Source organism: Streptomyces sp. NBC_01171 (assembly GCF_045039805.1).
Classification (GTDB): domain Bacteria; phylum Actinomycetota; class Actinomycetes; order Streptomycetales; family Streptomycetaceae; genus Streptomyces.
The window spans coordinates 2,343,759-2,400,931 of record NZ_CP108609.1 but is presented as its reverse complement, the minus strand read 5'-3'; the positions used below and the strand labels follow the sequence as shown (position 1 = coordinate 2,400,931).

Here is a 57,173-nt window from a genome sequence, read left to right as displayed (position 1 = left end):
GACGGCCCCTACCCCGGCGAGGCCGCCGTGCGGGACGCCGCCGAGCGCTGCGTGGACCTGCGGCAGTTCTACGCCATGGACGACTGGGCCGTCCCCCGTGACGTCGACGCCTTCCACCTGACGCCCTCCAAGGAGACCTGGGCGCTCGGCGATCGCACGGTCACCTGCGTGTTCAGCAGCGTCACCGAGCACGGCACCCTCACCGGCTCGCTCCGCGCCGACCGGACCACCCTCGGCGCCCACCAGGTCGCCTTCCTGGATGCCGCCCACGTACTGGACGCGGCCATGGACACCGCTCCCGACGCCACCTACGTCGAGGACGACCTGCCCGGCCACAAGGCGTGGGCGCGCCGCGTCTCCACCGCCCTGGCCACCAGCGGCCGCGCCCTGCGCGCCCACCCCTGGCCCGCCACCGCCCGCGCGCCCCTGGCCGAGCTGACCGCCCGCATGGACAAGGCCCGTGCCCTGTGGGAGAAGGCCGCCCGCGCCACCGACGCCGACGCGTTCTACGTGCCGTACGGCGCCGGGCTCACCCTGATCGAGCCGCGCACCACCGTCCCCGCCCGCAAGGCCCTGAAGCTGGCGACCACCCCGCCCGACCCCGGCGCCTTCGACGGAGGCGACGACGCGGCGGACGACGAGACGGCCGAAGACGGCGCCAAGGTGTGATCACGGCCCAGCGGGGGAGTCATGGGCGAAGAAAGTCGCTGGACGCAGGTGTGCGCCTCCCCTCGTCATCACATCGAGTGATTCTCTGGCCTTTGCTTGCATGGCACAACCCACGGTTGCCAGGCTGTTGCTGTCTGTACAACCTGATGGGAGCGGCCAGTGACATTCGGTGAGCAGCCGGCGTACCTGCGCGTGGCGGGTGATCTCCGCCGGAAGATCGTCGACGGTTCACTGCCGCCCCATACCCGTCTCCCGTCGCAGGCCCGCATCCGTGAGGAGTACGGCGTCTCGGACACGGTCGCGCTGGAGGCCCGCAAGGTGCTGATGGCCGAGGGGCTGGTCGAGGGGCGGTCCGGCTCGGGGACGTACGTGCGCGAGCGGCCGGTGCCGCGCAGTGTGGCGCGCTCGGGGTACCGCCCCCAGGGCGGCGCCACCCCCTTCCGGCAGGAGCAGGCCGACGCGACCGCGCGCGGCACCTGGGAGTCCAGCAGCGAGCGCGCCGAGGCCGGAACCGGGGTCGCGGAGCGGCTCGGGATCAAGCCGGGCGAGCGGGTGATGCGCACCAAGTACCTGTTCCGGGACGCCGGGGAGCCGATGATGCTCTCCACCTCCTGGGAGCCGCTCGCCGTGACCGGCCGCACCCCGGTCATGCTGCCCGAGGAGGGCCCGCTCGGCGGGATGGGCGTGGTCGAGCGGATGCGCGCCATCGACGTGATCGTGGACAACGTGACCGAGGAGGTCGGTGCCCGCCCCGGCCTCGCGGAGGAACTGCTCCTGCTCGGTGGTGTTCCCGGCCATGTCGTCCTCGTCATCCAGCGCACCTACTACGCCTCGGGCCGCCCGGTGGAGACCGCCGACGTCGTCATCCCGGCCGACCGCTATCAGGTCGCCTACCACCTCTCCGTGCGGTAGCGCCGCTCCGTGAGGTAGCGCACATGGGACGCGCTCCCCGGGGGCGTGCCCCGGCGTGCGAATCCCGCGCTTCTCACCGTCACATCGCTGTGGCCCGGCCGTCGTCCCTGGTGGGCGGCGGTCGGGCCCCTGTGTGCGGTTCGTCGTCCGACGCGGCGCGTTCGATTTCGTGCGCCCCCCTGTGTTCTGGCCGGTTGCGTACCTCTTCGTGAAAAGCCGTATTCGCTGTGTGAAGGTTGGGCGTACGCTCGGGCATATGCGTATTGCGGTTTCCTCGGGCGGGACACCTTGGGGCCCCGGAGCGGAAAGCGGGTGGGGCGGGTGCGAAGGGGCACGGGAAGGGAAACGGTGGGGGCGATGAACGAGGGTGCGGTCGTTCTGCCCTGGCTCGTCATACGTCAGGACGACAACGGCAATCGCTACCGGGTCGGTCGGTACGCGACACGGGCGGAGGCCCAGAAGATCGCCGACAGTCTCGACGGCCACGGGCACAGGCAGCTCTACTGTGTGGAACGCGTGAGCCAGCACGGCGAGAGCACGCGCAACTGACCACGGGCGCGCTCCCGTACGCTCCGGACCATGACCGAACGGATCGTGGTGGTGGGAGCCGCCCTGCTCGACGGGGACCGGCTGCTCGCCGCGCGGCGCAGCGCGCCCCCGGAGCTGGCCGGGCGCTGGGAGCTGCCCGGTGGCAAGGTCGAGCCCGGCGAGCGGCCCGACGACGCCCTCGTGCGCGAACTGCGCGAGGAACTCGGCATCGACGCCGAGGCGGTCGAACGCGTGCCGGGGGAGTGGCCCCTGAAAGCCCCTTATGTGCTGTGGGTGTGGACCGCCCGGCTCCGTCCGGGTTCCCCCGGACCCGAGGCGCTCCAGGACCACGACGAACTGCGCTGGCTGACCCCCGACCGCCTCTGGGACGTGCCCTGGCTCGACCAGGACGTCCCGGCCGTCCGCGAGATCGCCGCACGCCTCGGCGCGCAGGCGCGCTGACCGGCGTACGGGGTGCGTCGCCCGGCGTACGGAACTGGGGCCGGGTCGGCCGTACTCCGCCGCGCCCCTGTGCTCCCCGGCCGAGCCCCCTGGGTGCTGCCCGGTCGGCCCCCGGAGGCTGTACGCCGTTCGTGCCACAGTGTCCCGGCCCACGCGGTACTGCCCCCTGGATACGGGGTATGTGGCCAGTAACCCCATGAAATCGGACATGGGTGGGCTCGTTGGCCTGGGAAGTGATCGGCGTGTTCGACACCGAGGGCGACTGCGCCGAGTGGACGTTCCCCCCGGAACCCGGCGCGGTGCGCGCGGCCCGTGCCGCTGTCCGGGGCCAGTTGGGCCGCTGGCATCTGGACTCCTTCGCCGATCTGACGGCATTGCTGGTCAGCGAGCTGGTGACCAACTCCCTGCGGCACGCGGACGGCCCGATCGGGCTGCGCCTGGTGCGCCCGGCTGGGCTCGGCGGGGCGCTGCGGGTGGAGGTCTCCGACCAGGTGCCGGACCCGCCGCGCGAGCGGATCGCGCGGCCCGAGGACGAGAGCGGACGGGGACTCCAGCTCGTCGCCGGTTCGTCCGCCCGCTGGGGGACCCGGCCCGGCGGGCGCGGCAAGACCGTCTGGTTCGAACTGGCGATCCCCGAATGATGCCCACGGGCCCCTACGACCCGGAGCGCGGGCGGGTGCATCAGGGGCACGGCGGGGTGAGCCGGGGGGTACGGAGGGGGTGCGCGCGCCCCCGCGTGGGTCGGCTCGTGCCCCGGTGCGCAAGCGCGTTGCCGGGCGCGTGGTTCGAGGCCGTGTTCCCTGGTTAGAAGACTGGAAGTGTTGTCGCAGCGCGGGCCGGAAGGCACCCGTACCGAGCTGTGATCGTGAACACCGTGTTGTGCGGCGCCGTAGTGCTGGATACTGCGGGCAGCCGCCCCCGGTGACCGGTGCCGGACGCGGTGAGCTGGAGGGGACGGTTCGCGTGAGCGAGATACCAGCGAAGGCCACGGAGTCCGAGGACCCGTCGGACGCCGCGAGGGGCCGGGCCGCCGAAGAGGCGGCCCCCGCTGACATGTGGCAGAGCAGTCCGCCCGGCTCGATGTACGACTACATAAAGGTCGCGTCCTTCTCCCTCAGTCCCGGCGGGCTGATCGAGCAGTGGAGCCTGCGCGCCGAACAGCTCTTCGGCATCCCCGCCCACCGGGCCGTGGGGCTCGACCCGATCGAGGCGTTCGTCGACCCCGACCTGCGCAGTCGCGGCCAGCGCAAGATGGCCGAGATCCTGGACGGGCGGGAGTGGACCGGTGTGGTCCCCTTCCGGATGCCGGACGGGGACGACGGCTCACGCGGCGAGGAGGGCATGGCGGAGGTCTACGTCATGCCCACCCGTACCGCCGAGGGCGACAAGGCCGCCGTCTGCATCGTCGTGGACGTGCGGACCCTGCGCAGCATCGAGACCGACCTCGCCGCGTCGCAGGCGATATTCGGCCAATCTCCGTTCGGGTTCCTGCTGATCGACACCGATCTCCGGGTGCGCCGGGCCAACACCCGGTTCGCCTCGATCTTTGGCGGCACCCCGGACGAGCACCGGGGCAAGGGCGTGCACGACTACCTGCCGCGCGCCGAGGCCGACCGGGTCGCGGCCACCATGCGCCGGGTGCTGGAGTCCGGCGACTCCGTGACGGACATGCATGTCACCGGCTTCGTGCCGGACTCCGACGAGCGCCGGCACTGGTCCATCAACCTCTACCGCGTGCACAGCGGCAGTGGGCGTCCCATCGGGGTGGCCTGGCTCGGCACCGACATCACCGCCCGGCGCGAGGCCGCCCGCGAGGCCGCCTCCGCGCGGCGCAACCTCGCCCTGCTCAACGAGGCCGGCGCCCGCATAGGGAACTCGCTCGACCTGGAGACGACCGCCCGCGAACTGCTCGACGTGGTCGTCCCCGGCTTCTGCGACCTGGCCACCGTCGACCTCTACCAGGCCCTGCTGACCGGTGACGAGGCCCCGCCCAAGCTGGCCGACGGCAGCGCGGAACTGCGCCGGGTCGCCTTCGCCAGCGCCGTCTCCGACGCGCCCTTCGACGGGTCGGCGGAGCGGGTGGAGCTGGGCGCGGTGCACCGCTTCCCGTTCAACTCCCCCTGCGCGGACGCCCTGCGCACCGCCCGGCCGCAGCGGGTGCCCGCCGAGGAGGGCGGCCTGGTGCAGTCCACGCTCGCCGTGCCGATGGTCGCGCACGACACCGTGGTGGGCATCGTGCAGTTCGCCCGCACCAAGGGCAGCGAGCCGTTCGGGGACCGTGACCGCGACCTCGCGGTGGAGCTGGCCGCGCGTGCCGCCGTCTGCATCGACAACGCCCGGCTCTACCGGCGCGAGCACGAACGCGCGCTGATACTCCAGCGGTCCCTGCTCCCGCCCGGCGACCCCGAGGCGTCCGGCCTGGACATCGCCTGCCGCTACCTGCCCGGCAACGCGGCCACCGAGGTCGGCGGCGACTGGTTCGACGTCATCGAACTTCCCGGCCACCGCACGGCGTTGGTGGTCGGCGACGTGATGGGCCGCGGCCTGCGCGCGGCCGTGGCGATGGGCGAGCTCCGTACGGCGGTACGCACCCTGGCCCTGCTCGACCTCGAGCCGGCCGAGGTGCTCTCCGCGCTGGACGAGATCGCCCGCGGCCTCGGCACCCCCGGCGGGGTCCAGCAGGCCACCCGCGCGGCCCGCCAGCCCCGCGACGCCGACCTGTGCGAGGTCTACCTCGCCACCTGTGTGTACGCGGTCTACGACTCCGTCACCCGGCGCTGCACCTTCGCCAACGCGGGTCACCTGCCGCCGGTGCTGGTGGAGCCCGGCGAGGCCGCGCTGATGCTGGACGTGCCACCCGGGATGCCGCTGGGCGTGGGCGGCGAGCCGTTCGAGGAGGTGGAGGTCGAACTGCCCGAGGGTGCCCTGCTCGCCCTCTACACCGACGGCCTGGTCGAGTCCCGCGACCATCCGCTGGACGAAGGGCTCCAGGCGTTCGTGCAGGCGCTCACCGATCCCTCCCGGCCGCTGGAGGACGTCTGCGACCACGTCCTGAACAGCCTCGACACCCGGCACGGCGAGGACGACATCGCCCTGCTCATGGCCCGCGTCCAGGGCCTGCCCACCGAGTCGGTCGGCGACTGGACCCTGCCCCGCGAGCCGCGCAGCGTGGGCCGGGCCCGCGAGTACGCGCGGGCGCAACTGCTGAGCTGGGACCTCGAACCCCTGGTCGACACCACGGAACTCCTGGTCAGCGAGCTGGTGACGAACGCCCTGCGGTACGGCGAGGGCGAGATCAGGCTCCGGCTGCTGCTGGACCGCACCCTGGTCTGCGAGGTCTGGGACGCCGGTCTGGTCCAGCCCCGCAGGCGGCGCGCCCGGGACACCGACGAGGGCGGCCGCGGGCTGCAACTGGTCGGGCTGCTCAGCGCGGCCTGGGGCTCCCGCCGCACCCCGCGCGGCAAGACGGTGTGGTTCGAGCTGCCGCTCCCGGGTGCCGACAGCCCTCTGACCGACCCGGCGGAGGCGCTGCTCAGCCTGTTCTGAACCTTCGGCGGGTCTCCGGCCCGCCGAAGGCCACCGGCGGGCCCCCGTCCGGCTCCCCGCCGAGGAGCACTCCGCCCCGGACCGCCCCGGCGGTCCCCTGGGTGTCGGACTGCGGCACGCCGTGCGCCCGTACGTCCCGTTCGGCCAGTTCCAGGGACCGGCGGGCGAGGACGGCCGCTTCGACGGGGTGGGGCGTGGCGAGGGTGCGTACCGCCGCCGCGAGCAGGGAGCGGGGGTCGGCGCCGACCGCGCCCCGGTGCACCGCGACGAAGTCCTCCGCCTCGCCGGTCGTGGCCTGCGCCACCAGGTGGGCGGCGGTGTCCAGCACCCCGGTCCGGGCACCCGGCAGCCGCACCAGGGCGCGGGTGATCCGGCGCAGCGCGTCCAGCGGGTCGTACGGGCCCGCCGTCAGCTCCTGGCGTACGGCGGCCAGGGTGTCGTCGGCCCCGGACGGCACCGGTGTGCCCGTGGCCCGCGCCTCCGCCAGCACCGCCTCCGCACCGGTCAGCGCGGCCGGTACCAGTGCCGCCGCCTCCCGCAGCCGACGGGCCGTGCGGTCCACCCCCGCCACCAGAATCCCGGCCTGCGCCACGGAGCCCTCCGCGGCCCGGAGTTGACGTACCGCGCGCGCCTCCTCGCCCAAGTCGGTCGCGCGGCGGGCCTCGTTGAGCCGGGCGGTGGCGAACACCAGCCGGTCCATGGCCTCTTCGACGCATCCGGCGGCCCGCCCGCCCACCGAGGGGCCGTACCGCTCGCGCAGTTCCGAGGCCGTGGCCCGCGCGCCCGCCGCACGCGCCGCCAGCCGGCGGAACGCCCCCTCGGCCACCTCCAGCGCCGGGCCCACCTGCGCCCAGCGCAGCCGGTCCAGCTCCCCGGCCCGCGCGTCCAGCACCCGCCCCGCCTCCGCGCACCGGCCGACGACCCCGGCCAGGGCCTGCCTGCGGTCGCCGGCGTCGTGGGGCTCGCCCTCCTCGTACCGGTGCCACAGGACAAAGGCGGCGGAGAGTTCCGTGCGGGCGGTGTGGATCGCGTGGCGGAAGGGGGCGAGAGTCCGTTCGTCCACGAGCGCGGCCGCGAAGGGCAACTCCTCCTCGCTCGCCCGGACGCTGTCGTCCGCCTGGACCAGGGCCGCGCGGGCCTGGCGGTCGGACTCGGCCGGGGTGGGGGCGGCCGGTGCGGCGGAGACGACGCCGGACGAGCGGCGGCCCCGCCGTATGTAGCTGTACGCGACCACCACCCCGGCGGTGCCGAGCACGGCGATCGGGAGGATCAGGTCGACGGCGGACGACTCGTCGTCCCGAGGAGCAGCAGGAGCAGCAGGAGCGGCAGGAGCCGTGGGAGCGGCAGGGGCCGTGCGGGGAGGGGACGCGGTCGCCGGTTCCTGTGCCGCGAGCACCGGGATGGTCAGCCAGCCCGCCCCGGCGACCGCGCCGACGAGCGCGTGCGCGACCCGCACGCGTATGTGCGCCGTGGCGTGCCGGGGGCGGCCCCGGACCAGGGAGGACGTCACTTTGGGAGCGTATGGGTGGGTTCGCGGCCCCGCGAGCGGACAGTGTTGCGCCGCACGGGTGGGGTTGCCGCGCGGCGCGGTCGTGTCGCCCCGTTTCCCCCGGTGCGGTCGTTTTCAGTGGGCGCATAGATCTGATCAGCTCCATATACCGCCAAAAGTGATCAACACGCCCGCGGCTTTCCGGAGGTAGCAGAGATGTCCCACGACGGCGTCGGCTCACGTGCGGTCCTGCGCGCGACCGCCTTCCTCACCGCGGGCGCCCTCGCGGTGCCCCTCCTCGCCGGCTGCAGCTCCGACGAGAAGGCCGGCCGACCGCTGGCCGGACCGGACATCGCCCACGTCACCCGCGACAAGGTCGCCGAGGGCGGCACCGTGAAGTGGGCCATGGACGCGCTGCCGGAGACGCTCAACGCCTACCAGGCCGACGCCGACGCGGGCACCACCCGGGTCGCCCAGGCCACCCTCCCCTCGATGTTCCAGCTCGACGCGAACGGCCGCCCGGCGGTGAACCCCGCGTACCTGGAGTCCGCCAAGGTCATCGAGACGGAGCCGCGCCAGGTCGTGCTGTACAAGCTGAACCAGCAGGCCGTCTGGAGCGACGGCCGCGAGATCGGCGCCGCCGACTTCGTCGCCCAGTGGCGCGCCCTGTCCGGCAAGGACAGCGCCTACTGGACCGCCCGCAACGCCGGGTACGACCGCATCGCCAAGATCGAGCGCGGCGCCAGCGACCTCCAGGTCCGGGTCACCTTCTCCCGCCCGTACGCCGACTGGAAGTCGCTGTTCTCCCCGCTGTACCCGAAGGACGTCATGGGCACCCCGGACGCCTTCAACGACGGCGCCCGGCGCAAGCTCAAGACCACCGCGGGCCCCTTCAAGCTGGAGAAGGTCGACACCGCCACCAAGGACGTCGTCCTCACCCGCAACCCGCGCTGGTGGGGGCAGCCCGCCAAGCTCGACAAGCTCGTGCTGCACACCGTCCCGCGCGACGAGCGGGCGACCGCGCTGGCCGACGGCAAGGTCGACGTCGCCGACGTGGACCCCTCCACGGCCGGGCGGATCGGCGGCGCCGCCGGGGGCACCGGGACCGGCAGCCCCCTCGCGGGCGGCGGGAGGACCAGTGCGAAGAAGCTCCGCTCCTGGGCGCTCGCCCACGGCCTGGAGGCGGAGAAGGTCGAGCACGCCGGCCAGAAGAAGCTGCGCAAGGCCATCACCCGGTACCTGGAGGAGCAGGACGGGCTCCGCTCCTACGAGGTGCGCAAGTCCCTGGAGCCCGCCTACACCCAGCTCGCCCTGAACGGCGCCGGGGGCCTGCTCGCGGACGAGCGGGTACGCCGGGCCGTGGCCCGCGCCCTGGACCGCAAGGAGCTGGCCAAGCTGGTGCTGACCCCGCTCGGCCTGCCCGCCGAGCCGGTCGGCAGCCACCTGGCGCTGGAGGGCCAGCCCGCCTACGCCGACAACAGCGACGCCCTCGGCGGCCAGGACACCAAGGAGGCGCAGGCCCTGCTCTCGGACGCCGGCTGGGTGCCGGGCGGCCCGGTCAAGGCGGAGAAGAAGGCCGAGAAGGCCGCCGGACCGGAGAGCGGCACCGAGGACGACGAGGACCGGTCCGAGGGCGGCAAGGACGGCGAGTACATCGTCGGCGAGGACGACAAGAACGCCGACGGCAAGAAGGAGCACGACGACGGCAGCGGCCGCCACCTCGCCCAGGACGGCAAGCAGTACACCGGCCAGGGCGGTGCCCCCGGCGCCTACGCCCCCAAGGGCACGGCAGCCCCGGCGGGCGCGGTCAACGGGCCGCTCGCCAAGGACGGCCAGGCGCTCAACCTCCGCTTCGTGCTCCCCACCGGCGCGGGCTCGGAGACCCTGAACACCGTCGCCGGGCGGATCTCCGCGATGCTGGAGAAGGTCGGCATCCGCACCACGGTCATCAAGGTCCCGGACGAGAGCTACTTCAAGGACCACATCGCGGCCGGCGACTTCGACCTCGCCCTGTACTCCTGGCCCGCCTCCGCCTTCCCGGCCACCGACGCGCGCCCGATCTTCGCCAAGCCCGCGCCCGCCGCCGACGGCTCGGTGAACGTCGAGCAGAACTACACCCGCGTCGGCACCGACCAGGTGGACCAGTTGTTCGACCAGGCCGCCTCGACGCTGGACGAGGACGAGTCCCGCGACCTCATCCGCAAGGCCGACACCCGCATCTGGGCGGCGGCCGGCTCCATCCCGCTCTACCAGCGCCCCCAGCTCGTCGGCGTACGGAAGGCCCTGGTCAACGTAGGTGCCTTCGGCTTCCAGGCGCCGGTCTACGAGGACATGGGCTTCCTGAAGAAGGGCGCGAAGGTCTCGCCCAGCCCCACCAAGAGCTGACCCCTGATCCGACCCGGAAAACGGGCCCCGTGGCCCTGCGGAGGCCGTCCCCCGCAGGGCCACGTACCATGGGGTGAGGCCGTGGCGTGTCCAGCCCGGCAGGTCCCGCGCAAGAGAATCCCGCGCAGGGCAGTCCGCACACTCCGGGAGTACGCCGCAATATGGCCACGCGCCACGACATCCGTAACGTCGCCATCGTCGCCCACGTCGACCATGGCAAGACCACCATCGTCGACGGCATGCTGAAGCAGGCCGGCGCGTTTGCCGCCCACCAGCTCGATTCCGTCGACGACCGCATGATGGACTCGAACGACCTGGAGCGTGAGAAGGGCATCACGATCCTCGCCAAGAACACGGCGGTGAAGTATCACCCCAAGGACGGCGGCGAGCCGATCACCATCAACATCATCGACACCCCCGGCCACGCCGACTTCGGTGGCGAGGTCGAGCGCGGTCTGTCGATGGTCGACGGTGTCGTCCTGCTCGTCGACGCCTCCGAGGGCCCGCTGCCGCAGACCCGCTTCGTGCTGCGCAAGGCGCTCCAGCAGCGGCTTCCCGTCATCCTGTGCATCAACAAGACGGACCGCCCGGACTCGCGCATCGACGAGGTCGTCAACGAGACGTACGACCTCTTCCTCGACCTGGACGCGGACGAGGAGCAGATCGAGTTCCCGATCGTCTACGCCTGCGGCCGTGACGGCATCGCCTCGCTGACCAAGCCGGAGAACGGCACGGTCCCGGCGGACTCCACCAGCCTGGAGCCGTTCTTCTCCACGATCCTGGAGCACGTCCCGGCCCCGACGTACGAGGAGGACGCGCCGCTCCAGGCCCACGTCACCAACCTCGACGCGGACAACTTCCTCGGCCGTATCGCGCTGCTCCGGGTCGAGCAGGGCGAGCTGCGCAAGGGCCAGACCGTGGCGTGGATCAAGCGCGACGGCACGGTGTCGAACGTGCGCATCACCGAGCTGATGATGACCGAGGCGCTCACCCGCAAGCCGGCCGAGGTGGCGGGCCCCGGTGACATCTGCGCCGTCGCCGGTATCCCGGACATCATGATCGGTGAGACCCTCGCCGACCCGGAGAACCCCGTCGCGCTCCCGCTGATCACGGTGGACGAGCCCGCGATCTCCATGACCATCGGCACCAACACCTCGCCGCTGGTCGGCCGCGGTGGCACGGGCAAGGGCGCGGACGCCAAGTCCGCGGTCAAGGACCGCAAGGTCACCGCCCGCCAGGTCAAGGACCGCCTCGACCGCGAGCTGATCGGTAACGTCTCCCTCCGCGTACTCGACACCGAGCGCCCGGACGCCTGGGAGGTCCAGGGCCGTGGTGAGCTGGCGCTCGCCATCCTGGTCGAGCAGATGCGCCGCGAGGGCTTCGAGCTGACCATCGGCAAGCCGCAGGTCGTCACCCAGGTCATCGACGGCAAGGTGTACGAGCCGGTCGAGCGCATGACGATCGACGTCCCCGAGGAGCACATGGGCGCGGTCACGCAGCTCATGGGCGTCCGCAAGGGCCGGATGGACAACATGTCGAACCACGGCTCCGGCTGGGTCCGCCTGGAGTTCGTCGTCCCGTCCCGCGGCCTCATCGGCTTCCGTACCGAGTTCCTGACCGGTACGCGCGGCACGGGCATCGCCCACTCCATCCACGAGGGCCACGAGCCCTGGTTCGGCACCCTGACGACCCGTAACAACGGCTCGCTCGTCGCCGACCGCTCCGGCGCCGTCACCGCGTTCGCGATGACGAACCTTCAGGAGCGCGGCGTGCTGTTCACCGAGCCCGGCACCGAGGTGTACGAGGGCATGATCGTCGGCGAGAACTCGCGCTCCGACGACATGGACGTGAACATCACCAAGGAGAAGAAGCTCACGAACATGCGGTCCTCGTCGGCCGACTCGTTCGAGGCGATCGTCCCGCCGCGCAAGCTCTCCCTGGAGCAGTCGCTGGAGTTCTGCCGCGACGACGAGTGCGTCGAGGTGACCCCGGAGGCGGTTCGCATCCGCAAGGTCGTCCTCGACCAGAAGGAGCGCGGCCGCACCGCGAGCCGTGCCAAGCACAACTGACGTATGAACAACTCGGCGTGAACGCCGAGTGGTTGAGCCCGGCCGTCCCCATCTCGGGGGCGGCCGGGCTTTTTCGCAACCGGTTTTTCCCGGCCGCCGGGCCGTCCGGTGTCCGGAACGCGGAGATCCCGGACCGATAGCCATGTAACACGTCCGTTTCGCGGCCTTCAGTAGGGGAACTGTTTGTCCGGTTTTTGGAAGTTCCGCCCGTCAGCCGTGACTGAATTGAGATTTAAAGACAGTGGTCGCCACTTGGCTCATGGCAGATAGTTAGCCGCGTACCGCTCGGGTCAAAGGGGAGCTGTTCGTCGCTCCCGGCGGTGTGATCCGGCCCTAGAACTACGCGCGTCCGGCTGTGGTTTCGCGCGCTGTCCAGCAATCCCGGAACCTCCCGCACTCATATCTGTGAAACGGACGAACCGTGACAAGTCCTATCGACATCGAGGGCGGCGGGACCTCGGTCGTCGTCGACGGCGAACCAGGGCCGCCGGCGAAGGCCGAGACCGTCCAGCTCGAGGGCCGTTCTCCCGGCCGGCTGATGTGGATGCGCTTCAAGCGCGACCGCACCGGCGTGATCTCGGCCTGTGTCGTGATCTTCTTCTTCCTGATCGGGCTGCTCGCCCCGCTGATCTCCAAGCTGTACGGCAAGGACCCGTACACGGTGTACGCGGACGAGCGTCCCGAGCTGTTCGACAGTGCGGGCGTCCCGGTGCAGCCCAACGGCGGTATCAGCGGCGAGTTCTGGTTCGGCCTCGAACCGGGCAACGGCTACGACGTCTTCACCAAGCTCCTGTTCGGCATCCGTACCTCGCTGATGATCTCGCTCGCGGTCACCGTCACCGTCGTCCTCACCGGCATCCTGCTCGGGGTCGCGGCCGGATACCTGGGCGGCCGCACCGACTTCGTCATCGGCCGGGTCATCGACTTCCTGCTCGCCTTCCCGGCGCAGCTCTTCTTCATCGCCAGCATGCCGGTCGTCGTCTCACTGTTCGTCAGCCCCCGCGACGAGACCCCCACCTACGTCCGGGTACTGGCGCTGATCATCGTCCAGTGGTTCCTCGGCTGGATGAGCCTCGCCCGCATCCTGCGCGGCACCTCGCTCGCCCTGCGGGAGCGGGAGTTCATCGAGGCGGCCAGGGTCAGCGGAGCCTCGTCGTGGCGGATCATCCGCAAGGAGATCCTGCCGAACGTGGTCACCCCGCTGCTGGTGCAGGCCACCTACCTGCTGCCCGCCTTCGTCACCGCCGAGGCCGGACTCTCCTTCCTGGGCGTGGGCATCGTCGAACCGACGCCGGACTGGGGACAGATGTTCTCCAAGGCGTCCACGGAACTGGTGATGCAGAACGACATCACCTACATGTTCTTCCCGGGCATCTCGATGATCATCTTCATCGTGGCGTTCAACCTGCTCGGGGATTCGGTCAGGGACGCGTTCGACCCCAAGACCGCACGCTGACCGGTCACTTCACAGCACCACAGCACCTCGCACAGCACTACCAGCAGTTTCTCCGCACTGGTGACACAGGAACGCACTGGTGACACAGAGATGGGTGGGAACCTCGTGATGAGTAGGGGCGGACGCCACACTTACGGCGCACTCTCCGTGCTCGCGGCCGGAGCGCTTGTGCTCACCGGTTGCAGCAAGGGCGGCAGCGACAGCGGCGGCGACGACAAGAAGCAGCAGCAGAACGCCCAGCGCCAGCAGGCGCTGATCAAGTTCGGTGACGAGAAGGCGTCCACCGGACCGGCCGCCGAGGTGCCCGGCGCCAAGTCCGGCGGCACCCTGGAAGTGCTCCAGCGCGACAGCTACGCGCACCTCGACCCGGCACAGATCTACGTGTCCGACGAGGGCTCGCTCGCCACCCTGCTGCACCGCGGTCTCACCGGGTACAAGGCGACCAGCAACGACGGCAGCAAGCACGAGGTCGTCGGCGACCTCGCCACCGACTCGGGCACCACCACCGACGGCGGCAAGACCTGGAAGTACACGCTCAAGGACGGCATCAAGTTCCAGGACGGCACGCCGATCACGTCCAAGGACGTCCGGCACACCGTCGAGCGGCTCTTCGCGCCCTTCATCAACCAGGGCCCGACCTTCCTCCAGCAGTGGCTCGCCGACTCGCCGGGCGCGACGTACCGCAAGCTGCTCAAGGACGGCCCGTACAAGGGCAAGCACCTGCCCGACTCGGTGCTGTCGACGCCGGACGACAAGACGATCGTCTTCCACTTCAAGACGGCGCGCCCCGACCTGCCGTACGCCCTGGCCATGGCCGGCTACGGAGTCGTGTCCCAGAAGGGTGACACCAAGGAGCGCTACGACAAGGCGCCCGTGGTGAGCGGCCCGTACAAGGTCCAGTCGTTCAAGTCCGGCAAGTCCATGGTGCTGGTGAAGAACACCAACTGGGACCCGAAGACGGACCCGATCCGGCACCAGTACATCGACCGGTTCAACTTCAGCTTCAACCAGCAGTACGAGGCGTCCACCAAGGCGCTGCTCGCCGACAGCGGCGCGGACCGGACCGGCATCAGCTTCAACAACCAGGTCGACGCGGGCAACCTGTCCTCGGTGCTCAGGGACGCGAAGCTGAAGTCCCGGACGGTCTCGGGCTACCAGTCGTTCGTGGGCCAGATGAACATCAACATGAGCCACAAGCCCATGCAGGACAAGACGGTCCGCGAGGCCATCGCCTACGCGCTGCCGGTCACGCCGTTCGTCCGCGCCTACGGCGGCACCGACGCCATGGAGGTCGCGGGCGGTCTGATCTCCCCGACCGTCTCCGGCTACGACGCCGCCTTCGACCCGTGGGGCAAGAAGAAGAAGCCCGCCGGTGACGCGGCCAAGGCCAAGGAGCTGCTGAAGAAGGCCGGCAAGCTCAACATGAAGCTGACCTTCGGCTACATCAACACCCCCGAGGGCCAGCAGTACTCCACGGCCATGGCGGCGGGCCTGAAGAAGGCCGGCTTCGACGTCCAGCGCCAGGAGATCCCGGCCGAGACGTTCTACGACCAGGTCTCCAAGCTGAACAACAACTACGACATCTTCCACACCGCGTGGGGTGCCGACTGGCCGTCCGCCTCGACCGTGATCCCGCCGCTGTACGACGGCCGCGTGATCGCCGACGGCGCGCAGAACTACTCCCAGATCAACGACCCGCAGATCAACAGCGAGATCGACCGGATCAGCAAGATCACCGACCCGGCCAAGGCCGCGTCCGAGTGGGAGAAGCTCGACCAGCACATCGTGAAGGACGTGGTCAACGTCGTCCCGACCGCGTACTACAAGCAGACCCAGATCGCCGGTTCCAAGGTCGGCGGACTCGTCTACGACGACGTGCTCAGCGGCGTCGACCCGCGTCGTCTCTTCATCAAGTAACCGCCCCCCGCCCGGCATCCGGCGCGCCCCTTCGGGGGTGCGCCGGGCGCCGGGCCCCGGACCGCCGACGTCAGAGAGCTGCCCCTGTCATGCTGCGCTTCCTCGTCCGCCGGACCCTCGGTGCCGTCGTCATCCTGTTCCTGCTGAGCATCGTCACGTTCGTCCTGTTCTTCGGGGTGCCCCGCGACCCGGCGCTGCTGATGTGCGGCAAGACCTGCAACGCCGATGCCATCGAGAACATCCACCATGTGCTCGGCCTCGACAAGTCCATCCCGGAGCAGTACCTGGGCTTCCTGCACAACCTGGTCATGGGCAGTGACGGCTTCGCCCAGGGGCCGTGCCCGGCACCCTGCTTCGGCTACTCGTACCACACCAACGAGCAGGTCTGGGGCACGCTGATCGACCGGCTGCCCACCACCGTCTCGCTGACCATCGGCAGCGCGGTGTTCTTCCTCCTCACCGGCATCGGCGCCGGTCTGGTGGCCGCCTGGCGGCGGGGCACCATCGTCGACAAGGTGGCGACGGCCGGCGCGATGGTCATCTCCGGGATGCAGATCTACTTCCTCGGCCCGCTGGCCCTGGCGCTGCTCGTCTACCAGACCCACTGGTTCGAGAAGCCCGCCTACAACGACTTCACCGCCAACCCCCTGACCTGGTTCTCGGGGCTGCTCATCCCCTGGGTGATCCTCTCCACCATCTTTGCGGCGCAGTACACCCGTATGGCGCGCTCCTCGATGATCGAGCAGCTCCAGGAGGACCACGTCCGCACCGCCCGCGCCAAGGGCATGTCCCGGCGGTACGTGTTCTTCCGGTACGCCTGGCGCGGCTCGCTGATCCCGATCGTCACCATCTTCGGCATCGACCTCGGCTCGCTGCTCGGCGGCGCCATCATCACCGAGTGGACCTTCGGTCTGCCGGGCCTCGGCCAACTGTCCGTGCAGTCCGTGTTCTTCAGCGATCTGCCGCTGCTGCTGGGCGTGATGCTGTTCGCCGCCGCCATGATCCTGCTCTTCAACATCATCGTCGACGCCGCGTACGCCTTCATCGACCCGCGCGTGCGGCTGTCCTAGGAGCACTGTCGTGACCACTTTGACCAAGGAGGCCGGTGCCCCGGCCCCGGCCGGCGACGGTCCGCTGCTGTCCGTGCGTGATCTGCACGTCAGCTTCAAGACCGAGGACGGCATCGTACGGGCCGTGGACGGGCTCTCCTTCGACCTGGAACGCGGCAGGACGCTCGGCATCGTGGGGGAGTCCGGTTCGGGCAAGTCGGTCACCAACCTGACCGTCCTCGGCCTGCACAACCCGATGTTCACCACCGTCGAGGGCGAGATCCTGCTGGACGGGCGGGAGTTGACGACCGCGCGCGAGTCGGAGCTGGAGAAGCTGCGCGGCAACAAGGTCGCCATGATCTTCCAGGACCCGCTGACCGCGCTCTCCCCCTACTACACGGTGGGCCGGCAGATCGCCGAGCCGTACATGAAGCACACCGGCGCCTCCAAGCGGGAGGCGTGGAACCGCGCGGTGGAGATGCTGGGCAAGGTCGGCATCCCCAACCCCAAGGCACGGGCGGGCGATTACCCGCACCAGTTCTCCGGCGGCATGCGCCAGCGCGCGATGATCGCCATGGCGCTGGTCTGCGACCCCGACCTGCTGATCGCGGACGAGCCGACCACCGCACTCGACGTGACGGTCCAGGCGCAGATCCTCGACCTGCTCAAGGACCTCCAGCAGGAGTTCGGTTCGGGCATCATCTTCATCACCCACGACCTGGGGGTGATCGCGGACATGGCCGACGACATCATGGTGATGTACGCGGGCAGCGCGGTGGAGCGCGGCTCGGTCGACTCCGTGCTGCACGCGCCCGAACACCCCTACACCTGGGGTCTGTTGAACTCGATGCCGCGGCTCGACTCCGACCCGTCCATCGCGCTCACCCCCATTCCGGGCTCCCCGCCCTCCCTGCTCACCCCGCCCTCCGGCTGCCGCTTCCATCCCCGCTGCCCCTTCCAGGACCGGGTCGAGGGCGACCGGTGCGTGACCGAGCGCCCGCTGCTCGGCGCGGGGGAGTCGGCGTGCCATCTGACCCCGGCGCAGAAGCGGGACATCTTCGTGGACGAGATCAAGCCCCGGCTGGGCTAGGGGCCGTCTTGTCGGTCAGGCCGGATAAGGGAACGGCGTCTGGCGCCGTGCATCGCAAAGCGGAGGAGGGCGTCGATGCGGAGCGGTGGGGGTCCCCCCTGCTCGAGCGGAGCCGAGAGCTTCGGGGAGAGTGACGACAACGCGGCGAGATGCGGTGCCAGACGCCGCGAGCCCGGCATGATCGACGAGACGCCCCCTAGGGCGCAAAGGAGAACCGTCATGACCAAGGACCTGCTCCTGCCCGCTCCCCGGGACGAGGGCGCCGACGCCGGGGGAGAACCGCTGCTGGAGGTCTCCGGGCTGACCAAGCACTTCCCGGTCAAGGGAGGTTTCCCGATCCGGCGGACCATCGGCGCGGTCCAGGCGGTGGACGGCATCGACCTGTCGGTGCGGGTGGGCGAGAGCTTCGGGCTGGTCGGTGAGTCGGGCTGCGGCAAGTCGACCACGGGCCGGCTGATCACCCGGCTGATGGAGCCGACCGCGGGCACGATCTCCTACCGGGGCAAGGACATCAGCCGCGCCTCGCGCCGGGAGCTGGCACCGATCCGGTCCGAGATCCAGATGATCTTCCAGGACCCGTACTCCTCCCTCAACCCCCGCCAGACGGTCGGCAAGATCATCGCCGGGCCGATGGAGATCAACGGCATCGAGCCCCCCGGCGGCCGCGAGAAGCGCGTGCGCGAGCTGCTGGAGATCGTCGGTCTCAACCCCGAGCACTTCAACCGCTTCCCGCACGAGTTCTCCGGCGGCCAGCGGCAGCGCATCGGGGTGGCGCGGGCGCTCGCGCTGGAGCCCAAGCTGATCGTGGCGGACGAGCCGGTGTCCGCGCTGGACGTCTCCATCCAGGCCCAGGTGGTGAACCTGCTCCAGAAGGTGCAGCGCGAACTCGGCATCGCGTTCCTCTTCATCGCGCACGACCTGGCGATCGTCCGGCACTTCTCGCAGCGCGTCGCGGTGATGTACCTCGGCAAGATCATCGAGGTCGGGGACCGGGACTCCATCTACACCCGCCCCCGGCACCCCTACACCCACGCCCTGCTCTCCGCCGTGCCCGAGGTGAGCGTGGCGGGCGAGGAGGCCCCGGCCCGCGAGCGCATCCGGCTCGCCGGTGACGTGCCGTCCCCGATCGACCCGCCCTCCGGCTGCCGCTTCCGCACCCGGTGCTGGAAGGCGCAGGACAAGTGCGCGGCGGAGGAGCCGCCGCTGGTCCAGCTCTCGGGGAACCGGGCCGGCCATCTGACGGCCTGCCACTTCCCGGAGGAGCCGACGATCGAGGCTCGCGAGGAGGACATCATCCTGGACCCGGCGCTGGCCGCGCTGGAGGGGGACACCTCCAAGGACTAGCCCTCCTTCGCGATCAGGCCGGCTCGGCGACTGTGATGATCTCCGGCGAAGCCGGGCCCAGCGGGCTCCGGTCCCAGTCGCCGTACCGGGCCACCGTGCTCAGCCCGGCCTCGGTGAGGAAGCGGTCCAGCTCGCCGGGGCCGAGGAAGCGAAGGGTGTTGCGGCCGACCCTCGGGGCCGGCCAGCTCTCGCACGTGTAGGTCTCGGTGAAGCCGACGAGACCGCCCGCCGGGCCGTGCGTCACCTCGTGGTGGACCCGGATCTCGGCACCGTTCAGGCCGGTGATGGTGCGCGCCCGGTCCGGGGTCCAGCGCTCCCAGGGGCGGGCCTCGGGGTTGCGGGTCTCGAAGACGAAGCGGCCGCCCTCCGCCAGGGCCTCCCGTACCGAGCCCAGGCACTGCCGTACGTCCTCGTCCCGGACCAACTGCTGGAAGGCGTGCCCGGTCATCACCGCGAGCGCGAACTCGCCCTTCCACTGCCGGCTCCGGGTGTCGCCGAGCACCCACTCGATGTCCGGGGCGCCCGCCCGGGCGTGGACCAGCATGGCCGCGGCCGGGTCGAGTCCGGTCAGCCGTCCGGTGTGCCCCTCGGCGCGGGCCCGGCGGAGCAACTGCCCGGTGCCGCAGCCGATGTCCAGCACCGAGTCCGCCGCCCGGATCAGGCCGAGGTGGAAGTCGTCACCCGGTCCCCAGGGGTTGAGGGTGTCGTAATGGGCAGCGAGCGAGAAGTCGTTGAACGGGTTGGCTGACACCGTGGCAGTGTCACACGGCCGCCGGGGCGTGCGCGGGCGCCGGGGAAAGATTCTGGCCAGGACGAGAGAAAGGCCCGCGTCCGGGTGGACGCGGGCCCTCGACGAACCAGGGGTGTGTCAGACCGCTTCCTGGGGGGTCTTGGAAAGGCCGGCGACCGGAATGATCTCCTGGGTCTCGGGATAGTGGCAGGCCGTCAGGTGGCCGGCCTTGTTGCCCTCGGCCTGGGCGAGCGGCGGGGCCTCGGTCGCGCACTTCTCCGTCGCCTTCCAGCACCGGGTGCGGAAGCGGCAGCCCGACGGCGGGTCGATGGGCGAGGGCACGTCCCCGACCAGGCGGATGCGCTCGCGCGGGGTCTCGTCCACCGTGGCCTCCGGGACGGCGGAGAGCAGGGCGCGGGTGTAGGGGTGGCGCGGGTTGTTGTAGAGGTCGTCGCGGTCGCCGATCTCCACGATCTTGCCGAGGTACATCACCGCGACGCGCTGCGAGAAGTGCCGGACGATGGCCAGGTCGTGCGCGATGAACACGAAGGCGATGCCGAGTTCGCGCTGCACCTTCTGGAGCAGGTTCACCACCTGGGCCTGGATGGAGACGTCCAGCGCGGAGACCGGCTCGTCCGCCACGATCAGCTTGGGCTCCAGCGCGAGCGCCCGCGCCACCCCGATGCGCTGCCGCTGACCGCCGGAGAACTCGTGCGGGAACCGGTTGAAGTGCTCGGGGTTGAGACCGACGATCTCCAGCAGCTCGCGCACGCGCTTCTCGCGGCCGCCGGGGGGCTCGATGCCGTTGATCTCCATCGGCCCGGAGACGATCTTGCCGACCGTCTGCCGCGGGTTCAGCGAGGCGTACGGGTCCTGGAAGATCATCTGGATCTCGGACCGGATCGGCGCGAGGGCCTTGCGGCCGGCGTGCGTGATGTCCTGGCCCCGGTACGCGATCCGGCCGGCGGTCGGCTCCATCAGCCGGGTGATCAGCCGGCCGGTGGTGGACTTGCCGCAGCCGGACTCGCCGACCAGGCCCAGGCTCTCGCCCTCGGCGACCTGGAAGTCCAGCCCGTCCACGGCCTGCACCGCGCCGACGGTGCGCCGGATGGGGAAGCCGCCCTTGATCGGGAAGTGCTTGGTCAGCCCGGAGACGTCCAGGAGGGGAGTGGAGTCGCTCATGGTGGTGAAATCCCGTCTCGTGTACGTCAGATGGCCTTGCTGGCGGCAAGGTCGGCGAGGAACTCACGGCGCTGGCCGTCGGAAAGGTGGCAGGCGTTGCCGCGGCCGTCCTCGATCTGGAGCGGCGGACGCTCGGTGGCGCACCGGTTGCCCTCCACCTCGGACGCGAAGGCGCAGCGCGGGTGGAAACGGCAGCCGGTGGGCGGGTTCAGCAGCGAGGGCGGGGAACCCGGGATCGGGTTGAGCGGCACGTCGACCGGGCCGTCCAGGCTCGGCATGGAACCCATCAGACCCCAGGTGTAGGGGTGCTGCGGGGTGCGCAGCACCTCCTCCTTGGGGCCGCGCTCCACACAGCGGCCGCCGTACATCACCAGCACGTCGTCGGCGATGTCCGCGATGACGCCCAGGTCGTGGGTGATGAAGATGATCGAGGTGCCGAACTCCTGCTGGAGGTCCTTGAGCAGGTCCATGATCTGGGCCTGCACGGTGACGTCCAGCGCGGTGGTCGGCTCGTCCGCGATCAGCAGCTTCGGGTCGCAGACCAGGGCCATGGCGATCATGGCGCGCTGGCGCATGCCGCCGGAGAACTCGTGCGGGTAGTTGTCCACCCGGCGGTCCGGCTGCGGGATGCCGACCCGGCGCAGCATCTCGATCGCCCGCTCCCGCGCCGCCTTCTTGGAGGCGCCGGTGTGCTTGCGGTAGACCTCGCCGATCTGGGTGCCGATGGTGTGGTACGGCGACAGCGAGGCCAGGGCGTCCTGGAAGATCATCGCCATCTTGTTGCCGCGGAGCTTCTCCAGCGTCCGCTCCGGGGCGCCGAGCAGCTCCTCGCCGTCCAGCACGATCTGGCCCTCGATCTCGGTGTGATCGCGGTCGTGCAGGCCCAGGATCGTCAGGTTGGTGACGGACTTGCCGGAACCCGACTCGCCCACGATGCCGAGCGTCTGGCCCTTGGCCAGGTCGAAGGTGAGTCCGTCGACGGCCTTGACCATGCCGTCCTCGGTGGAGAAGTGGACCTTGAGGTCCTTGACGGAGAGGAACGGCTGCTGATGGGTGCTCGTCACGGGGACGCTCCTGGGGGTGATGCGAGGGGGGTAGTCGGACGGGCGGAGGTCAGGCGAGCCGGATGCGCGGGTCGATCAAGCCGTAGACCGCGTCGACGAGGATGTTGAAGACGACGATCGCGCCGGCCGACAGCAGGGTGACGCCCATGAGCATGGGCAGGTCGCTCTTCTCCACCGAGTCCACCGCGAGCCGGCCCACTCCCTGGAGGCTGAAGGTGTACTCGGTGATCATCGCGCCGCCGATGAGGGTGGCCAGGTCGATGCCGAAGATGGTGACGATCGGGCCCATCGCGCCGCGCCAGGCGAACCGGAAGAACACGTTGCGGGCGGAGAGGCCCTTGGCGCGGGCGGTGCGGACGTAGTCCTCGCTGAGCGTCTCCACGAGCTGGGAGCGCGTCATACGGGTGTAGTTCGCGGTCCAGATCAGCGCCAGCACCAGCCACGGCAGCAGCAGGCCCGAGGCCCAGGCGGCCGGGTTCTCGGTGAGCGGCGTGTACGACGGGTTGTCCAGGACGTCGAGCTTGGCCACCAGGAAGTACATGGCGATGTAGCCGACGAAGTAGATCTGGAGCGAGGAGGCGACCAGCGAGGCCGAACTGGCCAGCTTGTCCTGCCACTTGCCCTGCTTCACCGCGGCGATCATGCCCGCGCCGATACCGAAGATCAGGAAGACGACGGCCGAGCCGAGCGCCAGCGACAGCGTCAGCGGGAGCCGGTCCATGATCGTGCCGAGCACGGGCTCTCGGTTGGCGAAGGAGTACCCGAGGCACGGGGCGCTGCAGTCGCCGAAGTCGCCGTAGCTGCGCCCGACGAAGATGCCCTTGATCCAGTACCAGTACTGCACCGGGACCGGGTGGTCGATGCCCAGGTTGTGCCGCACCTGCGCGAGCATGTCGGGCGTGCAGTTCTTGCCGCACGACATCGTGGCGGGGTCACGCGGGATGGCGTAGAAGAGCCAGAAGGTGACGGCGCTGATGATCAGCAGAATCACCAGCGCGCCGAAGACTCGGCGGACGAGGAAGCGGAGCATGGGGCGTGACTTTCCGGACGGGGCGCCGTCGCCGGGGTGAGGGGGGCCGGTGGGGGCGGCCCGGTCGTGGGCCGCCCCCGATGGGTCGTGCGCGCTTACTTCATGGCGTACAGCTTGCAGAGCGCGACGCAGGTGTTGCCCGAGTCGTAGATCACGTTGCCGACCTTGGACCCGTGCATCCAGTTGCGGATGGAGTGGTAGTCCGGGACCACGGCGGCCAGCTCCATGATCTGGCGGTCGACGGCGCCCCACGCCTTGTTGGCGGCCTCGACGTCCGCGATCTTGGACGCGGCGTCGATCGCCTTGTTCACGCTCGGGTCGTTGAGCTGGGCGTAGTTGCTGCGGCCGTCGCCGATGTTCTTGCCGCTCCAGCAGGGGTAGAACACGGAGTAGCCGTTCGGCCAGTCCGGGCTCCAGCCGGCGGCGAAGAGGTCGTAGCCGTTGTCGACCTTGCCGATCTGGGTGTAGAAGGTCGACTTGTCGATCTGCTTGTTGACGACGACGAAGCCCGCCGCCTCCAGCGCGTTCTTGATCTGGACGGCCTGCTTCACGGCGTTGTCCGACTGCTGGTAGGCGATGACCAGCTTCTGGCCGACCTTGCCGGCCTCCTTCAGCAGCGCCTTGGCCTTGGCCGGGTCGCCGGCGGGCTTCTTCTCCGCGCCGTACAGGTCGAAGTCCTGGTAGCCGGGGGTGACCGGGCTGAGGATCGTGGTGGCTATCTCGCTGGTGGCGCGGCCGCCGCGGATGGTCTGGAGCTGCTGGTGCGGCCAGGCCCAGTTGATGGCCTGGCGGACCTTGACGTCCTTGATGCGGGTGGTGTTGATCGGCCAGTAGTAGGTGACCGTGTCCACCGCGATGAGGACGCGCTTCTTGAGCTTGGCGTCGGTCATCACCTGGGCGACGCGCTCGGCGGCGACCTCGTTGAAGATCGACATCGCGTACTGGTCGTTGCCGCGGTCCGAGATGTAGCGGTCGGTCGCGGCGACGGGCTGGAAGCCGAACTGGAAGACGTACTTGTCCGGGTAGTTGTTGCGGATCGAGTCCGTCTTCGGGTCCCAGTGCTCGTTGCGCACGTAGGTCATCGACTTGCCGATGCTGCGGCTCTCGATGCGGTACGGGCCGCAGGAGAAGGGGCGCTTGTCGTACTTCTCCTTGGTGTCCTTCTTCTTGGACACGAGGGAGTAACCACGCATGGCGAGCGTGTAGTTGAAGTCGGCGCGGGGCTCGTTGAGACGGAAGGTGATCGTCTTGCCGGAGATCTCGACGGAGGCGAGCTTCTTGCCGTCGTAGGGGCCCTTGTACTTGTCGCCGCCGACCAGCCACTGCTGGACGTAGCGCGGACCCTCGGTGACGAAGCCGGCGAAGAGGCGCTCGAAGGTGTGGCGGACGTCGTCCATGGAGAGGTCGGAGCCGTCCTCCCACTTGATGCCGTCCTTGATCGTGAAGGACCAGGTGCGGCCGCCGTCCTTCATGGTGCCGGCGTCCGTGGCCGCGTCGCCGACCAGGGTGCAGCCGCCCTTGTCGTCGATCCGGTAGCCGGTCAGACCGCGCAGGATCGGGACGGTGATGGCGGCCTCGGTCGAGACGTAGATCTGGGCCGGGTCCATGTGGTCCATGTCGAACTGGTCGAGCGAGTAGATCGTCCCGCCCTTGACCGCGCCCGAGACCTCGGGGGCGGGACCCGTCGAGTCGGCCTTGGTGCCGACCGGGATGTTCATGGTCTTGCCCTTGCTCACGGACGGGACCTGGGGGCCGGAACCCTTGCCGTCACCGCTGCCGCAGGCGGTCAGCACGCTGGTGGAGGCCGCGGCCACACCGGTGGCGATCAGGAAGTTCCTACGGGAAAAAGCCATGCTGAGCCTGCCTGTGAGTGTCAGATTCGGATGATCGGAATCAGCCGGACGTCATGGAGGACCGGACGGGGTGGAACTGGCCTGCTAGCGCTTCGACTTCGGGTCGAGCGCGTCGCGCACGGAGTCGCCGAGCAGGTTGAAGGCGAGGACGAAGATCACCATGGAGATGCCGGGGAACAGCATGAAGGTGATGTCCTGGGAGTAGAACGAGGCGCCGCGGCCGATCATCACGCCCCAGTCCGGGGTCGGGTCGGTGATGCCGACGCCGAGGAAGGCAAGTCCCGCCTCCGCGGTCACATAGGCCGGGAGCATCAGCGTGGACTGGATGAGAATGGGCGTCCACAGGTTGGGCAGCAGCTCCTTGAACACGATGCGCCGGGGGGAGGCGCCGGTGACCTTGGCCGCCTCGACGAACTCCCGCTCCCGCAGGCCCAGCACCTGACCGCGCAGCAGTCGCGCGATGGAGGCCCAGCCGAACGCCGACAGCACGATGATCAGCGAGGTCGCCACCAGCCAGGTCGGCACGTTCTCGTCGGGGGCGATGAAGATGCCGTAGACCACGGGCATGAAGGCGATGAAGAACAGCGTCGACGGGAACGACAGCACGATGTCGATGATCCGGCCGACGAAGTAGTCGGTCTTGCCGCCCAGGTAGCCGGCCGTGACGCCGACGACGACGCCGACGACCGTGGTGAGGATCGTGGCGGCGAGGGCGATGCCCAGCGAGGTCCGGATGCCGTAGAGCAGGAAGGTGAAGACGTCGCGCCCGAGCTGGGGCTCGACGCCGAACCAGAACTCCGAGCTCATGCCGCCGTTGGGGCCGACCGGGTAGGAGAACGCGTCCAGCAGCTCGGGCCGGTCGCTCGCGTAGGTGGTGTACGGGTTCTTGCCGTACAGCTTCGCTATGAGCGGCGCCGCTATGGCGATCAGGAAGAAGAAGAGGACGACGAAGGCGGACACGACGCCGGTCCGGTCGCGCTTGAAACGCTTCCAGGCGAGCCGTCCGGGAGACCGGCTCTCGCTGCCCTTGGGGCCGTCCGGAGTACCCGACTTCTCGACGGGAACGTCGGTCACCTCAAGCGCGGCAGCCGCCGATGGAGTAGGGGTGGTCATTGGTGCTCCTGGCCCACGGAGGGTCTGAGGACTCCGCAGGGCGCTCCCCTACGGGCTACGCCGGACTTTTTCAACGCAATTCATTCAAGGTCAATAAATTCTCGGTCGACTTGGTCTTCTATTTACCTTCTTTACTTCTGCTTGACGCATCCGTAGCTACGCGTGTAGCGCGACCGTAATCAATCCGTGCTTCACTCCGGACCATTCGGGTAAAACGGCCAATAGGTTCGATATGCGGATACCGAGGTATCGAAATGCGTACATCGACGCGTCACGATCCAACGTTTCGGCAACGTTGCGCGGCGATCCATTGCGTCTTGTCCGCAAGATCACCGAGGGCGTGCCGGACCTGCCTGCATATGGCTGACGTGTCCCCCCAAAGGCGGGGCAATCGGGCGGCGAGCATGCGGGATGTTCCCTACGGGCCGATATTGGCCGGTAACGGTGAGGTGATCCCTGAGGAGGCAGCATGCGCGGATTCACGCACGCCCGATGGTTCGTCGGCGCCGCCGCGGTGGTGCTGATGGCCACCGGCTGCGGCGGGGGAGCGAGCGGGGCGGCGGACGGCGGGATGCTCACCTCCTCCTGGGGCGACCCGCAGAACCCGCTGGAGCCGGCCAACACCAACGAGGTGCAGGGCGGCAAGGTGCTCGACATGGTCTTCCGGGGCCTGAAACGGTACGACCCGAAGACCGGCGAGGCCCAGAACATGCTGGCCCAGTCCATCGAGACCACCGACTCCCGCCACTACACCGTGCACCTCAAGGACGGCTGGACCTTCTCCAACGGAGAGAAGGTCACCGCCCGCTCCTTCACCGACGCCTGGAACTACGGCGCGAGCCTGAAGCACAAGCAGAAGAACGCGTACTTCTTCGGCTACATCGAGGGCTACGACCAGGTCCACCCCGAGATGGGGAGCCAGCACGCGGACACCCTCTCCGGGCTCAAGGTGGTGGACGACCGCACCTTCACCGTCACCCTCAACCAGAAGTTCTCCGGTTTCCCCGACACCCTCGGTTACGCCGCCTTCGCCCCGCTGCCCCGCGCCTTCTTCACCGACCACGCCGCCTGGCTGAAGACCCCGGTCGGCAACGGCCCGTACGCCATCGAGTCCTACACCAAGGGCTCCCAGATGACCTTGCGGAAGTGGAACGGCTACCCGGGCGCCGACAAGGCGCTCAACGACGGGGTGATCCTCAAGGTCTACACCGACAGCAACACCGCCTACACCGACCTGATGGCCGGCAACCTCGACCTCGCCGACGACATCCCCGCCGCCCAGCTCAAGAACGTCAGGACCGACCTCGGCGAGCGGTACATCAACACCCCGGCCGGCATCATCCAGACCCTCGCCTTCCCGTACTACGACGAGCGCTGGAACCGGCCCGGCATGGAGAAGGTGCGCACCGGGCTCTCCATGGCCATCAACCGCGCCCAGATCACCAAGACCATCTTCCAGCGCACCCGCACCCCGGCCACCGACTGGACCTCACCCGTCCTCGGCACCGACGGCGGCTTCAAGGCGGGCCTGTGCGGGCACGCCTGCGAGTACGACCCGGCGGCCGCCAAGCGGCTGGTGCGGCAGGGCGGCGGCATCCCCGGCGGTTCCCTGAAGCTCACCTACAACGCGGACACCGGCTCGCACCGGCAGTGGATCGACGCGGTCTGCAACTCCATCAACCACGCCCTCGGCGACGACAACGCCTGCGTCGGCAACCCGGTCGGCACCTTCGCCGACTTCCGCAACCAGCTCGGGCAGCACAAGATGAGCGGCCCCTTCCGGGCGGGCTGGCAGATGGACTACCCCCTCATCCAGAACTTCCTCCAGCCGCTCTACTTCACCGGCGCCTCCTCCAACGACGGCCAGTGGTCCAACTCCGAGTTCGACGAGCTGGTGGACCGGGCCAACGCCGAGACCGACCCGGCCAAGGCGGTCAGCACCTTCCAGCAGGCCGAGGAGGTCGTCCGGGACAACATGGCCGCCATCCCGCTCTGGTACCAGAACGGCAACGCGGGCTACTCCCAGCGCCTCACCGGCGTCCAGCTCAACCCGTTCAGCGTGCCGGTGTACAACGAGATCAAGGTGAGCTGAGCGCCATGGGACGCTACGTCGTCCGGCGACTGCTCCAGATGGTGCCGGTGTTCGTCGGAGCCACCCTGCTGATCTTCCTGATGGTCAACGTGATGGGCGACCCCATCGCGGGGCTGTGCGGGGAGCGGCAGTGCGACGCGGCCACCGCCGCCCAGCTCAAGACCGAGTTCGGCCTCGACCAGCCGCTCTGGCAGCAGTACGCGACCTACATGGGGAACGTCTTCACCGGCGACTTCGGCACGGCGTTCAACGGACAGCCCGTCACCGAGCTGATGGCGGCCGCCTTCCCGGTCACCGTCCGGCTGACCATCGTGGCCATCCTCTTCGAACTCGTCGTCGGCATCAGCCTCGGCGTGGTCACCGGACTGAGCCGGGGGCGGCCCGTCGACACCGGGGTGCTGCTGCTCACCCTCGTGGTGATCTCCGTGCCGACCTTCGTCACCGGCCTGGTGCTCCAACTGCTGCTCGGCGTGGAGTGGGGGTGGATCAAACCGTCGGTCTCGCCGGAGGCGCCGTTCGACGAGCTGATCGTGCCGGGCCTGGTGCTGGCGTCGGTCTCCCTCGCCTACGTCACCCGGCTGACCCGTACCTCCATCGCGGAGAACCGGCGCTCGGACTACGTCCGTACCGCGGTCGCCAAGGGGCTGCCCCGGCGCCGGGTCATCGTGCGACACCTGCTGCGGACCTCGCTGATCCCGGTCGTCACCTTCATCGGCACCGACATCGGGGCGCTGATGGGCGGCGCGATCGTCACCGAGCGGATCTTCAACATCCACGGCGTCGGCTTCCAGCTCTACCAGGGCATCCTCCGGCAGAACACCCAGACGGTGGTCGGCTTCGTCACCGTGCTGGTCCTGGTCTTCCTGGTCGCCAACCTGCTGGTGGACCTGCTCTACGCGGTACTCGACCCGAGGATTCGCTATGCCTGAGCCGTCGTCGCAGAAGTCGCGGGGGGCCGTCGCCGGGACCGGCATGGGCGGGACCATGGACCTCGCGGCCGGCGAGGCCGCCACGCTGGAGCGGGTGCCGGGCGGACCGGCGGGCGGCGGGCCCGACAGCAGGCCGCGTTCGCTCTGGTCCGACGCCTGGCGGGACCTGAGGCGCAACCCGGTCTTCCTGATCTCCGCGCTCGTGATCCTCTTCCTGGTCTTCATCTCCATCTGGCCTGCGGCCATCACCTCCGGCAACCCCCTCGACTGCGACCTCGCCAAGGCCCAGGACGGGCCCGCGCCCGGCCATCCCTTCGGCTTCGACGGCCAGGGCTGCGACGTCTACACCCGGACCGTCTACGGCGCCCGTACGTCGGTCACGGTGGGCGTGTGCGCCACGCTCGGGGTGGCGCTGCTCGGGTCGGTGCTCGGCGGGCTCGCGGGGTTCTTCGCCGGGGCCTGGGACGCGGTGCTGTCCCGGATCACCGACGTCTTCTTCGCCATCCCGGTCGTCCTCGGCGGCCTGGTGCTGCTGTCGGTGGTCACCAGCAACACCGTCTGGCCGGTGGTCGGGTTCATGGTGCTGCTCGGCTGGCCGCAGATCTCCCGGATCGCCCGCGGCTCCGTCATCACCGCCCGGCAGAACGACTACGTCCAGGCCGCCCGCGCGCTCGGCGCCTCGCCCGCCCGGCTGCTGCTGCGGCACATCGCGCCCAACGCCGTCGCCCCCGTCATCGTGGTGGCCACCATCGCGCTCGGCACCTACATCTCGCTGGAGGCCACCCTGTCCTACCTCGGCGTCGGCCTGAAGCCGCCGAGCGTGTCCTGGGGAATCGACATCTCCGCCGCCTCCCCCTACATCCGCAATGCCCCGCACGCCCTGCTCTGGCCCTCCGGGGCGCTCGCCGTCACCGTCCTGGCCTTCATCATGCTCGGCGACGCGGTACGCGACGCCCTCGACCCGAAGCTGAGGTGACGGCGCCCATGCTGCTCGAAGTACGCGACCTGCACGTGGAGTTCCGCACCCGCGACGGCGTCGCCAAGGCCGTCAACGGGGTGTCGTACGGGGTCGGCGCGGGCGAGACGCTCGCCGTGCTCGGGGAGTCCGGGTCCGGCAAGTCGGTGACCGCACAGGCCGTGATGGGCATCCTCGACATGCCGCCCGGCCGGATCACCGGCGGCCAGATCCTCTTCCAGGGCCGCGACCTGCTCACCATGAAGGAGGAGGAGCGGCGGAAGATCCGGGGCGCCGGAATGGCGATGATCTTCCAGGACGCGCTCTCCGCCCTCAACCCCGTGCTCTCGGTCGGTGACCAGCTCGGCGAGATGTTCACCGTGCACCGGGGGATGTCCCGCAAGGACGCTCGCAAGCGGGCCGTCGAGCTGATGGACCGGGTGCGCATCCCCGGCGCCGCCCAGCGGGTGCGGGACTATCCGCACCAGTTCTCCGGCGGTATGCGCCAGCGGATCATGATCGCCATGGCGATCGCGCTGGAACCCGCCCTCGTCATCGCCGACGAACCCACCACGGCACTCGACGTCACCGTCCAGGCCCAGGTGATGGACCTCCTCGCGGAGCTGCGCCGGGAGTACGACATGGGGCTCGTCCTCATCACCCACGACCTCGGCGTCGTCGCGGACGTGGCCGACCGGATCGCCGTGATGTACGCGGGCCGGATCGTGGAGTCGGCGCCCGTGCACGACATCTACAAGGCGCCGGCCCACCCCTACACGCGCGGCCTGCTCGACTCCATCCCCCGCCTCGACCACAAGGGCCGCGAGCTGTACGCCATCAAGGGCCTGCCGCCCAGCCTGACCCACATCCCGGCCGGCTGCGCCTTCCATCCGCGCTGCGCGATGGCGCGGGACGTCTGCCGCACGGACGAGCCCCCGCTGTACCCGGCCGGGCCGGACCGGGTGAGCGCCTGCCACTTCTGGAGGGAGTGCCTCGATGGCCTCGACGGCTGAACCCGTGCTGGAGGCGCGCGGCCTGGTCAAGCACTACCCGCTGACCCGGGGCATCGTGCTGCGCAAGCAGATCGGCGCGGTGAAGGCCGTCGACGGCGTCGACTTCGCCCTCGGCCGGGGCGAGACCCTCGGCATCGTGGGGGAGTCTGGGTGCGGCAAGTCCACGGTGGCCAAGCTGCTCTGCCATCTGGAACGGCCCACCGAGGGCGAGATCCGGTTCCGGGGCGAGGACATCACCGGCGCGTCCGGGCGCCGGCTGAAGGAGGTGCGCCGGAACATCCAGATGGTGTTCCAGGACCCGTACACCTCGCTCAACCCCCGGATGACGGTGGGGGACATCGTCGGAGAGCCCTACGAGATCCACCCCGAGGTCGCACCGAAGGGCGAACGGCGGCGCCAGGTGCAGGAGTTGCTGGAGGTGGTGGGGCTCAACCCGGAGTTCCTCAACCGCTATCCGCACCAGTTCTCCGGCGGCCAGCGGCAGCGGATCGGCATCGCGCGGGCGCTGGCGCTGCGCCCCGAGGTGATCGTCGCGGACGAGCCGGTGTCCGCGCTGGACGTGTCGGTGCAGGCGCAGGTGATCAACCTGCTGGAGCGGCTCCAGGCGGAGTTCGGACTGAGTTACGTGTTCATCGCGCACGACCTGTCGATCGTGCGGCACATCTCGGACCGGGTCGCGGTGATGTACCTGGGCCGGATCGTGGAGACCGGCACGGACGCGGAGATCTACGAGCACCCCACGCACCCGTACACCCAGGCACTGCTGTCGGCGGTGCCGGTGCCCGATCCGGAGGCGCGGGCGCACCGGGAGCGGATCATCCTGAGCGGTGATGTGCCGTCCCCAACCGCGATCCCCTCGGGGTGCCGGTTCCGCACCCGGTGCTGGAAGGCCCAGGAGCGGTGCGCCGTCGAGGTGCCGGTGCTGGCGGTGCCGGAGGAGTTCCGGGCGGCCGGGGGGCCGGTCGCGCATCCGTCGGCGTGTCTGTTCGCGGCGGAGCGGCGGGTGGTGCCGGGGGCGATGGAGGGGCACGGCAACGGGCCGGGATGACATGGCGTATCCCGGCCCGCTTCACGGCACCCGCACGGCCGTACGCGATCAGCCTCGCGGGTGCGTATATCGGAGCGGCTTCGGTGAAGTTGCCTGTGCGTTAACGCTGTTCGGGCCCGCTCGGCCCGCCCAGGGCGCGCTTGAGGAAGTCGACCTGGAGGAGGAGCAGGTTCTCCGCGACCTGCTCCTGCGGGGTCATGTGGGTGACGCCGGACAGCGGGAGCACCTCGTGCGGGCGGCCGGCGGCCAGCAGGGCGGAGGACAGCCGGAGGGTGTGTGCGGCCACCACGTTGTCGTCGGCGAGACCATGGATGATCATCATGGGCCGGTGCGGTTCGGCGGGGTCCGAGAGGCCCTCGTCGGTGATCAGGGAGTTGCGGGCGTAGCTCTCCGGGTCCGCCGCGGGGTCGCCCAGGTAGCGCTCGGTGTAGTGGGTGTCGTACAGCCGCCAGTCGGTGACCGGGGCGCCCACGACCCCCGCGTGGAAGACGTCCGGGCGGCGCAGGACGGCCAGCGCGGAGAGGTAACCGCCGTACGACCAGCCCCGGATGGCCACGCGGGAGAGGTCGAGCGGGTAGCGCTTGGCGAGGTCGTGCAGGGCGTCGATCTGGTCGTCGAGGGTAACCGTGAAGTCCTGGTGGATCGACTTCTCCCACTCGGGGGAGCGGCCGGGGGTGCCCCGGCCGTCCGCGACGATCACCGCGAAGCCCTGGTCGGCGAACCACTGCGAGGTCAGATGGGCGTTGTGGGCGGCGACGACCCGCTGGCCGTGCGGGCCCCCGTAGGGGTCGAGCAGGACGGGCAGGGGAGTGTCATCGGGGTAGTCCGATGGCATAAGCACGGCGCACGGAATTCGCCGTGCGCCCCCCTCGGTCAGGGTCACGCCGGGGGACAAACCGGGGTCTTCGGCGTAGGAGCGGACACCGAGCGCCGATTTTCCGTCACGCAGCACCTGGACCCGGGCGCCGGGACTGTCCAGCGTCGCGGAGATCAGCACGGTCACGTCGCCCGCGCGCACCGCCGAGTGCACACCGGGCTCCTGGGAGACGCGCTCCACCCCCGCTTCGCCGACCCGGTACACATGGATCTCGCCGGTCTCGGGGTCCTCGGCCGCCTCTCCCGCGGAGGCCGAGACCAGTACGTCGTCCGACGACACGTCCAGCACCGCGCGGATGTGCAACTCGGGCCCGGTCAGCGGGCGTTCGCCCACGGTGAGGACCCGCGCGCCGTCCTCGTCCGCGATGCGGACCAGTCGGCCGGAGGGGGTCCAGGCGGGCACCTCGGCGAAAAGATCCAGCCATGTTGGATCTTCGTCGACGTGCAGCGTCCGGGTCTCGCCGGTGTCCGGGTCGAGGGTGAGGACGAGCTGACTCCGCTGGTCCCGCGACTGCACCTGGAGGAGCGGCGCACCCGCCTGTGACCAGTGCACTCGCGCCAGATAGGGGTATTGCTCGCGGTCCCAGCGGACCTCGGTGCAGGTGCCGTCCAGGCCGATGACGAACAGGGTCACCTCCGCGTTGGCGGTCCCCGCGGCCGGGTAGCGCACGTGGTGTGGCTCACGGTCCGGGTGTGACGTGTCCGCGATCCACCAGCGCCGCACCGGCGTGTCGTCCACCCGCGCCACCAGCAGCCGGTCCGACTCCGGGGACCACCAGAAGCCCCGCGTACGGTCCATCTCCTCGGCCGCGATGAACTCCGCGAGGCCGTAGGTCACTTCGTCGTTCTCGGGGGTGGCCAGCGCCCGGTCGTCGGCACCCTCGGCGCCGACGACGCGCAGCTCGCCGCCGGCGACGTACGCGACACGGGTGCCGTCGGGGGACGGGCGGGGGTCGATCACCGGGCCGGGGACGGGCAGTTCACGTGCGGTGCCGGCGCGCAGCTCGGCCGTGAACAGCCGCCCCGACAAGGCGAAAGAGGCCAGTTCGGCGGCGGCGTCGGTGGCGTATCCGACGATGCCCGCACCGCCTTCGCGGCTGCGCTCGCGGCGGGCGCGTTCCTCGGGGGACAGCTCCTCGTCGGCGCCCGCGAGGAGGGCGCGGGGGTCGGCGGCGAGGCGTTCGGTGCCGTCCGTGGTGTCCAGTACCCACAGGGAGTTGGCGCGGTCCGTGCCGGAGCCGGAGCGCAGGAACGCGACACGGGAGCCGTCGGGGGCCACGGTGAACGCGCGCGGCGCGCCGAGCGAGAAGCGCTGGGTCCGGGCGTGTCGGCGGGGGAAGGAGTCGGTGCCGGCTGTCTGGGTCGTCATGGCCCGACCATATTGGCCATGCGCCCCCTTGTGCGGCCGTGCGCCGAGCGATGCGCGAGCACACATAGTTATGATCAATGTCGCTGCGTGGGTATGAACCTGGCGGCGTCCGCGTGGACTTGGCTTCCGGGCCGGTTCGCCGGGGCTGTACCGAGTCACAACCCCCATAGTCCGAACCCCCCGTGTCCCTGGGATTCATTGGAGGTGAGCCGCCGTGGCACTCTCGATTTCGGCGGTGGTGCTGCTGGCGATCATCGTCTTCCTGCTGATCAAGAAGTCGGGACTGAAGGGGGGACACGCTGCCATCTGCATGCTCCTCGGCTTCTATCTCGCCTCCTCGACCATCGCACCCACGATCAGCGAGCTGACCACGAACGTCGCCAGCATGATCGGCAGCATCAAGTTCTGACGCGGGCCGGGGTGACGACGGTTGTTGTCGCCCCGCCTGCCGTGCCCGGCGCTTAAGTCGACGGCAGTGTGGGCTGGACGCGGCGCAGGAACGTGGCGTTGTCCGGCGTCTCCCGCAGTCGCTCCAGCAGGGTTTCCAGGGACGTGTCCCCGTGTGAGCGCAGGGCGCGGCGCAGGCCCCTGGTGATCGTCAACTCCTCGCGGGTGAACAGGAGTTCCTCGCGGCGGGTGCCGGTGCGGTCGATGTCCACGGGCGGGAAGACGCGGCGGCCGGCCAGTTCACGGTCCAGCCGGAGTTCCATGTTGCCGGTGCCCTTCAGCTCCTCGAAGAAGTAGCCGTCGGCGCGTGAGCCGGTGTCCACGAGTGCGGTGGCGAGGATGGTCAGCGAACCGCCTTCCTCCGCCTGCCGCGCCGCCCCGAAGAACCGCTTGGGGCCCAGGAGCGCGCTCGCGTCGACGCCCCCGCTGAGGGTACGGCCGCCCGCCGCCGAGGCGTTGTTGTGTGCCCGGCAGAGCCGGGTCAGCGAGTCCAGCAGGATCACCACGTCCTCCCCGGCCTCCACCCGCCGCTTGGCCCGCTCCACGACGAGGTCCGCGAGCGCGATGTGGTCCTTGGCGGGGCGGTCGAAGGTGGAGGCGTAGACCTCCCCGCGTACCGACCTGCGCATGTCGGTGACTTCCTCCGGGCGTTCGTCCAGCAGCAGCACCATCAGACGGCACTCGGGGTGGTTGCCCGCGACGGCCGCGGCGAGCTGCTGGAGCAGGACGGTCTTGCCGCTCTTGGGCGGGGCGACGAGGAGGCCGCGCTGTCCCTTGCCGACGGGGGCGAGCAGGTCGGTCAGGCGGCCGGCCAGGCCGGAGGCGGGGTGCTCCAGGCGGAGCCGGTCGTGGGGGTGCAGGGGGGTCAGGTCGCGGAAGTGTCTGCGCTGCCCTCCGGGGGCGCGGCCGTCGGTGCCGGTGACTTCGGTGAGGGCGCGCTGGGGTCCGGCGACGCCTTCGACGAGGTCGCCCTTGCGCAGGCCGTGGCGGCGGATCAGGGCCGGGGACACGTCGGGGTCGGCGGGGGAGGGCAGAAGGCTCGCGGCGGCCCGCAGGTGGCCCTTGCCGTGCGCGTCGATGTCGAGGACGCCGGTGACGGTCCGGGTGGCCGGGGTGTCCCGGACCTGGGTGGGGGGTTCGAGGGTGGTGGTCATGGTCGGGGTGTCCTTTCGGGACGGGAAACGGCAGGGAAGAGGAAGGGGCCGCAGATCACGGAGGGGCGGACACGCCTGCCTCCGGGCGACGGGAACGACACCTCTGGCGGGGCGATGAAAGCCCTGGTCACGAGGCGCTGATGCGAAGAAGCCCGGCCCGGTCGAAGACCGTCGGCACGAAGGCTGAGAGAGGAACGCGACACCGGCGCCTGACGTGGGGCGCGGGCATGCCGCTCATTGCACTGTACCGGTGCGGGGGGTGGCGTCAAGGGGGATGCGGTCCGGGACCGGCCCCGGCGAGGCTGTGCCGGGGTCGTCGAATGTCAGTCGCGGGCGCCGGCGACGAAGGCCGTCTACGTCTCCCGGACTTCGCCGCACCGGAACCCGGTGCGGCGTGCTCCGGTGGGACGGGTGGTCATCAAGACCAGGAACACCGGGGGAAAGGCACCCCACCAAGCCCCACCCCTCCCGCCCGTGGCCGGCCCGCAGGGCCTCGCTCACTCGGGCGGGTGAACATCCCTGTTTCCGCTGGCAATTGCCACCCTCGGCGGCTCTACGCTCAGCGCAACAACCGCAGACATACGTCGGCCCCCGCCGGGAGTGGCATCCCAGTGCGAGGGCCTGACCACCAAGGAAGATGAGAGCTTCCCGATGGGTACCCAGAACCCTAGCGCGCCCTCGCGCGTCCGGTCCCGCATTGCGGGCCACGACCACCCGAACCAGGGTGGTCTCATCCACGACAACTCCCGCCACACCGCCCGCTTCACGGTGATCGGCAACCACCTCGCCCAGCACGCGGACCTCTCCCTGCTGGCGATCGGCCTCGGGACGCACATCCAGTCGCTGCCGCGAGGCTCCCGTATCGACATCAAGAGCCTGGCCGCCCGCTTCCCCGAGGGCGTCGCCCGTATCGCCGCCGCCCTGCGCGAACTGGAGAAGCACGGCTACCTGCGCCGCGAGCGGCTGCGCATCCCCGACGGGCGCATCGTCACCCGCACGATCTCCTGCAACCAGCCCCCGGCCGCGCGTCGCCACCGGCCTGACCACGAGAGCGCGGACCGTGAGCGCGGGAGCGACCGGTCGATGCGGCCCGCCCCCGGTGACTGTGCGCCGGGACCCCGCCGCAAGGCCCTCTCCGCCGTGCCGTCCCCTTCCTGCTCAGCCCCCGCACTCCTCCAGGCCGCCACCGACGTCCTCGCGGACCTGCGCCGCCATGACACCCGTCTGCTGCTCTCCGCCGCCGACACGGACCACCTCGCCCCCGGCGTCGCCGCCTGGCTGGAGCGGGACGTCACCCCGGCAGCAGTACGCCACGCCCTCCTCTCGAACCTCCCCGAGGCCCCTCTGCACCGCCCGGCCGCCCTCCTGGCCCACCGCCTGACCGCTTTCCTCCCACCCCCGCCCCCGTTCGCGCCACCCGCCCCCGAACGCCCGGTACGCCACCCCCTGCACAACTGCGACAACTGCGACCGAGCCTTCCGCGCCCCGACACCGGGCCGCTGCCGAGACTGCTCTCCCGGAGGACGCCTAGCATGAAGGCGACGATCCTTGCCCCGCCCGAGGACGCAGGCACCTCAGGGCCGACAGGAGGAGCGAGCGCCATGGCCACCGCACCGGACCACGCACGCCAGGGCACCCCTCACCAGTACCGGGCCGTGCGGGAATTCGTTCAGTCCATGGACGACACCCTTCCGGGCAAATTCGAGATCACCAGGGAAGGGATCGTCCACGACATGAGGTCGCCCGGGAGGCAGCACGAGCTGACCGTGCTGCGCCTGCGGAAGCGCCTGGAGAAGGTCATGCCGGAGGAGCTCGTGGCCCACACGGGCGAACCCGACGTGGAGGACGCGGCCGAGGGCGTCATGCGGCACCCCGACGTGATGGTGATCGCCGAGGCAGACATGGAGGGGGACGGCGCGTTCGACCCCCGGACGCTCATCGCCGCCGTCGAGGTCGTCTCCCGCTCCAATCCGGAGAACGACTGGGTCGGCAAGATCCGCGACTACCCGCTGCTGGGCATTCCCGTCTGCGCCGTCTTCGACCCCCGCACCGGCTCCGGCGCCGTCTTCACCGACATCCACCCCACCCCCGCCGGGCCGCGCTACGCCACCCGCAAGGACTTCGTCTACGGCGAGGAGGTCACCATCGCGGAGTGGACCATCCCGACGGACGGCCTGCCGCGCTACGCCGACGACAGCACCACGCAGGGCGCGTCCTGAACCCTCGCCCCCTTCCTCGTACGCTGGACCCCATGACCGAACTGCCCGCTCGGCGTCTGCTGCTCGTGCACGCGCATCCTGACGACGAGTCCATCAACAACGGCGCGACCATGGCCAAGTACGTGGCCGAGGGGGCGCACGTGACTCTGGTGACCTGCACGCTGGGGGAGCGGGGGGAGGTGATCCCGCCGGAGCTGCGACATCTGGAGGGGGCCGCGCTCGGGGCGTACCGGAAGGGCGAGCTGGACGCCGCCCTGGGGGAGCTGGGCGTCAGTGACGTGCGGCTGCTCGGGTACCAGGACTCCGGGATGATGGGGCTGCCGGACAACGAGGACCCCGCCGCCTTCTGGCAGGCCGACCTCGACGAGGCCGCCGGGGCGCTCGCGGACGTGATCGTGGAGGTTCGGCCGCAGGTCGTCGTCGCGTACGACGACAACGGCGGGTACGGCCACCCCGACCACATCCAGGCCCACCGCGTCACCATGCGCGCCGTCGAGCTGGCCGCCGGCCGCGGGCACCGGGTGGCCAAGGTCTACTGGAACCGCATGCCCCGCACGGTCGTCGAGGACGCCTTCGCGCGGCTCGCCGACGAGCTGCCCGGCCTGCCGTTCGGCAAGAGCGCCGACATCGCCGACCTGCCCGGCGTGGTCCCGGACGAACGCATCACCACCACCGTCGACGGCACCGCGTACGCCGCCGCCAAGGCCGCCGCGATGCGTGCCCACGCCACCCAGATCACCGTCGCAGGCGAGTACTTCGCGCTCTCCAACGACCTGGCCCAGCCGCTGTTCAGCACCGAGTACTACGAGTTGGCGCAAGGCAGCGCCGAGCCCGGCGAGACCGACCTCTTCGCCGGAGTGGAGGTGGCCTCATGAGCGGCTCCATGCTCGCCCAGCCGCTGCAACGCCCGTCGCTGGGCCGGATGGCCGCGCTGCTCGGGCTGTGCCTGCTCGGCGCGGTCGTCGGCGTCGCCGGGGCGCTGGTGCAGGCCGCCTGGTTCCCGCTCGGCCTGCTGCTCGCCCTCGCGGGCGCGGGCGGGCTGTTCCTCGGCGGGGGCTACGCGCTGCGCGGACGCTCGGGCGCGGTCGCGCCGGTGCTCGGCTGGGTCGTCGCCGTCATCCTGCTCACCGCCAGCCGCCCGGAAGGTGACTTCCTGTTCGGCGCGGGCGGCGGCTCCTACGTCTTCCTGCTCGGCGGCATGGCCCTCGCTGTGATCTGCGCCACCTTGGCCCCCGGACGGCAACCCGACGCCGACTCCGACCGACTTGGCAAGTGACGTACCACTTCGCGTGGCCCTCGTGCGGGTCCGGTGCGGATTTCCCCGGCGGTCGTGGGATTCGCGCCAGAGGTGGCCAGTATGGTGGTGCGCGCCGCCGAGATGCCCGCTGAGGTCGTGACGGGCGGCGGAGCCAACCGGGAGAACCTGCCTTGAGTCGTGAAACTGACACTCCGTCCTCCGGGCCCAACGGGCGCGGCGGAGCCGCATACCCCTCCGGCACCCCGCCGTACGGGACCCCCATGGCTTCCGGCGACGGGACCGGCGCGGGAAGTCCGGACGCGCGTCCCGAGGAGCGCAAGACCGAGACCACGCTGACCACGCGCATCCGGATCAACATCCCCGGATCGCGGCCGATTCCGCCGGTCGTCATGCGCAAGACCGTCGGCGAGAACGAGAGCGGCGGTAACGAGCCGGGCGCCCACGCGCGGCCCGAGCCCGCCGCGCCGCCCGCGCCCGAGCCGGCCGCCGAGCCCGCCCCGCAGGCGGAGGAGAAGACCAGCGAGTGGTTCGCTCCCCGCAAGTCCGGCGCCCCCAAGGGTGGTTCGGGCGGCGGTGGCACCAACGGCGCCGGAGTGCCGGGCGGTTCCGCCGCCGGTACGAGCGCTCCGCGCCCCGGCGCCCCCGCGCTCGGCCCCGGCCCCGCCGGAGCCCCCGCGCCGAACGCCCCCCGCCCCGGCGGCACCAACGGCTCCGGCATGTCCGGCGCCACCGGTGGCCCCGTCGCGCCGGGCCACGGCGGCGGCACCGGCTCGTTCGACGTGACCGAGGCGCTGGCCTCGGGCCCGCGCGGCGGCACGCGCCCGGGCGAGCCCGCCCGCGACGACCTGCCGTTCTTCTCCGACAACGGCGGCGCCCCAGCCGCTGGTCCGGGTGTCCCCGGCGCGGGCGGCCATGGCGGCCCCGGCGGTCCGAGTGGCTTCAACGGTCCCGGCGGCCAGGGCGCCCCCGGCCCGAAGGGCCCCGCGGGCCCGACCGGCGGCCCGGTCACCGGCGACGGCCCGCTGCCGACCCGCCCGGTCCCGGGCAACGCGCCCGGCGCCCCCGGCATGCGCGGCATGGAGCCCGGCGAGCCCTTCGACGGCCCGCCCGCGTTCCGCGCGCCCGGCGGCGCGCCCAAGAGCGCGCAGGGCCCCCAGGGCGGTCCGCAGGGTGCTCCCCAGCCCGGCAACCCCCTCGGCGACGACACCGCGATCCTCACCCCGCAGCAGCTCGCCGCCGCCCCCAACGCCCCCGGCCGCACGCCGCACGGCGCCGTCTCCGGGCACACCGTCACCAGCGGCATCCCGGTCTTCCCCGGCGACGAGGCCGACCCGTTCGGCCCGACCCCGGCCGCCGACCGCCCGGCGTACACGGCTCCCAAGCCGCCCGCCCCGCAGGCGAAGGCCGCGCCGCAGCCGAAGAAGAAGGGCCGCAGCAAGCTGATGCTGCTGGTCGCCGGTGTGGTCGTCGTCGTGGGCGGTGCCTACGGCGCCGGGCTGCTGATGAACCGCACGGATGTGCCCAAGGGCACCACCGTGCTCGGTGTGGACATCGGCGGCGGCACCCGTGACGACGCGGTCAAGAAGCTCGACGACGCCTTCCGGGACCGGGTCAACAAGCCGCTCCAGCTCTCCGTGGGCGGCGGCAACGTAGCCCTCACCCCGGACAAGGCGGGCCTCCAGTTCGACTACCAGGCCACGGTCAGCGACGCCGCCAAGAGCGACTACAATCCGCTCTCCGTGATCGGCTCCCTCTTCGGGCAGAAGCGGGTCGTCCAGCCGGTCACCCCGGTGGACGAGGAGAAGCTCCAGGTCGCCCTCCAGCAGGCGGGCGGCGGTTCGGGCTCGGTCGTCGAGGGCGGCATCAAGTTCGAGTCCGGCAAGGCCGTCGCGGTCTACGGCAAGCCCGGCAAGGCCATCGACGCGGCCGGCTCCACCAAGGCCGTCGAGCAGGCGTACCGCACCCTGGTGGAGACGGGCACCGCGACCCCGGTCACCGTCCCCACCACCACCAAGCGGCCGACGGTGCCGAACGCCGAGGTCGACCGCGAGATGAAGGCGTTCGCCGAGCCGGCCATGTCGAACCTCGTCACCGTCCGGGTCGACGCGGCGCACAGCATCAACTTCGGCCCCCGCTCGCTGCCGAAGATCCTCGGGTTCAAGGCGGTGGGCGGCAAGCTCACCGACACCTACAACCTCGAGGCGCTCAAGGAGGCGTACGGCACCACCTTCGAGGGCGTGAAGGTGGAGAGCGCCACCGGCAAGCGGGACGTGCTCCCGCAGGACGTGGTGGCGGCCCTGCGCAAGGCCCTGGTCGGCAGGACCACGGCGGAGCGCGTCGGCGTCATCGACACCAAGCCGAACTAGCCGCGCACGGCACAGTGAGGGCATCCGGAGACACTCCGGGTGCCCTCACTGTCGTATGACATCTGTCATCCGGCACTCAGGACCGACGGCACTGCCGCCCCCACCCCCCTCCCGGCCAGCATGGAGGGCATGACAACGACAGCGGTGGCGACCGCGACCGACGTGCCGGTGGTGGCCGGGTTCGAGCAGGTGAGCAAGGCGTACGGGAGTGTGCGGGCGGTGGACGGGCTGTCGCTCGCGCTGCGGCCCGGGGAGACCGTCGCGCTGCTCGGGCCCAACGGCGCGGGCAAGTCCACCACGCTCGATCTGCTGCTCGGGCTGAAGCAGCCGGACGAGGGCCGGGTGACCGTGTTCGGGACCGGCCCGCGCGAGGCCATCGTCGCCGGGCGGGTCGGGGCGATGCTCCAGAGCGGTGGGTTGATGGAGGACGTGACGGTCGCCGAACTGGTCGGCCTCGCCTGCTCGTTGCACCCCCGCCCGCGCCCCGCCTCCGACGTGCTGGCCCGCGCGGGCGTCGCGCAGATCGCCGACCGCAAGGTCAACAAGCTCTCCGGTGGCCAGGCCCAGCGCGTCCGCTTCGCCCTGGCCACCGCCGGGGACAGCGACCTGATCGTGCTGGACGAGCCGACCACGGGCATGGACGTCTCCGCCCGTCACGCGTTCTGGGCCACCATGCGCGAACAGGCCGACCAGGGCCGTACGGTCCTCTTCGCCACCCACTACCTCGAAGAGGCCGACGCCATCGCGGACCGCGTGCTCGTCCTGCACCGGGGCCGGCTCCTGGCCGACGGCACCGCCGCCGAGATCAAGGCCCGCGCGGGCGCCCGCCGGGTCTCCTTCGACCTGACCGGCACCATCGACGAGACCGCGCTGGCCGCCCTGCCCGCGCTGACCTCGCTCGACGTCTCCGGGCAGACCGTCCGTATCCAGTCCTCCGACGCCGACGCCACCGTGCACGCCGTGTACGGGCTCGGCCTCTACCCCCGCAACCTGGAAGTCGCCGGGCTCGGCCTGGAGCAGGCTTTCGTCGCCATCACCGAGGCCGAGGAGGCCAAGCGCGCATGACCGGCATCCTCGCCTCACGGGCCCTGATCAGGCTGGAACTCGCCCGCGCTCTGCGCAACCGCAAGTTCCTGTTCTTCTCCGTGCTCTACCCCTCGATCATCTTCCTGATCTTCGCGGGCAGTTCGGGCACCGACGAGAAGGTGGACGGCACCGGTCTGACCGTCGCCACCTACCTGATGGTCTCCATGGCCTCCTTCGGCGCCCTGACCGCCGTCCTGATGGGCAACAGCGAGCGCATCGCCAAGGAGCGGGAGAGCGGCTGGGTGCGCCAGCTCCGCCTGACCCCGCTGCCCGGCCACGGGTACGTCCTCGCCAAGACCGCCAGCGCGGCCGTGGTGAGCCTGCCGTCCATCGTGATGGTGTTCATCGTGGCCGCCGTCGTGAAGGACGTACGGCTCGACGCCTGGCAGTGGCTCGCCCTCACCGGCGTCATCTGGGCCGGGAGCCTCGTCTTCGCCGCGCTCGGCGTCGCCATCGGCTACCTCGCCTCCGGGGACGCGGTACGGCCCATCACGATGATCGTCTACTTCGCGCTCTCCCTCCTCGGCGGCCTGTGGATGCCCTCGGCCGGCTTCCCGAGGTGGCTCCAGGACATCGCCGAGTGGCTGCCGACGTACGCGTACGCTGCCCTGGGACGTGCGGTCGAGCAGAGCCAGGCCCCGCAGGCGCGGGACGTCGCCGTCCTCGCCGTGTACTTCGTCCTCTTCGCGGGCGGAGCGGCCTGGCTGTACCGGAAGGACACGCTGAAGGCGTGAACGCGATGACGGAGGACCGGTACGCCGGGACCGAGGCGGACACCCCCGTGGGGCGTCCGCCGCAGGGCCGGCGCGAGCTGTGGGTGAAGCTGCTGTGGATCGGCGTCTGGCTGGTCTTCCTCAGCTCACCCGTCCACGACCTGGTGAGCGGGGGCCACGGGACGGCGGCCACCTGGGCCGGAGCGGTCGGGCTCACCGCCTTCGTCGCGGTCTACCTGGGGCTGGTCTTCCGCAACATGGGCCGGACCTTCTCCGGACCGGCCGTCGTCCTGCTCCTGCTGATCCTCGGCATCCTGGCGCCGCTGCTCGCCTACACGCTCGGCAGCGCCTGGCTCGGCCTGTTCGTCTACCTCTCGGTGGCCTGCGGGGCGACCCTGCCCACGAAGGCCACCTACTGGGCGATCCCGGCCTCGGCGGCCGTGATGTACCTGGTCGGACTGCACACCGACGAGGAGGAGGCGCGGAACCTGCTCCTGCTGGTGGTGCTGATCGGCTTCGCCATGACGGGCGTACGGCAGCTCGTCCGCACCACCGTCGAGCTGCGCAAGGCGCGGGCCACCGTGGCGCAGCTCGCCGCCAACGAGGAACGGCTGCGGCTCGCCCGTGACCTGCACGACCTGCTGGGGCACTCGCTGTCCCTGATCACGCTCAAGAGCGAGCTGGCGGGGCGGATGCTGCCCGGCCGGCCGGAGGAGGCCGCCCAGCAGGTGGCGGACATCGAGCGGGTCAGCCGGCAGGCGCTGGTCGATGTGCGCGAGGCCGTCACGGGGTACCGACGGCCCCGGCTCGCCGCCGAACTGGCGGGCGCACAGGTCGCGTTGACGGCGGCCGGGGTCATCGCCGAGATCCCGGCCGAGCCCGACCTCGCCGGGCTGCCCGAGGAGGCCGAGGCCGCGCTCGCGTGGACGCTGCGGGAGGCCGTCACCAACGTGGTCCGGCACAGCGGGGCCGAGCGGTGCGCGGTGGAGCTGCTGCACCGGCACACCCTGGACGGGCCGGTGCTGGAGCTGTCCGTCGAGGACAACGGCTCGGGCGGCTCGGGCAGGGGGCCCGGCAACGGGCTCACCGGGCTCGCGGAACGGCTCCAGGGGGCCGGTGGCACGCTGGAGGCGGGGCGGTCCGCCAAGGGGTTCCGGGTGGTCGCCCGCGTCCCGTCGGCCGTCGTGGCGGACGTAGTATCCGGGTCATGACGAGCACGATCAAGGTCCTGCTGGCCGAGGACCAGTCGATGGTCCGCGAGGCGCTCGCCGCCCTGCTCGGGCTGGAGGACGACATCGAGGTCGTCGCGCAGGTCGCGCGCGGTGACGAGGTGCTGGCCGCCGTGGGGGAGCACGGGGTGGACGTGGCCCTGCTCGACATCGAGATGCCCGGCTGCACCGGTATCGAGGCCGCCGCTCAGGTCCACCGGGCGCACCCCGGCGTGAAGCTCGTCGTCCTCACCACCTTCGGCCGCCCCGGCTACCTCCGCAGCGCCATGGAAGCGGGCGCGGACGCCTTCCTCGTCAAGGACGCCCCCGCCGCCCAACTCGCCGCCGCCGTCCGCAAGGTCCTCACCGGTGAACGCGTCATCGACCCCACCCTGGCCGCCGCGGCCCTGGCGGAGGGCGCCAACCCCCTCACGGACCGCGAACGCGAAATCCTCCGCGCCGCCGCCGACGGCTCCACCAACGCCGAACTGGCCCAGACCCTCCACCTCTCCCAGGGCACGGTCCGCAACTACCTCTCCACCGCCATCCAGAAGCTGGCGGCCCGCAACAGGGCGGAGGCCGTGCGGATCGCCCGGGAGAAGGGCTGGCTCTGAGCCCGGTCAGTTGAGCAAGGCCCTCGCCGCGTGGGCCTGGGCCCTCGCCTTCTCCTCGGCTGTGGGGTCCACCACCGAGACCAGTTCCGCGTATGCCTCCAGTTCGGCCGCGCCCTCGGTGAAGGCGCCGCGTTGGACCAGGAGACGGGCGCGGTCGTAGCGGAGGCGGGCCGGGCGGGAGGGGAGGAGCATGGCGAGTTCGACGGCCCAGAGGGCGACGTCGGAGCGCTCGGGGCGGGCGGTGGCCCAGGCGCGTATGTTGTTCAGGATGCGCTGGATGACCTGGAGCGGGGCCGCCGGGACCAGCATCGAGGGCTCCAGGGGCGCGCCCGTCGCCCCGGCCACCAGCAGCTCGGTGTCCATGCCGCTGAGGACCCGCCCACCCTCGAAGGGGTCCGCGAGGACCCGGTCGCCCGCCGTGCCGAAGCCGACCACGAAGTGACCCGGCAGCGCGACCCCGTACACCGGGGCGCCGGCCCGCCGGGCGACCTCCATCCACACCACCGACAGCAGGATCGGCAGCCCGCGCCGCCGCCGCAGCACCGAGTGCAGCAGCGAGGACTCCAGCCGCTCGTACTCCCCGGCCGTGCCGCAGAACCCGTTGGTCCCGCCCAGCAGCCGGCCCACCGCCCGCGCCCACGCCAGCGGCTCGCCCGGCCGGTACGGCAACCGCCCGGCGAGTTCGTCCAGCTCGATCTGGGCGGCGTCCATCCCGGCCTCGTCCAGCGTGCCGTCCGCCTCCGCGCCGATCATGAGGCACAGCGCGGACAGGTCGGGCCACTGCGACCGCGCCTCCTCCGCGAACCGCCGCCGCAGCTCCGCCGACCGCTCCGGCGGAGGCGGGTACGGGGGTGGGAAAGCGGGGCGCCGGGCCGGTTCCTGGGCGTCCACCACGGGCTCCTACGACCGCCCGGAGCCGGCCGCGTCCGGCTCCCGGTAGTGGTGGTAGGCGTGATGCGGGGCGAGGCCGAGAGCGTCGTACAGCCGCCGCGCGCCCTCGTTGTCCTCCTCGACCTGGAGCCACGCCGCCGAGGCGCCCTCGTCCAAGGCGCGCCGGGCCAGTGCGGCCATCACGTCCGTGGCCAGCCCCTGGCGGCGCCGGGCCGGATCGACCTCGACCGCGGCGAAACCGGCCCACCGGCCGTCCACCACGCACCGCCCGATCGCGGCCGGCGGCTCGCCGTCCGCGCCGGGCACGCGGGCGAACCACACCGACGGTCCGCCGTTCAGCACCCGCAGGGCCACCTCGCTCACTCCCTCGCGCCCGTACCGCGCGAGCCACGCCTCGTCCGCCTCGCGGGAGAGCACCACGCCGGCACACCCGTCCCGGTCCGCGACCGGCGCCAGCGCCCCGGTCCACAGCTCCGCCGTGACCTCCCGCGTCCAGCCGCGCCGCTCCAGCTCCGCCGACAGCAGCTCCTGCGTGCCCTCGGCACCGGTGGCGGTCTGGACGTAGGCGGGCAGTCCGCGCTCGCCGTACCAGCGTCTTACGGAAGTCAGGGCCGCGTCGAGCGGAAGGCCCGGCTCACCGAGCGGCAGCACGCTGTTGGCCCGCCGGGTGAAGCCGCCCGCGGCCCGCAGCTCCCACTCGCCGAGCCACTCGCTCTCCACCGGACGCCACGCCCGCGCGGCGACCCGCGCCAGCTCCTCGTACCCCGCCGCCGGACCCCGGCGACGCGCCGGGGCGGACGGCACGACCTTGCCCGCGACCAGCGACGACGCCTCGACCCTGACCACCCGGCCGTCCCGCCGTGTGATCATGAGCACGCCGTCGTCGTCCCAGGATGTGAGAACGCCTACCGTGTCGGTGAACTTCTCGCCCGCCGCACCCGATCCCGTCAACTGCCGTACAGATACCCTTTTGCCCACGTCTGCTGGGGTGATGAGGACCTTGAGCAGTCCTGTCACCGAGATTTCCACGGGTCGCTCCACCCCTCCTGTTCGGATCACGCTCCGGAACGGAGATACTAGGTGTGGGCATCGACGACGCCGCGCTCCCGCGCGCCAGGCGGCGGAGCCTGAGGAGGCCCGCCAGCGCCCTATCGAGGAGGAACGACAGCGTGACCTACGTCATCGCGCAGCCTTGTGTCGACGTGAAGGACAAGGCGTGCATCGAGGAGTGCCCGGTCGACTGCATCTACGAGGGCCAGCGGTCCTTGTACATCCACCCGGACGAATGCGTCGACTGTGGTGCCTGTGAGCCGGTCTGCCCGGTCGAGGCGATCTTCTACGAGGACGACACTCCGGAGGAGTGGAAGGACTACTACAAGGCGAACGTCGAGTTCTTCGACGAGCTGGGCTCCCCCGGCGGCGCCAGCAAGCTGGGTCTGATCGAGCGCGACCACCCCTTCATCGCCGCGCTCCCGCCGCAGGGCGAGTGACCGTTCAGCCGGCCCAGCGGCTCGCATGAGCGCGCCGCCTCGGTCCCGTACGGCCTGGTCACCCCCGGGCGTGCGGGACCGAGGCGTTTTCGCCCACCGAGGAAAGAGAGCAAGCCCCGTGTCCGCAGTCTCCGACCGGCTCCCCGCCTTCCCCTGGGACAAGCTGGAGCCCTACAAGAAGACCGCCGCCGCGCACCCCCGCGGCATCGTCGACCTGTCCGTGGGCACGCCGGTCGACCCGGTTCCCGAGCTGATCCAGAAGGCGCTGGTCGACGCGGCCGACTCGCCGGGCTACCCGACGGTCTGGGGCACGCCCGCGCTGCGCGACGCGATCACCGGCTGGCTGGAGCGCCGCCTCGGCGCCCGTGACGTCACCCACCGGCACGTCCTGCCGATCGTCGGCTCCAAGGAACTCGTCGCCTGGCTGCCGACCCAGCTCGGCCTCGGCCCCGGCGACAAGGTCGCCTACCCGCGCCTGGCCTACCCCACCTACGAGGTCGGCGCCCGCCTCGCCCGCGCCGAGTACGAGGTGTACGACGACCCGCGCGAGCTGGACCCCACGAACCTGAAGCTGCTCTGGCTCAACTCGCCGTCCAACCCCACCGGCAAGGTCCTCTCCAAGGACGAGCTGACCGGCATCGTCGCCTGGGCCCGCGAGCACGGCGTACTGATCGTCTCCGACGAGTGCTACCTGGAACTCGGCTGGGAGGCCGACCCGGTCTCGGTCCTGCACCCGGACGTCAACGGCGGCTCCTACGACGGCATCCTCGCCGTCCACTCCCTCTCCAAGCGGTCCAACCTGGCCGGTTACCGGGCGGCCTTCGTCGCGGGCGACCCGGCGGTGCTGATGCCGCTGCTGGAGATCCGCAAGCACGGCGGCATGATGACCTCCGCGCCGACCCAGGCCGCGGTGGTGGCCGCCCTCGGCGACGACGAGCACGTCCGCCTCCAGCGCGAGCGCTACGCGGCCCGCCGCGACAAGCTGCGCGCGGCCCTGCTGTCCCACGGCTTCCGCATCGAGCACAGCGAGGCCAGTCTCTACCTCTGGTCCACGCGGGACGAGTCCTGCTGGGACACGGTGGCGCACCTGGCCGACCTCGGCATCCTGGTGGCACCGGGCGACTTCTACGGCGAGGCGGGCGAGAAGTTCGTCCGCGTGGCCCTGACGGCGACGGACGAGCGCATCGACGAGGCAGTCGCCCGCTTGACGGCGTAAGCACATGACGAAGGGGTCCAGGGAACTCCCTGGACCCCTTCGTCATGCAACGACTAGCCGAGCGGCAGGCCCTTCAGCGGGAGGCCGCCCAGGACGTTCCCCGCCGCCTTGCCCGCCGCAGGCGCCGGCACGGCCTTCTTCAGGGCCTTGCTGTTCGCCAGCCCGCCCACGGTCTTGTCCACGTGGGTCGCACCGTCCAGCTTGCTCAGACCACCGAGGTCCGGCACGGCGGGCTGGTTGGTGGCCGCACCGGCGGTACCGGCGGCGCCGACCCCGGCGGCCGCCCCCGCGGCGACGAGCAGCGCGGCACGGGCGATACGGCGAGTCAGGGGGAGGGACATGATGCTCCATTCGACAGGAGAGAAACTGTGGTGTCCGAGCCCGGACGCCCTGACTACCGCTCGAACCCGCCGAAGGTTGCGGACACCGAAGGTAAAGACTGGATAACGCATCGCATTATCAGGTGTGGATAAAAACGGGCAAACGCCGTCGCGAGGGGGTCCCGCAGAATCCTTCCGCCCCTTGAGGCACAAGGGCCGAGGACCGTCCCCGGACACCTGCCCCCGAACGCGCCCCCCGACAACCCCCGCAACCCGTACGAGGGTGCCCCCGCACAAGCGTCCGCGGCCCCTCAGGACCCCGTGACGATGCGGACGGACGTCAGTGAAGACTCCGCCCCGGCCGCCCCCGACGCCGGGGTCCGCACCGGGTGCCAGTCCCCGCCGCCGTTGGACGCGGTCCACTCCCGCCCCTCGTACGTCACACGGGTGATGCGCAGCGCCGAGGAGTTGGCCACCGCCCACTGCGCGAGCTGCCACCCCCGCTCCCGCTCGGTGCGCCCGTGGGTGTCCGTCCGCGTGCCCTGCGGCACCGGCACGGTCACCGTCCGCCCGTGCGCCGTCGCGGTCACGCTGGGCGAGGGGGAGGGCGAGGGGACGGCCGTACCGCCCACCACCGCTCCGGTCTCCTGGAGCGCGTCACGCCCGAAGTCCCGTACCAGGGCGGTCCGTACGGCGTCCGGGCTCGCCGCCTCGGCGGTGCGGGAGGTGCGGCCGTCACAGGTCAGGGTGGCCGCCGAGCGGCCGGTGAGGGCGGCGGCCAGCAGCGTGGCGTCCGGCTCGTGCTTGGCGTACGCCTCCGGGAAGCCGCTGCGCTGCACCTTCTGCGCGGCGACGGTGAGCGGGAGTTCGCCGTAGTCGGGCACGTGGGCCAGGTGCGCGTAGAAGATGCCCGCCGAGTACGCCGGGTCCATGATCTGCCGCTCGGTGCCCCAGCCCTGCGAGGGCCGCTGCTGGAACAGGCCCAGCGAATCCCGGTCCCCGTGGCCGATGTTGCGCAGCCCCGACTCCTGGAGCGCGGTGGCGAGCGCGATGGTCACGGCACGCTCGGGCATGCCGCGCCCGGTGCCGACGGCCGCGATGGTGGCCGCGTTCACGGCCTGCTCGGGCGTGAAGGCGTACGACACCGTCCTGTCCTGCACCGAGACCACGGTGCAGCCGCGCGCGGCACCACCTCCGGTGACGTACTGGACGACGAGGTACGCGCCGACACCGGCGAGGACGAGCAGGGCCGCACCGATCCGGAACACACGGCCGCGACGCTTGGGGCGAGAGGGGGACGGCTCTGACACGCGTACAAGGTACTGGAGCCGGCGAGGGTCCCCGTCGCGGGCCCGCGCCCGGTGACACGGCGGGCCCCGGGACGGGCGGGGGTTAGGGTCACCAGCATGGCCGACACCACCCTTGACCTCACGCTGGACGCCGCCGAGCTGACCGCCCGGCTCGTGGACATCCCGTCGGAGAGCGGCACGGAGAAGCCCCTCGCGGACGCGATCGAGGCCGCGCTGCGCGCTTTGCCCCACCTCACGGTGGAGCGCTTCGGCAACAACGTCCTCGCCCGCACCGACCTGGGCCGCGCGGAACGCGTCATCCTGGCCGGGCACATCGACACCGTCCCGATCGCGGAGAACGTCCCCTCCCGCCTCGACGAGGACGGCGTGCTGTGGGGCTGCGGCACCTGCGACATGAAGGCCGGCGTCGCGGTCCAGCTCCGGATCGCGGCCACCGTGCCCGCGCCCAACCGCGACCTGACCTTCGTCTTCTACGACAACGAGGAGGTCGCCGCCGAGCTGAACGGCCTCAAGCACCTCGCCGAGGCCCGCCCGGAGTGGCTACGGGGCGACTTCGCGGTGCTGCTGGAGCCCTCCGACGGCGAGGTCGAGGGCGGCTGCCAGGGCACGCTCCGGGTGCTGCTGAAGACCAGGGGCGAGCGGGCCCACTCCGCGCGCGGCTGGATGGGCTCCAACGCCATCCACGCGGCCGCCCCGATCCTCGCCCGCCTCGCCTCCTACGGGCCCCGGTGGCCGGTGATCGACGGGCTGGAGTACCGCGAGGGGCTCAATGCGGTCCGCATCGGCGGGGGAGTGGCCGGCAACGTCATCCCTGACGAGTGCGTGGTGACCGTCAACTTCCGCTACGCCCCCGACCGCACCGAGGAGGAGGCCGTCGCGCACGTCCGCGAGGTGTTCGCGGACTGCGGTGTCGAGGAGTTCGTGATCGACGACCACAGCGGCGCCGCCCTGCCCGGCCTGTCCCACCCGGCCGCCGCGGCCTTCATCGAGGCGGTCGGCGGCACCCCGATGCCCAAGTACGGCTGGACGGACGTCTCCCGCTTCGCCTCCCTCGGCATCCCGGCGGTCAACTACGGCCCCGGCAATCCCCACTTGGCGCACAAGCGGGACGAGCGGGTCGAGGTGGCCAAGGTCCTCGCGGGTGAGGAGCGGCTGCGCGCCTGGCTCACCGCGTGACGCCCGCACCGCACGGCGCCGCGTTCCGGACATGCTCACGTCCCCCCTCCGTAACGGTTGCGGATCTAGGCTGAGGACGAAATACCGGCAAGCGGAGGGAGCGCACATGGCTACCGGAAACCCCGAGGGGAAGAAGCGCCCACCGGACGAGCGGCGGCTCGGCCCGGTGCTCCGGCGGCGGGGCCAGGTGCAGTCCAGCACCACGGACCAGCGGCTGCTGGACGAGCGTGCCCCCACCGACTGGGTGCACACCGACCCCTGGCGCGTGCTGCGCATCCAGTCGGAGTTCATCGAGGGCTTCGGCACCCTCGCCGAACTCCCGCCCGCGATCAGCGTGTTCGGCTCGGCCCGCACCCCCGTGGACTCGCCGGAGTACCACGCGGGCGTGCGGCTCGGGCGCGGTCTGGTGGAGGCCGGCTGGGCGGTGATCACCGGTGGCGGTCCCGGTGCCATGGAGGCGGCCAACAAGGGTGCACTGGAGGCGGGCGGCATCTCGGTCGGCCTCGGCATCGAGCTGCCCTTCGAGCAGGGGCTCAACCAGTACGTCGACATCGGGCTCAACTTCCGGTACTTCTTCGTCCGCAAGATGATGTTCGTGAAGTACGCGCAGGGGTTCGTGGTGCTGCCCGGCGGGCTCGGCACGCTGGACGAGCTGTTCGAGGCGCTCACCCTGGTGCAGACCCAGAAGGTGACCCGCTTCCCGATCGTGCTGTTCGGCAGCGAGTACTGGGGCGGGCTGATGGACTGGCTGCGGGGCACGCTGGTCGCCGAGGGGAAGGCGGCCGACAAGGACCTGACGCTGTTCCACGTCACGGACGACGTGGACGAGGCGGTCGCGCTGGTGTCCAAGGAAGCGGCCCGGTAAGGACCGGCTGTTTCCCCTGGGGGACGGCCCCTGGCGGCCGCCCCCCAGGGGAAATGCCTGTCAGGCGAGACCCCTACGGGCCTTCGCCGGGGGCCGGTGGCCCGCGATCGACGCCACCATCTCCAGCACCTGCCGGGTCTCCGCGACCTCGTGCACCCGGTACACCTGCGCCCCGAGCCACGCCGAGACCGCCGTGGTCGCCAGCGTGCCGATCAGCCGCTCCTTCACCGGGCGGTCCAGCGTCTCCCCGACGAAGTCCTTGTTGGACAGCGACACCAGCACCGGCCAGCCCGTCGCCACCATCTCGTCCAGCCGGCGCGTGGCCTCCAGACTGTGCCGGGTGTTCTTGTTGAAGTCGTGCCCCGGATCGATCAGCACCGACTCGCGCGGCACCCCCAGCGCAACCGCCCGCTCCGCGAGCCCCACGGTCACGTCGAGGATGTCGGCCATCACGTCGTCGTAGGCCACCCGGTGCGGCCGGGTACGGGGCTCCGCGCCCCCGGCGTGCGTGCACACCAGGCCCACCCGGTAGCGGGCGGCGACCTCCGCGAGGCCCGGGTCCACGCCGCCCCACGCGTCGTTCAGCAGGTCCGCGCCCGCCTCGCACACCGCCTCGCCGACCTCGGCCCGCCAGGTGTCCACGCTGATGATCACATCGGGGAAGCGGCGCCGGACCTCCGCCACGAAGCCGACCGTGCGCCGGGCCTCCTCCTCGGCGGTGACCTCCTCGCCCGGCCCGGCCTTCACCCCGCCGATGTCGACGATGGCCGCGCCCTCGGCCACGGCGCGCTCCACGCGCGCGAGGGCGGCGTCGTCGGCGAACGTCGCGCCCCGGTCGTAGAAGGAGTCCGGGGTCCGGTTGACGATCGCCATGATCACCGGTTCACGCGCCCCGAATTCCCGCTTGCCCAGCCTGAGCATCCCTCGTGACCTCTCCTCGTACCTCGGACGTCCGGCGCCTGCGGCCCGGACTGTCAGCCTCGCATGGCACGATCGGACCCAGACACATCCGGCTTCCGGACGCGGGGTCCGAAGGGCCCGGTCTCCGGCACATCGAGCTTGGGGAACCCTGGCGATGCTGATGTTCTTGTTCCTGGTCCTCGCGCTGGCCGTCGTGGTCGGCGCGGTGACGCTCGCCGTGGTGGGCGGCGGCGAGAGCGCCCCGCTCCAGGACGCCGCGCCCGAGCGGCTCCAGGACCCGCTGCCCGCGGACCGCCCGCTGCACGGCACCGATGTGGAGAGCCTGCGCTTCCCGGTCGCCGCGCGCGGCTACCGCATGGCCGACGTGGACGACGCGCTCAGCCGCCTCGCCGCCGAACTCGGCGAGCGGGACGCCCGGATCGCGGACCTCCAGAGCGCGCTCGCCGGTGCCCGCGCGGTGCAGCCCCGGCCGGACGAGCCCGGCGCGGAGGACGGCCGATGAGCACCGGGGAGGCCCTCGCCGGGGCGGACGGCGCGCTGCGCTGCCCCTGGGCGCTCTCCACCGAGGACTACGTCTCGTACCACGACGAGGAGTGGGGGCGCCCGGTGCACGGGGACGACGCCCTCTTCGAGCGGCTCAGCCTGGAGGCTTTCCAGTCCGGCCTGTCCTGGATCACGATCCTGCGGCGCCGGCCCACCTTCCGGCTCGCCTTCGCGGACTTCCGGATCGAGAAGGTCGCCGCCTTCACCGACGAGGACCGCGAGCGCCTCCTCGCCGACCCCGGCATCATCCGCAACCGCGCCAAGGTCGACGCCACGCTCGCCAACGCGCGCGTCCTGGCCGGGTGGTCCGAGGGCGAGCTGGACGAGCTGATCTGGTCCCACGCCCCCGACCCGGCGGCGCGGCCCGTTCCCAAGGTGCTGGCCGACGTGGCCGCGGTGACCCCGGAGTCCACCGCCCTGTCCAAGGCGCTGAAGAAGCGGGGCCTCAGGTTCGTCGGACCCACCACGGCGTACGCCCTGATGCAGGCGTGCGGCCTGGTCGACGACCACCTCGAAGCCTGCGTCAGCCGCGGCGCGGCCACGCGCGGCTGAGGCCCGAGCGGCCGGTGCGGGTGCCAACCGGCTTGCCCCGCCCGGCCGTTCAGGAGATCAGCGGCCCACGTACTTGGGCTTCTCCTTCTGCACGAACGCCTGCACGGCGATGACGTGGTCCTCGGAGGCGCCCGCGCGGGTCTGCAGCTCGTCCTCCTTCTCCAGCGCCTCGTCCAGCGAGTGCGTCAGCCCGTACGCCACGGCCTCCTTGATCGCCGCGTAGGCGACCGTCGGCCCCTCCGCCAGGGCCCGCGCCACCTTCTCCGCCTCGGCGCGCAGCTCGGCGGCCGGGACGACCCGGTTGGCGATGCCCAGCTCCAGCGCCTCCTGGGCGTCGATGGTGCGCGGGAAGAGCAGCAGGTCGGTGGCGCGGCTCGTGCCGATCACGCGGGGCAGCGTCCAGGAGATGCCGGAGTCCGCGCTGAGCGCCACGCCCGCGAACGAGGTGTTGAACGCGGCGGTGTCCGCCACCAGGCGGTAGTCCGCGAGCAGCGCGAACCCGAAGCCCGCGCCGGCCGCCACGCCGTTGACCGCGGCGATCACCGGCTTCTTCGCCCCGGCCAGCGCCCGCGCGATCGGGTTGTAGTGCTCCTTGACGGTGCTCATCGTCTTGCCGCCGCCCTCGCCCTCCCGGTCCGCGGCGAGCAGCCCGATGTGCTCCTTGAGGTCCTGGCCCACGCAGAACGCCCGCTCGCCCGCCGCGGTCAGCAGGATCGCCCGCACCGCGTCGTCCGCCGCCGCGGCCTCGACGGCCTCGCGCAGCGCGTTCTTGGTGGCGATGTTCAGCGCGTTCATCGCCTCGGGGCGGTTCAGCGTGATCGTGGCGAGCCCGTCGTTCACCTCGTGGAGCACGGTGTCGGCCATGGCGCGTCCCCTCCGTTTCGCGGCTGATGACGTACCGGCCGGTACGTCGTTGTCCGGGGACAGCATGGCGGAGATCTTGGCCCGGCAGTCGCACCGGACATGTGACCTGCGTCTAACAAATCCGCCACAGAGGTGGCCGACGGGTGTGCCGAAGGTGGCGCAGTATCGCAGGCACATCCCCGAATTGAGTGGTTTTGCTCGCGCGCGTGTCCCAAGCGATGCGGACCGATGTTGGTCATCGGGTCCTGGGATGCGGGATAATGGCTGGGAAGCAATGTGTTCGATGCCGGTGTCGCGCGTCCCTCCTGGACCGCGGGTGCCCTCCGTGGGGTCGTCGGCAGACGATGAGCCTGGTTTCAGGAAGGGGTACGAGCATGGCGGCCATGAAGCCGCGAACGGGTGATGGCCCGCTCGAGGTGACCAAGGAGGGGCGGGGCATCGTCATGCGCGTTCCGCTCGAAGGCGGCGGTCGACTCGTCGTCGAGCTGACCCCCGACGAGGCAGAGGCACTCGGCGACGCCCTCAAGAAGGTCGTCGTCTGACGCGCCGCGATCTTTTCCTTCCGACTGCCCCGGTACCCGTCAGGTGCCGGGGCAGTCGCGTGTCCGGCGAATCGGGCCGCGGGGTCAGCGCTTGACGGCGCAGAGCAGTCCGTCGCCGACCGGCAGCAGCGAGGTCACCAGCTCCGGGCTCTCGCGCACCGTGCGCAGCAGCTCGCGCAGCCGGACCACCTCGGTGGGCTGCGGGCCGGAGTCGACCGTACGGCCGCTGGCGAACACGCCCTCGAAGACCACCAGCCCGCCCGGCCGCAGCAGGCGCAACGATTCAGCGAGGTAGTCCGAGTACTCCAGCCGGTCGCCGTCGCAGAAGACGAGGTCGTAGCCCGAGTCCGCGAGGCGGGGCAGCACGTCGAGGGCGGGGCCGGGGATGAACCGGGCGCGGTTGCTGGCGAAGCCGCAGGCGCGGAACGCCTGCCGGGCGAACTGCTGGTGCTCCGGCTCGGGATCGACGGTGGTCAGGACGCCGTCGGGGCGCATTCCGTGCAGCAGATGGATTCCGGACACCCCGCAGCCGGTACCGATCTCCGCGACCGCCTTGGCGTCCACGGAGGCGGCGAGCAGTCGCAGCGCGGCGCCCGTGCTGGGCGCCACCGAGCGCAGCCCCGCGTCGCGGGCACGGTCACGGGCCCAGCGCAGCGCTTCGTCCTCGGCGACAAAGGCGTCGGCGAACGCCCAGCTCGTCTGCCGGTTGCCGGTAATGACCCTCTCCTGTCCCCGTGGTTGCCTCGGCGTGACTGTATCCGTTGCGCCGGGAACCCGCTGATGGGACCGAGCGTTCACAGGGGAGAGCGGGCGCGCGGAGAGCGCGGCCGGCACGCGACGGGGGTGAGAGGTGACGGAGGGTGCGGAGCGCATGCTGACACGGGTGGATGAGCCGGGTCACCGCGTGTCAAATTTTCGTAAAACCGCTTATCCGGAGCTAACGGGCGAGGTGGCTATGGTAGGGGCTCCACTGGACACCACCAGAGCCGACAGGGGAGGTGCGGCCGCACCCGAGGACCGAGGGGGAGTGCTGCGGCGCTTTCTCGGGTCGGGCAGGCCGAAATCCGTGACCGACACCGCTGCTGACCACCACGCCGCCGCCGCGGGCGAGACCGCGACCTTCGCCACCGACGCGGACGGGCAGGCGTGGACTCCGCCCACCTGGGAGGAGATCGTCAGCACGCACAGCGGCCGCGTCTACCGCCTCGCCTACCGCCTGACGGGCAACCAGCACGACGCCGAGGACCT

At 71.2% G+C, this 57,173-nt stretch carries 52 protein-coding genes (2 of these 52 cut by a window edge); 36 read left to right on the top strand and 16 right to left on the bottom strand.

What is annotated here, in order from left to right:
• The 6 genes from OG448_RS10855 to OG448_RS10830 all read left to right on the top strand — a co-directional run.
• Positions 1–669: the end of a DUF4190 domain-containing protein gene (locus OG448_RS10855; RefSeq protein ID WP_405553112.1), read on the top strand. Its footprint begins 684 nt before the window's first position; only the last 669 of its 1,353 coding nucleotides appear in the window; the start codon falls outside the window, past its left edge; the stop codon is at positions 667–669.
• A 159-nt stretch (positions 670–828) separates the two neighbouring features.
• Entirely contained in the window at positions 829–1,581 is a 753-nt protein-coding gene (locus tag OG448_RS10850) for a GntR family transcriptional regulator (protein WP_405553110.1), read from the top strand.
• A gap of 357 nt (positions 1,582–1,938) precedes the next feature.
• The gene (locus tag OG448_RS10845) at positions 1,939–2,130 is read left to right on the top strand and encodes an SPOR domain-containing protein (RefSeq protein WP_391294784.1); all 192 of its coding nucleotides are present in this window, start codon (positions 1,939–1,941) and stop codon (positions 2,128–2,130) included.
• Positions 2,131–2,160: 30 nt separating this feature from the next.
• Complete coding sequence (locus tag OG448_RS10840; protein ID WP_405553108.1) at positions 2,161–2,571, top strand: (deoxy)nucleoside triphosphate pyrophosphohydrolase; 411 nt, start codon at positions 2,161–2,163, stop codon at positions 2,569–2,571.
• 212 nt (positions 2,572–2,783) lie between these two features.
• The gene (locus tag OG448_RS10835; protein WP_405553106.1) at positions 2,784–3,212 is read left to right on the top strand and encodes an ATP-binding protein; all 429 of its coding nucleotides are present in this window, start codon (positions 2,784–2,786) and stop codon (positions 3,210–3,212) included.
• Between the two features lie 322 nt (positions 3,213–3,534).
• Positions 3,535–6,117: a SpoIIE family protein phosphatase gene (locus OG448_RS10830; RefSeq protein WP_405553104.1), complete on the top strand. Its 2,583-nt coding sequence runs from the start codon at positions 3,535–3,537 to the stop codon at positions 6,115–6,117.
• Here OG448_RS10830 and OG448_RS10825 read toward each other — a convergent pair.
• Entirely contained in the window at positions 6,104–7,627 is a 1,524-nt protein-coding gene (locus OG448_RS10825; protein WP_405553102.1) for a hypothetical protein, read from the bottom strand. The two genes, OG448_RS10830 and OG448_RS10825, sit on opposite strands and share 14 nt — an antisense overlap.
• 195 nt (positions 7,628–7,822) lie before the next feature.
• Between OG448_RS10825 and OG448_RS10820 the strand changes: the two genes are divergently transcribed.
• The 7 genes from OG448_RS10820 to OG448_RS10790 all read left to right on the top strand — a co-directional run bounded on the left by OG448_RS10820 (position 7,823) and on the right by OG448_RS10790 (position 18,916).
• On the top strand, positions 7,823–9,991 hold the full coding sequence (locus OG448_RS10820) for an ABC transporter family substrate-binding protein (RefSeq protein ID WP_405553100.1): 2,169 nt from the start codon (positions 7,823–7,825) through the stop codon (positions 9,989–9,991).
• 161 nt (positions 9,992–10,152) lie between these two features.
• Entirely contained in the window at positions 10,153–12,060 is a 1,908-nt protein-coding gene (typA, locus tag OG448_RS10815) for a translational GTPase TypA (RefSeq protein ID WP_405553098.1), read from the top strand.
• A 421-nt stretch (positions 12,061–12,481) separates the two neighbouring features.
• Complete coding sequence (locus OG448_RS10810) at positions 12,482–13,516, top strand: ABC transporter permease (RefSeq protein ID WP_161190264.1); 1,035 nt, start codon at positions 12,482–12,484, stop codon at positions 13,514–13,516.
• Positions 13,517–13,624: 108 nt separating this feature from the next.
• The gene (locus OG448_RS10805; RefSeq protein WP_405553096.1) at positions 13,625–15,433 is read left to right on the top strand and encodes an ABC transporter substrate-binding protein; all 1,809 of its coding nucleotides are present in this window, start codon (positions 13,625–13,627) and stop codon (positions 15,431–15,433) included.
• Positions 15,434–15,522: 89 nt separating this feature from the next.
• Entirely contained in the window at positions 15,523–16,503 is a 981-nt protein-coding gene (locus tag OG448_RS10800; protein ID WP_405553094.1) for an ABC transporter permease, read from the top strand.
• 10 nt (positions 16,504–16,513) lie between these two features.
• Entirely contained in the window at positions 16,514–17,572 is a 1,059-nt protein-coding gene (locus tag OG448_RS10795; protein WP_405553092.1) for an ABC transporter ATP-binding protein, read from the top strand.
• Positions 17,573–17,791: 219 nt separating this feature from the next.
• Entirely contained in the window at positions 17,792–18,916 is a 1,125-nt protein-coding gene (locus OG448_RS10790) for an ABC transporter ATP-binding protein (protein ID WP_405553090.1), read from the top strand.
• Between the two features lie 13 nt (positions 18,917–18,929).
• Here the strand turns inward: OG448_RS10790 and OG448_RS10785 are convergent, their stop codons facing one another.
• From OG448_RS10785 to OG448_RS10760, 6 genes are all read right to left on the bottom strand, one after another.
• A complete protein-coding gene (locus tag OG448_RS10785) occupies positions 18,930–19,667 on the bottom strand; it encodes a class I SAM-dependent methyltransferase (protein ID WP_405553088.1) in 738 nt (245 codons plus the stop codon).
• Positions 19,668–19,784: 117 nt separating this feature from the next.
• The gene (locus tag OG448_RS10780) at positions 19,785–20,828 is read right to left on the bottom strand and encodes an ABC transporter ATP-binding protein (RefSeq protein ID WP_405553086.1); all 1,044 of its coding nucleotides are present in this window, start codon (positions 20,826–20,828) and stop codon (positions 19,785–19,787) included.
• 26 nt (positions 20,829–20,854) lie between these two features.
• Positions 20,855–21,892 carry an ABC transporter ATP-binding protein gene (locus OG448_RS10775; RefSeq protein ID WP_405553085.1) on the bottom strand — a complete coding sequence of 346 codons (1,038 nt, stop codon included), beginning with the start codon at positions 21,890–21,892 and terminating at the stop codon, positions 20,855–20,857.
• Positions 21,893–21,941: 49 nt separating this feature from the next.
• On the bottom strand, positions 21,942–22,922 hold the full coding sequence (locus OG448_RS10770; protein ID WP_403385426.1) for an ABC transporter permease: 981 nt from the start codon (positions 22,920–22,922) through the stop codon (positions 21,942–21,944).
• A gap of 95 nt (positions 22,923–23,017) precedes the next feature.
• A complete protein-coding gene (locus OG448_RS10765; protein ID WP_405553083.1) occupies positions 23,018–24,775 on the bottom strand; it encodes an ABC transporter substrate-binding protein in 1,758 nt (585 codons plus the stop codon).
• Positions 24,776–24,859: 84 nt separating this feature from the next.
• On the bottom strand, positions 24,860–25,888 hold the full coding sequence (locus tag OG448_RS10760) for an ABC transporter permease (protein WP_405553082.1): 1,029 nt from the start codon (positions 25,886–25,888) through the stop codon (positions 24,860–24,862).
• Between the two features lie 469 nt (positions 25,889–26,357).
• Between OG448_RS10760 and OG448_RS10755 the strand changes: the two genes are divergently transcribed.
• From OG448_RS10755 to OG448_RS10735, 5 genes are read left to right on the top strand one after another with little or no spacing between them, the layout of a single operon-like run.
• Positions 26,358–27,980 carry an ABC transporter substrate-binding protein gene (locus OG448_RS10755; protein WP_405553081.1) on the top strand — a complete coding sequence of 541 codons (1,623 nt, stop codon included), beginning with the start codon at positions 26,358–26,360 and terminating at the stop codon, positions 27,978–27,980.
• Between the two features lie 5 nt (positions 27,981–27,985).
• Positions 27,986–28,909: an ABC transporter permease gene (locus OG448_RS10750; protein WP_405553080.1), complete on the top strand. Its 924-nt coding sequence runs from the start codon at positions 27,986–27,988 to the stop codon at positions 28,907–28,909.
• On the top strand, positions 28,902–29,885 hold the full coding sequence (locus OG448_RS10745) for an ABC transporter permease (RefSeq protein ID WP_405553079.1): 984 nt from the start codon (positions 28,902–28,904) through the stop codon (positions 29,883–29,885). Before OG448_RS10750 ends, OG448_RS10745 begins: the two co-directional genes overlap by 8 nt.
• An 8-nt stretch (positions 29,886–29,893) precedes the next feature.
• Complete coding sequence (locus OG448_RS10740; protein ID WP_405553077.1) at positions 29,894–30,877, top strand: ABC transporter ATP-binding protein; 984 nt, start codon at positions 29,894–29,896, stop codon at positions 30,875–30,877.
• A complete protein-coding gene (locus tag OG448_RS10735) occupies positions 30,861–31,925 on the top strand; it encodes an ABC transporter ATP-binding protein (protein ID WP_405553075.1) in 1,065 nt (354 codons plus the stop codon). Before OG448_RS10740 ends, OG448_RS10735 begins: the two co-directional genes overlap by 17 nt.
• 100 nt (positions 31,926–32,025) lie before the next feature.
• On the opposite strand, the gene OG448_RS10730 is transcribed toward OG448_RS10735, so the two are convergent.
• A complete protein-coding gene (locus OG448_RS10730; RefSeq protein WP_405553073.1) occupies positions 32,026–34,170 on the bottom strand; it encodes a prolyl oligopeptidase family serine peptidase in 2,145 nt (714 codons plus the stop codon).
• Between the two features lie 214 nt (positions 34,171–34,384).
• On the opposite strand from OG448_RS10730, the gene OG448_RS10725 reads away from it, so the two are divergent.
• Positions 34,385–34,579, top strand: a complete 195-nt coding sequence (locus OG448_RS10725; protein ID WP_018544306.1) for a hypothetical protein — start codon at positions 34,385–34,387, stop codon at positions 34,577–34,579.
• 52 nt (positions 34,580–34,631) lie between these two features.
• Here OG448_RS10725 and rho read toward each other — a convergent pair whose 3' ends face one another.
• Entirely contained in the window at positions 34,632–35,771 is a 1,140-nt protein-coding gene (gene rho / locus OG448_RS10720) for a transcription termination factor Rho (RefSeq protein WP_405553071.1), read from the bottom strand.
• Between the two features lie 651 nt (positions 35,772–36,422).
• Here rho and OG448_RS10715 point away from each other — a divergent pair.
• The 9 genes from OG448_RS10715 (at position 36,423) to OG448_RS10675 (ending at position 45,235) form a co-directional block, all read left to right on the top strand.
• Entirely contained in the window at positions 36,423–37,307 is an 885-nt protein-coding gene (locus OG448_RS10715; RefSeq protein ID WP_405553069.1) for a helix-turn-helix domain-containing protein, read from the top strand.
• Positions 37,308–37,372: 65 nt separating this feature from the next.
• Positions 37,373–37,990, top strand: coding sequence for a Uma2 family endonuclease (locus OG448_RS10710; protein ID WP_405553068.1), 618 nt, complete (start codon positions 37,373–37,375; stop codon positions 37,988–37,990).
• 32 nt (positions 37,991–38,022) lie between these two features.
• Positions 38,023–38,865, top strand: a complete 843-nt coding sequence (gene mshB / locus OG448_RS10705; RefSeq protein WP_405553066.1) for an N-acetyl-1-D-myo-inositol-2-amino-2-deoxy-alpha-D-glucopyranoside deacetylase — start codon at positions 38,023–38,025, stop codon at positions 38,863–38,865.
• A complete protein-coding gene (locus tag OG448_RS10700; protein WP_405553064.1) occupies positions 38,862–39,266 on the top strand; it encodes a DUF6113 family protein in 405 nt (134 codons plus the stop codon). Before mshB ends, OG448_RS10700 begins: the two co-directional genes overlap by 4 nt.
• 152 nt (positions 39,267–39,418) lie before the next feature.
• Positions 39,419–41,614 (top strand): hypothetical protein, encoded by a 2,196-nt coding sequence (locus tag OG448_RS10695; RefSeq protein WP_405553062.1) that lies wholly within the window; start codon positions 39,419–39,421, stop codon positions 41,612–41,614.
• Between the two features lie 129 nt (positions 41,615–41,743).
• Positions 41,744–42,679 carry an ABC transporter ATP-binding protein gene (locus tag OG448_RS10690; RefSeq protein WP_405553060.1) on the top strand — a complete coding sequence of 312 codons (936 nt, stop codon included), beginning with the start codon at positions 41,744–41,746 and terminating at the stop codon, positions 42,677–42,679.
• Positions 42,676–43,434: an ABC transporter permease gene (locus OG448_RS10685; protein WP_364928690.1), complete on the top strand. Its 759-nt coding sequence runs from the start codon at positions 42,676–42,678 to the stop codon at positions 43,432–43,434. The genes OG448_RS10690 and OG448_RS10685 overlap by 4 nt, the downstream gene beginning before the upstream one ends.
• 5 nt (positions 43,435–43,439) lie before the next feature.
• Positions 43,440–44,624, top strand: coding sequence for a sensor histidine kinase (locus tag OG448_RS10680; RefSeq protein ID WP_405558755.1), 1,185 nt, complete (start codon positions 43,440–43,442; stop codon positions 44,622–44,624).
• The gene (locus OG448_RS10675; RefSeq protein WP_350898805.1) at positions 44,621–45,235 is read left to right on the top strand and encodes a response regulator transcription factor; all 615 of its coding nucleotides are present in this window, start codon (positions 44,621–44,623) and stop codon (positions 45,233–45,235) included. Before OG448_RS10680 ends, OG448_RS10675 begins: the two co-directional genes overlap by 4 nt.
• Positions 45,236–45,241: 6 nt before the next feature.
• On the opposite strand, the gene OG448_RS10670 is transcribed toward OG448_RS10675, so the two are convergent.
• On the bottom strand, positions 45,242–46,126 hold the full coding sequence (locus OG448_RS10670) for a tetratricopeptide repeat protein (RefSeq protein ID WP_405553057.1): 885 nt from the start codon (positions 46,124–46,126) through the stop codon (positions 45,242–45,244).
• Between the two features lie 9 nt (positions 46,127–46,135).
• Positions 46,136–47,155 carry a GNAT family N-acetyltransferase gene (locus tag OG448_RS10665; protein ID WP_405553056.1) on the bottom strand — a complete coding sequence of 340 codons (1,020 nt, stop codon included), beginning with the start codon at positions 47,153–47,155 and terminating at the stop codon, positions 46,136–46,138.
• A 140-nt stretch (positions 47,156–47,295) separates the two neighbouring features.
• On the opposite strand from OG448_RS10665, the gene fdxA reads away from it, so the two are divergent.
• Positions 47,296–47,616, top strand: a complete 321-nt coding sequence (fdxA, locus tag OG448_RS10660) for a ferredoxin (protein WP_018561461.1) — start codon at positions 47,296–47,298, stop codon at positions 47,614–47,616.
• 118 nt (positions 47,617–47,734) lie between these two features.
• Positions 47,735–48,832 (top strand): bifunctional succinyldiaminopimelate transaminase/glutamate-prephenate aminotransferase, encoded by a 1,098-nt coding sequence (locus OG448_RS10655; protein ID WP_405553053.1) that lies wholly within the window; start codon positions 47,735–47,737, stop codon positions 48,830–48,832.
• Between the two features lie 53 nt (positions 48,833–48,885).
• Here the strand turns inward: OG448_RS10655 and OG448_RS10650 are convergent, their stop codons facing one another.
• Together OG448_RS10650 and OG448_RS10645 are read right to left on the bottom strand one after the other, a co-directional pair.
• Complete coding sequence (locus tag OG448_RS10650) at positions 48,886–49,173, bottom strand: ATP-binding protein (RefSeq protein WP_405553051.1); 288 nt, start codon at positions 49,171–49,173, stop codon at positions 48,886–48,888.
• 290 nt (positions 49,174–49,463) lie between these two features.
• Positions 49,464–50,462: a heavy metal transporter gene (locus OG448_RS10645; RefSeq protein WP_405553050.1), complete on the bottom strand. Its 999-nt coding sequence runs from the start codon at positions 50,460–50,462 to the stop codon at positions 49,464–49,466.
• Positions 50,463–50,558: 96 nt separating this feature from the next.
• On the opposite strand from OG448_RS10645, the gene dapE reads away from it, so the two are divergent.
• A complete protein-coding gene (dapE, locus tag OG448_RS10640) occupies positions 50,559–51,638 on the top strand; it encodes a succinyl-diaminopimelate desuccinylase (protein WP_405553048.1) in 1,080 nt (359 codons plus the stop codon).
• Between the two features lie 106 nt (positions 51,639–51,744).
• Positions 51,745–52,503 carry a TIGR00730 family Rossman fold protein gene (locus OG448_RS10635; protein WP_405553046.1) on the top strand — a complete coding sequence of 253 codons (759 nt, stop codon included), beginning with the start codon at positions 51,745–51,747 and terminating at the stop codon, positions 52,501–52,503.
• Between the two features lie 60 nt (positions 52,504–52,563).
• Here OG448_RS10635 and folP read toward each other — a convergent pair whose 3' ends face one another.
• Positions 52,564–53,424, bottom strand: coding sequence for a dihydropteroate synthase (gene folP, locus OG448_RS10630; protein ID WP_405553044.1), 861 nt, complete (start codon positions 53,422–53,424; stop codon positions 52,564–52,566).
• A 154-nt stretch (positions 53,425–53,578) separates the two neighbouring features.
• Here folP and OG448_RS10625 point away from each other — a divergent pair, with 154 nt between their 5' ends.
• The gene (locus tag OG448_RS10625) at positions 53,579–53,926 is read left to right on the top strand and encodes a DivIVA domain-containing protein (protein WP_030807199.1); all 348 of its coding nucleotides are present in this window, start codon (positions 53,579–53,581) and stop codon (positions 53,924–53,926) included.
• Entirely contained in the window at positions 53,923–54,519 is a 597-nt protein-coding gene (locus tag OG448_RS10620; RefSeq protein WP_391294694.1) for a DNA-3-methyladenine glycosylase I, read from the top strand. Before OG448_RS10625 ends, OG448_RS10620 begins: the two co-directional genes overlap by 4 nt.
• Positions 54,520–54,576: 57 nt before the next feature.
• Here the strand turns inward: OG448_RS10620 and OG448_RS10615 are convergent, their stop codons facing one another.
• Positions 54,577–55,383, bottom strand: coding sequence for an enoyl-CoA hydratase-related protein (locus OG448_RS10615; RefSeq protein ID WP_391294692.1), 807 nt, complete (start codon positions 55,381–55,383; stop codon positions 54,577–54,579).
• A gap of 374 nt (positions 55,384–55,757) precedes the next feature.
• Here OG448_RS10615 and OG448_RS10610 point away from each other — a divergent pair, with 374 nt between their 5' ends.
• Positions 55,758–55,925 (top strand): DUF3117 domain-containing protein, encoded by a 168-nt coding sequence (locus tag OG448_RS10610; RefSeq protein ID WP_018544333.1) that lies wholly within the window; start codon positions 55,758–55,760, stop codon positions 55,923–55,925.
• A gap of 84 nt (positions 55,926–56,009) precedes the next feature.
• Here OG448_RS10610 and OG448_RS10605 read toward each other — a convergent pair whose 3' ends face one another.
• A complete protein-coding gene (locus OG448_RS10605; RefSeq protein WP_135783999.1) occupies positions 56,010–56,723 on the bottom strand; it encodes an O-methyltransferase in 714 nt (237 codons plus the stop codon).
• A gap of 229 nt (positions 56,724–56,952) precedes the next feature.
• Between OG448_RS10605 and sigE the strand changes: the two genes are divergently transcribed.
• On the top strand, positions 56,953–57,173 hold the 5' portion of the coding sequence (gene sigE, locus OG448_RS10600) for an RNA polymerase sigma factor SigE (RefSeq protein WP_405553042.1). 478 nt of this gene lie beyond the right edge of the window; the window shows 221 of its 699 coding nt (coding positions 1–221); it begins with the start codon at positions 56,953–56,955; its stop codon lies off the right edge, out of view.

Coding starts and splice junctions, on each gene's coding strand:
- typA (WP_405553098.1), top strand. CDS start 10,153: ATGGCCACGCGCCACGACATCCGTAACGTCGCCATCGTCGCCCACGTC.
- OG448_RS10680 (WP_405558755.1), top strand. CDS start 43,440: ATGACGGAGGACCGGTACGCCGGGACCGAGGCGGACACCCCCGTGGGG.
- OG448_RS10685 (WP_364928690.1), top strand. CDS start 42,676: ATGACCGGCATCCTCGCCTCACGGGCCCTGATCAGGCTGGAACTCGCC.
- OG448_RS10765 (WP_405553083.1), bottom strand. CDS start 24,775: ATGGCTTTTTCCCGTAGGAACTTCCTGATCGCCACCGGTGTGGCCGCG.
- folP (WP_405553044.1), bottom strand. CDS start 53,424: ATGCTCAGGCTGGGCAAGCGGGAATTCGGGGCGCGTGAACCGGTGATC.
- OG448_RS10805 (WP_405553096.1), top strand. CDS start 13,625: ATGAGTAGGGGCGGACGCCACACTTACGGCGCACTCTCCGTGCTCGCG.
- OG448_RS10710 (WP_405553068.1), top strand. CDS start 37,373: ATGGCCACCGCACCGGACCACGCACGCCAGGGCACCCCTCACCAGTAC.
- OG448_RS10755 (WP_405553081.1), top strand. CDS start 26,358: ATGCGCGGATTCACGCACGCCCGATGGTTCGTCGGCGCCGCCGCGGTG.
- OG448_RS10615 (WP_391294692.1), bottom strand. CDS start 55,383: ATGGCCGACACCGTGCTCCACGAGGTGAACGACGGGCTCGCCACGATC.
- OG448_RS10675 (WP_350898805.1), top strand. CDS start 44,621: ATGACGAGCACGATCAAGGTCCTGCTGGCCGAGGACCAGTCGATGGTC.
- OG448_RS10790 (WP_405553090.1), top strand. CDS start 17,792: ATGACCAAGGACCTGCTCCTGCCCGCTCCCCGGGACGAGGGCGCCGAC.
- OG448_RS10620 (WP_391294694.1), top strand. CDS start 53,923: ATGAGCACCGGGGAGGCCCTCGCCGGGGCGGACGGCGCGCTGCGCTGC.
- OG448_RS10735 (WP_405553075.1), top strand. CDS start 30,861: ATGGCCTCGACGGCTGAACCCGTGCTGGAGGCGCGCGGCCTGGTCAAG.
- OG448_RS10625 (WP_030807199.1), top strand. CDS start 53,579: ATGCTGATGTTCTTGTTCCTGGTCCTCGCGCTGGCCGTCGTGGTCGGC.
- OG448_RS10840 (WP_405553108.1), top strand. CDS start 2,161: ATGACCGAACGGATCGTGGTGGTGGGAGCCGCCCTGCTCGACGGGGAC.
- OG448_RS10650 (WP_405553051.1), bottom strand. CDS start 49,173: ATGTCCCTCCCCCTGACTCGCCGTATCGCCCGTGCCGCGCTGCTCGTC.
- OG448_RS10780 (WP_405553086.1), bottom strand. CDS start 20,828: ATGAGCGACTCCACTCCCCTCCTGGACGTCTCCGGGCTGACCAAGCAC.
- OG448_RS10690 (WP_405553060.1), top strand. CDS start 41,744: ATGACAACGACAGCGGTGGCGACCGCGACCGACGTGCCGGTGGTGGCC.
- OG448_RS10715 (WP_405553069.1), top strand. CDS start 36,423: ATGGGTACCCAGAACCCTAGCGCGCCCTCGCGCGTCCGGTCCCGCATT.
- rho (WP_405553071.1), bottom strand. CDS start 35,771: ATGACCACCACCCTCGAACCCCCCACCCAGGTCCGGGACACCCCGGCC.
- OG448_RS10800 (WP_405553094.1), top strand. CDS start 15,523: ATGCTGCGCTTCCTCGTCCGCCGGACCCTCGGTGCCGTCGTCATCCTG.
- mshB (WP_405553066.1), top strand. CDS start 38,023: ATGACCGAACTGCCCGCTCGGCGTCTGCTGCTCGTGCACGCGCATCCT.
- OG448_RS10745 (WP_405553079.1), top strand. CDS start 28,902: ATGCCTGAGCCGTCGTCGCAGAAGTCGCGGGGGGCCGTCGCCGGGACC.
- OG448_RS10730 (WP_405553073.1), bottom strand. CDS start 34,170: ATGACGACCCAGACAGCCGGCACCGACTCCTTCCCCCGCCGACACGCC.
- OG448_RS10610 (WP_018544333.1), top strand. CDS start 55,758: ATGGCGGCCATGAAGCCGCGAACGGGTGATGGCCCGCTCGAGGTGACC.
- OG448_RS10635 (WP_405553046.1), top strand. CDS start 51,745: ATGGCTACCGGAAACCCCGAGGGGAAGAAGCGCCCACCGGACGAGCGG.
- OG448_RS10760 (WP_405553082.1), bottom strand. CDS start 25,888: ATGACCACCCCTACTCCATCGGCGGCTGCCGCGCTTGAGGTGACCGAC.
- dapE (WP_405553048.1), top strand. CDS start 50,559: ATGGCCGACACCACCCTTGACCTCACGCTGGACGCCGCCGAGCTGACC.
- OG448_RS10750 (WP_405553080.1), top strand. CDS start 27,986: ATGGGACGCTACGTCGTCCGGCGACTGCTCCAGATGGTGCCGGTGTTC.
- OG448_RS10820 (WP_405553100.1), top strand. CDS start 7,823: ATGTCCCACGACGGCGTCGGCTCACGTGCGGTCCTGCGCGCGACCGCC.
- OG448_RS10845 (WP_391294784.1), top strand. CDS start 1,939: ATGAACGAGGGTGCGGTCGTTCTGCCCTGGCTCGTCATACGTCAGGAC.
- OG448_RS10700 (WP_405553064.1), top strand. CDS start 38,862: ATGAGCGGCTCCATGCTCGCCCAGCCGCTGCAACGCCCGTCGCTGGGC.
- OG448_RS10770 (WP_403385426.1), bottom strand. CDS start 22,922: ATGCTCCGCTTCCTCGTCCGCCGAGTCTTCGGCGCGCTGGTGATTCTG.
- OG448_RS10740 (WP_405553077.1), top strand. CDS start 29,894: ATGCTGCTCGAAGTACGCGACCTGCACGTGGAGTTCCGCACCCGCGAC.